The organism is Saccharibacillus sp. O23, from assembly GCF_002205895.1.
GTDB lineage: Bacteria > Bacillota > Bacilli > Paenibacillales > Paenibacillaceae > Saccharibacillus.
This window is the reverse complement of record NZ_NJDE01000006.1, coordinates 57,672-115,342: the sequence shown is the minus strand read 5'-3', so window position 1 is coordinate 115,342 and position 57,671 is coordinate 57,672. Positions and strand designations below refer to the sequence as shown.

General features: G+C 57.5%; 43 protein-coding genes (2 of these 43 cut by a window edge). 22 read left to right on the top strand and 21 right to left on the bottom strand.

Annotated elements, in window-relative coordinates:
• Positions 1-2,778: the 3' portion of an alpha-mannosidase gene (locus CDO73_RS08355; protein ID WP_088488066.1), read on the top strand. The gene continues 420 nt to the left of window position 1, outside the view; 2,778 of the gene's 3,198 nt are visible here — the last part of the coding sequence; its start codon lies beyond the left edge, outside the window; it ends in the stop codon at positions 2,776-2,778.
• A 546-nt stretch (positions 2,779-3,324) separates the two neighbouring features.
• Here the strand turns inward: CDO73_RS08355 and CDO73_RS08350 are convergent.
• The gene (locus CDO73_RS08350) at positions 3,325-4,566 is read right to left on the bottom strand and encodes a GTP-binding protein (protein WP_088488065.1); all 1,242 of its coding nucleotides are present in this window, start codon (positions 4,564-4,566) and stop codon (positions 3,325-3,327) included.
• A gap of 204 nt (positions 4,567-4,770) precedes the next feature.
• Positions 4,771-5,928: an MFS transporter gene (locus tag CDO73_RS08345; protein ID WP_088488064.1), complete on the bottom strand. Its 1,158-nt coding sequence runs from the start codon at positions 5,926-5,928 to the stop codon at positions 4,771-4,773.
• Positions 5,929-6,047: 119 nt separating this feature from the next.
• Between CDO73_RS08345 and CDO73_RS08340 the strand changes: the two genes are divergently transcribed.
• On the top strand, positions 6,048-6,935 hold the full coding sequence (locus CDO73_RS08340) for a LysR family transcriptional regulator (protein WP_088488063.1): 888 nt from the start codon (positions 6,048-6,050) through the stop codon (positions 6,933-6,935).
• Between the two features lie 72 nt (positions 6,936-7,007).
• Complete coding sequence (locus CDO73_RS08335) at positions 7,008-7,523, top strand: hypothetical protein (protein WP_088488062.1); 516 nt, start codon at positions 7,008-7,010, stop codon at positions 7,521-7,523.
• A gap of 87 nt (positions 7,524-7,610) precedes the next feature.
• On the opposite strand, the gene CDO73_RS08330 is transcribed toward CDO73_RS08335, so the two are convergent.
• From CDO73_RS08330 to CDO73_RS08315, 4 genes are all read right to left on the bottom strand, one after another.
• The gene (locus CDO73_RS08330) at positions 7,611-8,024 is read right to left on the bottom strand and encodes a hypothetical protein (RefSeq protein ID WP_088488061.1); all 414 of its coding nucleotides are present in this window, start codon (positions 8,022-8,024) and stop codon (positions 7,611-7,613) included.
• Between the two features lie 194 nt (positions 8,025-8,218).
• On the bottom strand, positions 8,219-9,565 hold the full coding sequence (locus CDO73_RS08325; protein WP_256972617.1) for an ABC transporter substrate-binding protein: 1,347 nt from the start codon (positions 9,563-9,565) through the stop codon (positions 8,219-8,221).
• 138 nt (positions 9,566-9,703) lie between these two features.
• A complete protein-coding gene (locus CDO73_RS08320; RefSeq protein ID WP_088488060.1) occupies positions 9,704-10,543 on the bottom strand; it encodes a carbohydrate ABC transporter permease in 840 nt (279 codons plus the stop codon).
• Positions 10,544-11,392, bottom strand: a complete 849-nt coding sequence (locus CDO73_RS08315; protein WP_088488140.1) for a carbohydrate ABC transporter permease — start codon at positions 11,390-11,392, stop codon at positions 10,544-10,546.
• Between the two features lie 172 nt (positions 11,393-11,564).
• Between CDO73_RS08315 and CDO73_RS08310 the strand changes: the two genes are divergently transcribed.
• Together CDO73_RS08310 and CDO73_RS08305 are read left to right on the top strand one after the other, a co-directional pair.
• Positions 11,565-13,559, top strand: a complete 1,995-nt coding sequence (locus tag CDO73_RS08310) for a cache domain-containing sensor histidine kinase (RefSeq protein WP_088488059.1) — start codon at positions 11,565-11,567, stop codon at positions 13,557-13,559.
• Positions 13,560-13,632: 73 nt separating this feature from the next.
• Positions 13,633-14,991 carry a response regulator transcription factor gene (locus CDO73_RS08305; RefSeq protein WP_179218625.1) on the top strand — a complete coding sequence of 453 codons (1,359 nt, stop codon included), beginning with the start codon at positions 13,633-13,635 and terminating at the stop codon, positions 14,989-14,991.
• A gap of 141 nt (positions 14,992-15,132) precedes the next feature.
• On the opposite strand, the gene CDO73_RS08300 is transcribed toward CDO73_RS08305, so the two are convergent.
• A complete protein-coding gene (locus tag CDO73_RS08300; protein ID WP_179218624.1) occupies positions 15,133-17,682 on the bottom strand; it encodes an InlB B-repeat-containing protein in 2,550 nt (849 codons plus the stop codon).
• Between the two features lie 1,207 nt (positions 17,683-18,889).
• Positions 18,890-20,581 (bottom strand): methyl-accepting chemotaxis protein, encoded by a 1,692-nt coding sequence (locus CDO73_RS08295; protein WP_088488056.1) that lies wholly within the window; start codon positions 20,579-20,581, stop codon positions 18,890-18,892.
• Between the two features lie 334 nt (positions 20,582-20,915).
• On the opposite strand from CDO73_RS08295, the gene CDO73_RS08290 reads away from it, so the two are divergent.
• Both CDO73_RS08290 and CDO73_RS08285 read left to right on the top strand, forming a co-directional pair.
• Entirely contained in the window at positions 20,916-21,434 is a 519-nt protein-coding gene (locus CDO73_RS08290) for an antibiotic biosynthesis monooxygenase family protein (protein WP_088488055.1), read from the top strand.
• A gap of 266 nt (positions 21,435-21,700) precedes the next feature.
• Entirely contained in the window at positions 21,701-24,019 is a 2,319-nt protein-coding gene (locus CDO73_RS08285; protein WP_088488139.1) for a UvrD-helicase domain-containing protein, read from the top strand.
• Between the two features lie 157 nt (positions 24,020-24,176).
• On the opposite strand, the gene bshB2 is transcribed toward CDO73_RS08285, so the two are convergent.
• The 5 genes from bshB2 to CDO73_RS08260 form a co-directional block, all read right to left on the bottom strand.
• The gene (gene bshB2 / locus CDO73_RS08280; protein ID WP_088488054.1) at positions 24,177-24,854 is read right to left on the bottom strand and encodes a bacillithiol biosynthesis deacetylase BshB2; all 678 of its coding nucleotides are present in this window, start codon (positions 24,852-24,854) and stop codon (positions 24,177-24,179) included.
• A gap of 115 nt (positions 24,855-24,969) precedes the next feature.
• The gene (locus tag CDO73_RS08275; RefSeq protein ID WP_088488053.1) at positions 24,970-25,314 is read right to left on the bottom strand and encodes a YojF family protein; all 345 of its coding nucleotides are present in this window, start codon (positions 25,312-25,314) and stop codon (positions 24,970-24,972) included.
• A gap of 676 nt (positions 25,315-25,990) precedes the next feature.
• Complete coding sequence (locus CDO73_RS08270) at positions 25,991-27,862, bottom strand: methyl-accepting chemotaxis protein (protein ID WP_143536096.1); 1,872 nt, start codon at positions 27,860-27,862, stop codon at positions 25,991-25,993.
• Between the two features lie 441 nt (positions 27,863-28,303).
• A complete protein-coding gene (locus CDO73_RS08265; RefSeq protein ID WP_088488051.1) occupies positions 28,304-30,982 on the bottom strand; it encodes a copper amine oxidase N-terminal domain-containing protein in 2,679 nt (892 codons plus the stop codon).
• Between the two features lie 119 nt (positions 30,983-31,101).
• Positions 31,102-32,343, bottom strand: a complete 1,242-nt coding sequence (locus tag CDO73_RS08260) for a DUF445 domain-containing protein (RefSeq protein ID WP_088488050.1) — start codon at positions 32,341-32,343, stop codon at positions 31,102-31,104.
• Positions 32,344-32,531: 188 nt separating this feature from the next.
• Here CDO73_RS08260 and CDO73_RS08255 point away from each other — a divergent pair, with 188 nt between their 5' ends.
• From CDO73_RS08255 to CDO73_RS08240, 4 genes are all read left to right on the top strand, one after another.
• Entirely contained in the window at positions 32,532-33,269 is a 738-nt protein-coding gene (locus CDO73_RS08255; protein WP_088488049.1) for a hypothetical protein, read from the top strand.
• A gap of 45 nt (positions 33,270-33,314) precedes the next feature.
• A complete protein-coding gene (locus CDO73_RS08250) occupies positions 33,315-33,866 on the top strand; it encodes a hypothetical protein (RefSeq protein WP_088488048.1) in 552 nt (183 codons plus the stop codon).
• A gap of 238 nt (positions 33,867-34,104) precedes the next feature.
• The gene (locus CDO73_RS08245; RefSeq protein ID WP_179218622.1) at positions 34,105-34,539 is read left to right on the top strand and encodes a MarR family winged helix-turn-helix transcriptional regulator; all 435 of its coding nucleotides are present in this window, start codon (positions 34,105-34,107) and stop codon (positions 34,537-34,539) included.
• Positions 34,540-34,618: 79 nt separating this feature from the next.
• Positions 34,619-36,154 carry an HD domain-containing phosphohydrolase gene (locus CDO73_RS08240; protein WP_088488047.1) on the top strand — a complete coding sequence of 512 codons (1,536 nt, stop codon included), beginning with the start codon at positions 34,619-34,621 and terminating at the stop codon, positions 36,152-36,154.
• 86 nt (positions 36,155-36,240) lie between these two features.
• Here the strand turns inward: CDO73_RS08240 and CDO73_RS08235 are convergent, their stop codons facing one another.
• Both CDO73_RS08235 and CDO73_RS08230 read right to left on the bottom strand, forming a co-directional pair.
• Positions 36,241-36,795, bottom strand: coding sequence for a TetR/AcrR family transcriptional regulator (locus CDO73_RS08235; RefSeq protein ID WP_088488046.1), 555 nt, complete (start codon positions 36,793-36,795; stop codon positions 36,241-36,243).
• A 158-nt stretch (positions 36,796-36,953) separates the two neighbouring features.
• The gene (locus tag CDO73_RS08230) at positions 36,954-39,596 is read right to left on the bottom strand and encodes a YhgE/Pip domain-containing protein (RefSeq protein WP_179218621.1); all 2,643 of its coding nucleotides are present in this window, start codon (positions 39,594-39,596) and stop codon (positions 36,954-36,956) included.
• A gap of 353 nt (positions 39,597-39,949) precedes the next feature.
• Between CDO73_RS08230 and CDO73_RS08225 the strand changes: the two genes are divergently transcribed.
• The 5 genes from CDO73_RS08225 to CDO73_RS08205 all read left to right on the top strand — a co-directional run bounded on the left by CDO73_RS08225 (position 39,950) and on the right by CDO73_RS08205 (position 47,228).
• Positions 39,950-41,542: an ATP-binding protein gene (locus CDO73_RS08225; protein WP_088488044.1), complete on the top strand. Its 1,593-nt coding sequence runs from the start codon at positions 39,950-39,952 to the stop codon at positions 41,540-41,542.
• Positions 41,543-41,689: 147 nt separating this feature from the next.
• On the top strand, positions 41,690-42,673 hold the full coding sequence (locus CDO73_RS08220; protein ID WP_088488043.1) for a LacI family DNA-binding transcriptional regulator: 984 nt from the start codon (positions 41,690-41,692) through the stop codon (positions 42,671-42,673).
• Between the two features lie 254 nt (positions 42,674-42,927).
• A complete protein-coding gene (locus CDO73_RS08215; RefSeq protein ID WP_088488042.1) occupies positions 42,928-44,169 on the top strand; it encodes an MFS transporter in 1,242 nt (413 codons plus the stop codon).
• Positions 44,170-44,197: 28 nt separating this feature from the next.
• Positions 44,198-45,706 carry a glycoside hydrolase family 32 protein gene (locus CDO73_RS08210; protein ID WP_088488041.1) on the top strand — a complete coding sequence of 503 codons (1,509 nt, stop codon included), beginning with the start codon at positions 44,198-44,200 and terminating at the stop codon, positions 45,704-45,706.
• Between the two features lie 166 nt (positions 45,707-45,872).
• Positions 45,873-47,228: a glucoamylase family protein gene (locus tag CDO73_RS08205; protein ID WP_088488040.1), complete on the top strand. Its 1,356-nt coding sequence runs from the start codon at positions 45,873-45,875 to the stop codon at positions 47,226-47,228.
• A 307-nt stretch (positions 47,229-47,535) separates the two neighbouring features.
• On the opposite strand, the gene CDO73_RS08200 is transcribed toward CDO73_RS08205, so the two are convergent.
• Both CDO73_RS08200 and CDO73_RS08195 read right to left on the bottom strand, forming a co-directional pair.
• Complete coding sequence (locus CDO73_RS08200; RefSeq protein WP_088488039.1) at positions 47,536-47,793, bottom strand: DUF6953 family protein; 258 nt, start codon at positions 47,791-47,793, stop codon at positions 47,536-47,538.
• 40 nt (positions 47,794-47,833) lie between these two features.
• Complete coding sequence (locus CDO73_RS08195) at positions 47,834-48,169, bottom strand: DUF4870 domain-containing protein (RefSeq protein ID WP_088488038.1); 336 nt, start codon at positions 48,167-48,169, stop codon at positions 47,834-47,836.
• Between the two features lie 219 nt (positions 48,170-48,388).
• Between CDO73_RS08195 and CDO73_RS08190 the strand changes: the two genes are divergently transcribed.
• The 3 genes from CDO73_RS08190 to CDO73_RS08180 all read left to right on the top strand — a co-directional run bounded on the left by CDO73_RS08190 (position 48,389) and on the right by CDO73_RS08180 (position 49,877).
• Positions 48,389-48,814, top strand: coding sequence for a MarR family winged helix-turn-helix transcriptional regulator (locus tag CDO73_RS08190; RefSeq protein ID WP_088488037.1), 426 nt, complete (start codon positions 48,389-48,391; stop codon positions 48,812-48,814).
• Positions 48,815-48,908: 94 nt separating this feature from the next.
• The gene (locus tag CDO73_RS08185) at positions 48,909-49,547 is read left to right on the top strand and encodes a nitroreductase family protein (RefSeq protein WP_088488036.1); all 639 of its coding nucleotides are present in this window, start codon (positions 48,909-48,911) and stop codon (positions 49,545-49,547) included.
• Positions 49,548-49,583: 36 nt separating this feature from the next.
• A complete protein-coding gene (locus CDO73_RS08180) occupies positions 49,584-49,877 on the top strand; it encodes a putative quinol monooxygenase (protein WP_088488035.1) in 294 nt (97 codons plus the stop codon).
• 100 nt (positions 49,878-49,977) lie between these two features.
• Here CDO73_RS08180 and CDO73_RS08175 read toward each other — a convergent pair whose 3' ends face one another.
• The 3 genes from CDO73_RS08175 to melA all read right to left on the bottom strand — a co-directional run bounded on the left by CDO73_RS08175 (position 49,978) and on the right by melA (position 53,079).
• The gene (locus CDO73_RS08175) at positions 49,978-50,304 is read right to left on the bottom strand and encodes a hypothetical protein (protein WP_088488034.1); all 327 of its coding nucleotides are present in this window, start codon (positions 50,302-50,304) and stop codon (positions 49,978-49,980) included.
• Between the two features lie 164 nt (positions 50,305-50,468).
• Entirely contained in the window at positions 50,469-51,485 is a 1,017-nt protein-coding gene (locus CDO73_RS08170; protein WP_088488033.1) for a C40 family peptidase, read from the bottom strand.
• A gap of 265 nt (positions 51,486-51,750) precedes the next feature.
• Positions 51,751-53,079: an alpha-glucosidase/alpha-galactosidase gene (melA, locus tag CDO73_RS08165; protein WP_088488032.1), complete on the bottom strand. Its 1,329-nt coding sequence runs from the start codon at positions 53,077-53,079 to the stop codon at positions 51,751-51,753.
• Between the two features lie 586 nt (positions 53,080-53,665).
• Here melA and CDO73_RS08160 point away from each other — a divergent pair.
• A complete protein-coding gene (locus CDO73_RS08160) occupies positions 53,666-54,577 on the top strand; it encodes an AraC family transcriptional regulator (RefSeq protein WP_306437514.1) in 912 nt (303 codons plus the stop codon).
• 238 nt (positions 54,578-54,815) lie between these two features.
• Here the strand turns inward: CDO73_RS08160 and CDO73_RS08155 are convergent, their stop codons facing one another.
• Positions 54,816-55,595, bottom strand: coding sequence for a helix-turn-helix domain-containing protein (locus CDO73_RS08155; protein WP_088488030.1), 780 nt, complete (start codon positions 55,593-55,595; stop codon positions 54,816-54,818).
• Between the two features lie 233 nt (positions 55,596-55,828).
• Here CDO73_RS08155 and pyk point away from each other — a divergent pair, with 233 nt between their 5' ends.
• Positions 55,829-57,244 carry a pyruvate kinase gene (pyk, locus tag CDO73_RS08150; protein WP_088488029.1) on the top strand — a complete coding sequence of 472 codons (1,416 nt, stop codon included), beginning with the start codon at positions 55,829-55,831 and terminating at the stop codon, positions 57,242-57,244.
• Between the two features lie 360 nt (positions 57,245-57,604).
• Positions 57,605-57,671 carry the 5' end (the start) of an N-acetylmuramoyl-L-alanine amidase family protein gene (locus tag CDO73_RS08145; RefSeq protein ID WP_088488028.1) on the top strand. Its footprint extends 1,247 nt past the window's final position, so the window shows 67 of its 1,314 coding nt (coding positions 1-67); it begins with the start codon at positions 57,605-57,607; its stop codon lies off the right edge, out of view.

Genomic DNA, 57,671 nt, shown 5'->3' with positions numbered 1-57,671 from the left:
TATTGCAGCACTTCCGCCGCCGACGTGTTCTTGAACGTCTATATCGCCGAGCGGCATGAGGCCGTCTCGGATCTGTATTACGACCTGAAGGCGGCTCTGGATGCGGCAGACCTGCTGCGCGAAGACGATCTGGAGCGGCTGAAGCTGATCGAGCGGTTGAACGCGGCCGTGAATCTGCTGGATCTGCGCGTCGAGAACAGCCCGGCTTTTTATGCTTCGGTACAGGAAGCCCGGCTGTATTTGCAGGAGCATCTCTACGGAGAGACGCGCCCGGCCGCCGATCATATTCCGACCGTTCACTGCATCGGGCATACGCATATCGACGTGGCTTGGCTGTGGACGCTGGACCAGACGCGCGAGAAGGTCATTCGCAGCTTCGCGAGCGTGCTGTACTTAATGGACAAATTCCCGGAGTACACGTTCATGTCTTCCCAACCGCAGCTCTATGCCTACCTCAAAGCCGACTTCCCTTCTTTATATGAAAAGATTAAGCAGAAGGTCGCGGAAGGCCGCTGGGAAGCGGAAGGTTCGATGTGGCTCGAAGCCGACTGCAATCTGATCTCCGGCGAGTCCATGATCCGTCAGATCCTGTACGGCAAACGCTTTTTCCGCGAAGAATTCGGCGTCGAGAACCGCGTGCTCTGGCTGCCGGACGTGTTCGGTTACAGCGCCGCGATGCCGCAGATCATGCGCAAGAGCGGAATCGACTATTTTATGACCACCAAGATCGCTTGGAACGACACGAACCAGATTCCGAGCGATACGATGTATTGGAGAGGGATCGACGGCACGGAAGTGCTGACCCATTTCATCACGGCCAAAGACTACGTTAAGCATCCCGAATTCGGATCTCACCGGTTCGAGACGACGTATAACGGACGATTCAACGCTTCGCAGGTCAAAGGAACGTGGCAGCGGTATCAGAACAAGAACATCAACACGGACGTGCTGCAATGCTTCGGATTCGGAGACGGCGGCGGCGGACCGACGGAAGAGATGCTGGAACACGGACGGCGGCTGGAGCAAGGACTTCCGGGCGTGCCGGCGGTCAAACGGACTTTCGTACGCGCATTTTTCGAAAAGTTGGAGCGGAATCTGGACGGGAACCGCGCGGTTCCGCGTTGGTCCGGGGAGCTGTATCTGGAGTACCATCGCGGCACGTATACGTCGATGGCCCGCAGCAAACGGGATAATCGCCTGAGCGAATTCGCGTTGGCGGACGCCGAACTGTTCGCGACGATGCTCCGGCAGACCGATGCGCAGGCGCTCTATCCGACGGAAGCTCTGGAACGCGCTTGGAAACTCGTCATGCTGAATCAGTTCCATGACATTCTGCCGGGAAGCGCGATCGAACAGGTCTATATCGATTCGCAGGAGCAGTACGAAGAAGTGCTGCGGATCGCGGACGAATTGAAAAACGAGGCGCTGGGCGGCATCGCGAGCCGAATCGCGTCGGACGGTCAATCCGTCGTCGTGTTCAACTCCACCGGGTTTGCGCGGACGGATACGGTCGAGCTGGCCGGATGTGCGGAAGAAGCAGCGGTCTACGACGGAGATCGACGGGTGCCGAGCCAGACTACGCCGGAAGGCGGTCTGATCTTTCTCGCGGAGGACGTGCCGGCGGCGGGCTATAAGACTTTCCGTCTGGAACGACGGACCTCCGTCCAAGCGGATTCGGACGAAACGGGCGTCGCCGGAAAAGCGGCAGCCGAGTGGACTCCGGAACAGCGCCGGATCGAGACGCCGTGGTATGCCGTTCGCTTGAACGAGCGCGCGGAGTTCGCGTCCGTCTGGGACAAAGCGGAAGAGCGCGAGCTGCTTCAACCGGGCAAGCGCGGCAACGTACTGCAGGTGTTCGAAGATCGGCCGGCGGAATACGAAGCGTGGAATATCGACGATTATTACGAGCAGAAGATGTGGGAGATCGACGACTTGGAATCGACGGCATGGATCGAGAACGGCCCGGTCCGCTCCGTACTACTGGTCAAAAGACGATTCTTGGACTCCGTCGTCGAGCAGCGGATTGTCTTCTACGCGCACACGCGGCGCATCGATTTTCGGACTTTCGTCGATTGGAAGCAGGAGCATCTGCTGCTGAAGGTCGCGTTCCCCGTCGATATTCGCAGCGAGAAAGCCGTTTACGAGATCCAGTACGGCAACGTGGAACGCGCTACCCATCGCAATACGAGTTGGGATCAAGCGAGGTTCGAAGTCTGCGGTCAGAAATGGGCCGATCTGGCGGAAAACGGCTACGGCGTCGCTCTGCTCAACGATTGCAAATACGGCTACGATATCCACGACTCCGTGATGCGTCTGTCGCTGATCAAGAGCGCGACTTATCCGAACCCGAATGCCGACAAAGAGGCGCATCTGTTCACCTATTCGCTCTATCCGCATACGGGCGATTTCCGCGAGGGACGCGTCATTCAAGCGGCTTACGATCTGAACCGCCCGCTTACGGCCCGCGAGTTGGGGCCGCAGGCAGGAACGCTGCCGGATCTGTGGTCGCTGGCGTCGATCGATCGGGAGAACGTGATCCTCGAAGTGATCAAGCAAGCCGAAGATAACGACGACTGGATCTTCCGCGTCTACGAAGCTCACGGCCGCCGAACCCGCGCCGCTCTCAATCTGCCCGAGTCTTCGGTCGAAGCGTATGCCTGCGACTTGATGGAGAACATCGAAGCCGAATGCGACGTGCAGGGCGGCAAGCTTATGTTCGAGATCAAGCCGTACGAGATTCTGACGTTCCGCGTTCGGCAAGCTGGGCGTGAAGCGTGAAAGTCGTTCCTACTACTCTTTATCCGATCAAAAAAAAGGATTCCCGTCGCCTAGACGAGGAATCCTTTTTTCGTTATGGATGATATCCGTATCCTATGAATACAAAGGTGTTTGGATTGAAATACATGGTTTTATTTGTGTTTCCATATCGAGGATCGATATTCGGAACACTCACCTCCACAACATGTCCTCCGTTCAAATGAGTCAAAAATACATTGAACTTTTGCCAACTTGTCGTACTCGCTATTTGTTCCGATTTTTGAGTAACACGCTCGACTTCCAATTGCCCCGCATAATTTTCAAAAACACTTCTTTCTGTCGCATCCATATGCCGCAAAGCAGACTGGACAAAAAAGGATTTAAAAATAAAAAGGGTGCTAACAACGAAATAAGCTGCGATCAACGCGAACACAAAAAAGTAAGATCGAATTTTTCGTTTCGTGATATTCCCTTCTTTCTTTAAGACTTATGCGCCCTAGGCAATCTTTCATATACGTTATTAGGTGTAGTCATTTGATTTCCTTCATTTTAGAATTTATTTTCTTTTTACGTGACGACCGGTTTAAACGGATTCGGGAACTGCTTCCAATCCTGCCGCATCTCTTCCGTCGTGAGCAGCACGGCATCCAGCGACCGTTCGATTTCTTCGCGGTCCATGCCGATTCCGATCAACACCAGCTTCGTCACGCGGTCGCCCCATTTTTCGTCCCAGTCCGGCGAATTTTCCGGCGATTCGCCTTCGCCGAAGTAGAACGCGCGCTCTTCCGGCGTCAGCGCAGATACCCATAATCCCGCGCTGGTGAATTCTTTCGAGCTGCCTGCCTGACTGAACGAATACGCTTTGCGGTTGTCGAACGCCATCCACACGAGGCCTTTGGAACGCACGACGGTTTCCGGCCAGCGCGCCAACCAGCGGCCGAAGCGTTCCGGATGGAACGGCACTTTTCTTTTATACACGAACGAATGGATGCCGTACTCTTCCGTCTCGGGCGTATGTTCGTCTCTCGACAGCTCTTGAATCCAGCCTGCCGAAGCGCTCGCCTGCTCGAAGTCGAAACGGCCGGTGTTCAGGATCTCCGCCGGATCGACCCGTCCTTGTACGGAACGGATGAACTTGGCCGTCGGTTGGAGACTGCGCAGCACCTGTTCCAGACGGTCCAGTTCTTCCGGCTCGACCAGATCGCATTTGTTCAGAATCAGCACGTCGCAGAACTCGACCTGTTCGATCAGCAGATCGACGATGGTGCGTTCGTCTTCGTCGGCGACCTCCTGACCGCGGTCCCGCAGTTTCTCCCGCGATTGATAATCCCGCCAGAACTCCGCCGCGTTGACTACCGTGACCATCGTATCGAGCCGCGTCAGCTTCGTCAGGTCGATGCCGTTCTCTTCGTCCACGTAGCTGAACGTCTGCGCCACCGGAACCGGCTCGCCGATGCCCGTCGATTCGATCAGGATATAGTCGTATCGGCCTTCTTCCGCCAGACGCTCGACCTCCGTCAGCAGATCTTCGCGCAGCGTGCAGCAGATGCAGCCGTTCGACATCTCGACCAGCTTCTCGTCGATCCGCGACAGCCCGCCGCCTTCGCGCACCAGATCCGCGTCGATATTGACTTCGCTCATGTCGTTGACGATGACCGCCACTTTTAGCCCGGTGCGGTTGTTGAGCACATGGTTCAGCAGAGTCGTTTTGCCGGAGCCCAAGTAGCCGCTGAGCACGGTGACGGGGATACGGGGGGCCGGGTTGCTGTTTCTTCTTGCCGGATCGAGATTCGGGAGGGAGGAGTTCATGATCGAGTTCACGCTCGCTTTCGGATAATTTTTCGCGCATGAAGATTAATCGTAATAATTACTATTAACGAGTTCCATCTTAATCTTATCCTCCGCGCATTGTCAACACGACGTGTCGTCGGAACGATTCGCAAAACGGACACCGGACTGTCCGCGTTTGCTTTATATACTCGTTTCCTCTTCTTCAATAGAAAAAGAAGCCGCTCACGCCGCTTGCTCCGCTTCCGGCTCGACTCGGCGCGTCATGTTCCACTGGAGTGCGATCATCGCAGCGATCACGACTAGCACGAACGCCAGCGGTCCCGCGAAGCCGCCCGTGACGTCGCGCAGCGCGCCGATCGTCAGCGGACCGAAAGCGCCGATCAGGTAGCCGCCGCCCTGAGTCATCGCCGACCAGCCGCCGGCTTCTTCCGGCGTGCCGGCTTCCGCGATCGGCAGCATCAAAGCCAGCGGGAACAACCCGCCTGCCCCGATTCCGATCACGATGACGGCAAGCAGCATCGGCAGTCCGAGCAGCAGCATGGCGACGCCGGTCAGCTCGAGCAGCCCGCAGGCGATCAGCACCGCTCTGGGACTGCCGAGCCGCGACGACAGATTCGGCGCGATCAGCGAAACGGGAATCTGAATGACGGTAAACACGGTCAGGAAAACGGCGGCCCGGTCCGGAGCATAGCCGAATTCGATCGCGATCGGCGCGATCCATGCGGTGAACGAATAGAACAAGCCGGCCATCAGACCGAAAAACAGCGTGAGCTTAACGGCTTGAGGATTGCGGAGCGGCAGCACGGAACGCGCTTTCGCCTCCGCCTTGCCGCTCTGCCGCGCGAATCCGGACCAGAGCGCCGCGGCCGCGACGCCCAATACGGCCCAGACGGACAAGGCGACCTCTAGACTGCCGCCGCTGCGCGCGTATACCGGCACGGACAACGACGAAGCCAGCGCGGCTCCGATCGTCATCGAAGCCGAATAGACGCTGACGACGGCCGGACGGGTCGGGAACGTCTTTTTGACGAAAGCCGACAGCAGCGGTCCGGCCAGACTGATTCCGATCCCGCCGACGATCGCGGTCAAGATCAGGAGCGCGGCGGAACTTCCCGCCGCCCGAAGCGCCGTCATCGCGGCGATCAGCAGCAGCGAGAGTCGAATCGTGCGCTCCATGCCGATCCGGTCTCCGATTCTTGCAGCCAGCGGCGCGAACAGCCCCATGCACAGCACCGGCAGAGTGGTCAACAAGCTCGCCGCCGCTCCGCTCAGGCCCAGCTCGCGTTGAATCGTGCCGAGCAGCGGAGCGACCGAAGTCATAAGCGGTCTAAGATTTAAGGCCGCAAGGCCGATCGCCAGCAGCGCATATCCTTTTTTCATCGTTCTCGCCTCCATGCTTAATCTGATGCGATCAGTATAAGCAAAGGCTAATCATTGATCAATTCTATTATTCTTATTATTATGATAGTAAAAACCAATGATAGAGGCGAAGCGAACCTATGGATACCCGGAATATTCAATACTTCATGGCGGTCTACGAGCACCTGCATTTTACCCGAGCGGCAGAAGAATTAGGCATTTCCCAACCTACGCTCAGCCAGCAGATCCGGGCGCTCGAAGGCGAACTCGGCGTGCCTCTGTTCGATCGGATCGGCAAGAAAGTCGTCGCGACCGAAGCCGGCAAAATGCTCAAACATTACGGCACGCGGATGCTTCAGGCGGAATCCGATATCCGAACCGCCGCGAACGAACTCCGGTCGGGCAGCAGCGGCGAGATCCGCTTGGCCGTGCTGCCTTCGGATCTCGATTTTCGGCTGGTGCCGCTGTTCGTTCGTTTCAAGACCAAATATCCCGATACCCGATTGCAGGTGATCTCGACCATTTTCGCGCATGACGAGGTGCTGGGCCACAAAGTCGATCTGGGCATCGGACTTCGAGGCTCGGCCGACGAACGGCTCGTGCGGATTCCGCTCGGCTCGGAACCTTATCGCCTGTTCGTCCGTTCCGACAGCGAGCTGGCCGCAAGAACGCGCATTTCGCTCGAAGATCTGAAAGATTACCCGCTGGTCATGTACCCCAAAGGGTACACGGGCCGCGATCTGGTCGACGATACCTGCCGCAAGCTGGGCTTCGAACTGTCGACGGCGATGGAGACGGCTTCCGCCGCTTCTCTGCTTCAGCTCGTTTCCGCCGGTATCGGCGCGACGATCCAGCCCGCCGGCCTGATCGCGCGAAATGCCGCCGAATATCCGGATATCGCGGCGCTCCCGCTCTCGGGAACGGAACCGGTCCGGCATATGGAACTGACCTATTATGCCGACCGGTTTCTCACCGGCGCGCAGCGGGAACTGATTCGTTGGTTGACCGATTATTTCGCCGAATTCTAAGTCTGCTAGAACCTTTCGCCACTCTGCGTCGTCTATAGGTTAAACGCTACGGAGAAAGGGGCTTACCGTTCGATGAAACTTCGCGTTTTCCCGCTGCTCGCCCTGTTATCCCTGCTGCTGTCCGCCTGCTCCGCCGACGACAAGCCGGACTCGGTGACCGAAGACCCGGATCAAGCCGTCGCCGTCAAACGCGTCGCGGATAACGAATTCGAACTTCGACTGACCGTCGATCGTATCGCAGAAGGCGATAACGCGATCTCGCTGGAAGCCGGTCTGCGCTATATCGGCGATCAACCCGAGATCACGATCGAACACGGCAGCCCGCTGTTTATCGGCGGCATGAGATTGGACGGCAAACCGGTCGGAGATCCGATAGCGGTCAATACGGTCGCGATCTCTAAGGAATTGAAAAAAGACGAATGGCTGACCGAACCGATCTCGCTGAAATCTTCGCAGGCGCAGATCAAACAGTTGTTCGAAGACGACGGAGAGATCACGCTGTATGCGGGCTTCAGCGCCGCAGGATACGAAAACGAGCCGGGAACCGACGAGACGCTGGCGTTGAAAGCCGAGAAGATTCCGCGCTGATCCGGCAGTCGACTCTCCTTCTTCCCTGTATACGGATATGTAAAAGCGGATTTCGCAGGCTCTCTCGCCCATGAAATCCGCTTTTTTTCAACTTCCTTCGTTTTCCGAAGACTTGGGCTGATCCAGACTTTTCGGATACGCTCGGAAAACCAGATTAGAGGCTTCGTCCGAACCTTTAAGCCGCGTCACGATCACCAGAAGTTTCGTGTCGTTTTTCTCCGCGGCGACGACTTTATGGCTTTCGACTTCGCTTACTTTCCAACCTTCTTGTTTCAGCTTATCGTGATAATCCGCATAAAACGTTTCGAAAGGTCGGGAGACTTCGTAGTATCCTGATTGTGCCGCAGGGTCCAGCGCCGTTTGCTTCGCTTCGTCAGGGACCGGGATTCCTCCCAATTCCTGAACGTCATGATAAGTCAGTTCTTGTTCGACCTCCGCCGAACGGCCGTCGCAGGAAACCAGCAGTACGGCAGCGATAAGGATTAAAAAAATGGAACGCATCAGACACCTCGATTACTCGGGATTTCGGCAGAAAAAACGATTCTTTTTCTTACCGGCAGCAGTGGGCGTTTGTCCCTAGTTTACCGTTCGAGTGTCGCCGCCGCAAATCGAAAAGCCGTCCTTTCAAGCATCTCTGCTCGAAAGAACGGCTTTTCCCGTGTGCCCTTATTCGCTAACCTCTGGTGCTCGAACGCTTATTTCTTCGCCAATTTCAGCACCGTTTCGTCCATTTGTTTGAACAGTTCTTCCTTCGTGATCTTCTTCGCTACATAAGCTTGCATCAGAGCGCCGAACTCTTGGTTCGTGCCGTCCGGCAGCTTAGGCCACTGCCAGCCCAGCGTTTTGTCGGCTTGGACGTACTCTTGGATGCTGGCCGCGATCGTACCAAGCTGTTCTGGTTCGTACGTGATCGATTTGAGCGCCGGGATGAATTTGAATTCGTCGACGGTGTACTTCTTGCCCGTCTCGGAAGTGACCATCCAGTTGAGGAATTTCTTCGCTTCTTCTTTGTTCGGCGAGTTCTTGTTGACGACCCAGTTGTTCGGCACGCCGACGAAGATGTTGTCGTTCAGCTTCTCGTCGTCGTTGATCGGCATCGGCAGTACGCCGACTTGCAGTTCGGGATCGATTCCGTCGATCTGAACCTGCGTCCAGTTGCCCTGCTGCGTCATGGCCGCCATGCCGGAAGCGAATTCCGTCATCTGCGTATTGTAGTCGGTCGTCAGCGGACGGTCGTTGCTGAATTCCATCGTCAGGTCGACGAGATTGATCCATTCGTTGAAGATCTTGTTGTCCGTGACCGAAGTCTTGCCTTCTCTCCAATCCGCGATGAATTTATCCGGATCGTCCTGTTTGGCGTAAGCGTCGTTCACCAAGTGCTGCCCGATGACCCACCATTCTTGGTAGCCGTTCTCGAACGGCGTGATGCCGGCGTCTTTGAGTTTCTGAGCCGCGGCGCGCAGTTCCGTAAGCGTCGTCGGCAGCTCCGTGATGCCGGCTTTCTCGAACAGCGCTTTGTTGTACAGGAAGCCGTAACCTTCGATGTTCATCGGCAGGCCGTACAGTTTGCCGTCCATCGTCATCGGATCTTTGACGTTGTCGCTCAGATCGGCCACCCACGGCTGATCCGACAGATCTTCCATGCGGTCTTTCCAGAGCTGAGCTTCGTTATAGCCGCCGTTGTTGAAGATGTCCGGCTCGTCGCCCGAAGCGAATTTGGCTTTCAGCGCCGCGCCGTAGTCCGCGCCGCCGCCGACCGTTTCGATCGTGATGTTGACGCCGGTTTCTTTTTTGTATTCGGCCAACAGTTTCTCCATCGCGTCCGCGATTTCGACTTTGAATTGGAACATTTTCAGCGTGACGTTGGAAGAAGCCGCGTCGGTTCCGGTCGCCGGTTCCGTTTTGGTATCGGTCGCCGTGTCGGTCTTGGTGTCGGTTCCCGTCGTCGCGTTCGGGTTCGGCATGCCGCCCCCTCCGCCGCAAGCGGCGAGAATCGAGATCATGAGTACAAGCATCAGGCTCAGAAAGCTTTTCTTTTTCACGTGTACAGCCTCCTTTGTTGTGTGGCGAAACGTTGCTCCCCTCGATCTGAACGGCTCTTTTCATTAAGGCAGTAAGCGTTTACAATAAGAATGCTCTATTTAAGGAATCCGCCAAAGGCGGTCTCCGCTTACCCTTAGTCAGCCTTTGACGGCTCCGGCGGCGATGCCGGCGATGATATGTTTCTGAAGAGCCAGGAAGAAAATGATGATCGGCGCGATGCCCATCAGCAGTCCCGCCAGCGCCAAGTCCCACTGCTTCGTATACTGCGAGAAGAAAGCGTTGGTGGCCAGCGGAATCGTTCGGAGCTCTGCGTTGCCTCCGACGATCAGGAGCGGCAGCAGGAAGTCGTTCCAGATCCACAGCGTATTCAAGATGAATACGGTCACGACCATCGGTTTCAGCAGCGGCAGCACGATTCGGAAGAAGACGCCGAACGGCGAGCATCCGTCCACAATTCCCGCTTCTTCGATCTCGATCGGTACCGATTTGACGAAACCGTGGAACAAGAAGATGGTGAGCGAAGCGCCGAATCCCAGATAACAGATGATCAGGCCCGGCAGGTTGTTCGTCAGATTCAAGTTGGCCGCGACCCGTACCAGCGGGATCATGATCGACTGGAACGGAATGACCATCGCCGCGACGAACGCCATGAATACGATATTATTGAAGCGGCTCGGATGCCGGACCAACCGGTAGGCGGCCATCGAACAGAACAGCGCCAGCAGCACGTTGGCCAAGACCGTGATCACGAGCGAGTTCGTGAAAGCATGCGGAAAATCGAGAATTCTCCACGCGTTCTTGAAGTTGTCGAAGGTGACGGCTTTGGGAAGCGCGGCCGAATCTTTCAAGATATCGGCGAACTTCTTCAAGGAGTTGACGACCACGAAGTAGAAAGGAACCAAGAACATCAGGGCCACGAGGACGGTGACGACCTCCAGCAGCAGCGTGCGCCAGGAATATCTGCGTGACGTTTCCACTTACGACTGCACCTCCCTTCTCTTCGTGAACCAGACTTGCAGCGACGAGACGAGCGCCACGATGACGAAGAACAGCAGCGCTTTCGCCGTACCGAGCCCGTAGTTGCTGTTCGTGAAGGCTTCGTTATAGATGTTCAGCGCCAGCGATTCGGTCGAACCGAACGGACCGCCGCGAGTCAGCGCCAAGTTCAGGTCGAACATCTTGAAGGCGTTCGACATCGACAGGAACAAGCAGACGGTGATGGCCGGCATGACCAGCGGCAAAGTGATGAACCGCAGTTTCTGCCCGTAACCCGCTCCGTCGATCTCGGCCGCTTCGATCAGCGAACGGTCGACGTTCATCAGGCCCGCGATGTAGATGATCATCATGTAGCCGGCGGCCTGCCAGACGAATACGATCACGATGCCCCAGAAGCCCGTCGCTTCCGTGCCGAGCCATTCGAGCTTGAAGAATCCGAGCCCCGTTGCTTTGCCGACGGCCGCAAAACCGCGGATAAAGATGAACTGCCAGATGAAGCCGAGCAGCAGTCCGCCGATGACGTTCGGAATGAAGAAGAGCGTCCGCAGCAGATTGCGCATCTTAAGCGGTTGGACCAGCAGCAGCGCCAGAGCGAAAGCGATGACGTTGGTCAGAACCACGACGGCTACCGTGAAGCGGATCGTGAACCAGAAGGAAGTCCAGAACTTCGCGTCCGCGAACATGACGGCGAAGTTGCGGACGCCTACCCAGTTGACCGTGACCGCGACGCCGTTCCAATCGGTAAACGAATAATACATGCCTAGAAAAAACGGGATCAGGACGACAACAACGAAGAAAAGCAGCGATGGACCCAAGAATACGCTCTGCATGAATAAATCGTACCACCGTTTGCGGCCTGCCAAGCGAAGCACCTCCCGTTTGGTTAAGTGTCTTTCAGGTATGCACTCATTATATTTGGAAAAAGTAAGCGTTAACATGGAAATAAATGACGAATACAGTGGACTATATTGACCCGCTTTGTTTAGGAGAAAGGAGAGCTGTATGTTGCGTCATTCCATTCGCGGCAAACTGATCGTGTTTCTCGTTTTCGCCACGGCTCTGCCGATTCTGCTATCCGCCTTGGTCGCCTACAATCTGACCAAAGAGAACGTGAAACGCAGCGCCATAGAAGACAACGCCAGTCTGCTGTATCAAGGGCAGATCAATATCGTCAACTATCTCGACACGGTCAACAAGCTCTCGCTTCAGGTCTACGACGAATCGGTCTACGGCGATACGCTGATCGATATTATCTTGACCGGATCGGACGTGGAAGACGCGACGCTCGACCGGAGCGACGTCATGGGCATGCTGCGCCGGACGTATTACGCGATGGACGGCATCTACCAAGTCTTTCTCCATATCGACAAGAGCAGCAATTCCTACCTCTATTACGCGGCCAAGCCTTACGGTCCCACCAAGCAGGATCAACTGCCGGAGTATCGGAAATGGGACGTGCAGGCTTTTGCGGGCGTCACGCATCGGGCCGGCACGTATCGAATGATTCCGGAAAAAGAAGGCCGTTCGACCGACGTGTTCACGTTCAATCGGGTCGTCTACGATATTCCGCGCAACAAAAAAGCCGGGATGCTGGCGATCGACGTCGATATCTCGTTCCTGCGCTCGCTCACCGATCGTTTGGCATCTAAGGGCGAACAGGTCTACATCGTGAACAGCGAAGGAAAACTGATCGTCGGACCCGAATCGCAGCAGGCCCAGCTCGGCGAGAAACCGAACCTGCCGGGACTCGACGAGGTGCTGGCCTCGTCCGACGAGTCCGGCTACACCGCTCAGCAGAGCGGCCGAGATTCGTTCCTGTTCTACGAACGGGTTCGCAGCCCGCTCGCCGATTGGACGCTCGTCAAGAGCGTGGACACCGACACGCTGTACCGCCGCGAGCGGCAGATTCTACTGCTTAACGCCGGCGTAGGCGCGCTGTCGCTGATCGTGGTCGTCGTGGCGACGGCCTTCATCTCGCTCAAATTCACCCAACCGATCCGCAAATTGATCCGCGGCATGCAGCAGGTGGAATCCGGCGGTCTGCCGCTGGAACTCGAAACGAACCGTACCGACGAATTCGGCGTGCTGTCCCGGCGGTTCGAAGGCATGGTGAGGCGATTGAACGATTCGATCTTGAAACAGTACCGGTTGGAGATCATGAACAAAACGAATCAGCTTCGGGCGCTCGAAGCGCAAGTCAATCCGCATTTTCTCAATAATGCGCTGCAATCGATCGCGACGCTCGCGCTGCGCAAAGGCGACAAAGAAGTCTACGGCTTGATCTCTTCGCTCGGCCGCATGATGCATTACAATATGCACGTGGGCGACGCTTTCGTGCCGCTCAGCCGGGAGATCGAATACGTGCAGGACTATCTGGGCCTTCAGCAGCACCGGTTCAGAGGCAATTTCCGCTTCTCGCTCGAAGTCGAACAGGAAGCCCGCCGGATCGAGGTTCCGCGCATGATTCTTCAGCCGTTGGCCGAAAATTATTTCAAGCATGCCGGCGAGACGCTCGAACAAGAAGGCGTGCTGCGGATCAGGGCTTACTTGCGTCAGCAGCCGGAAGGGCCGCAGCAAGCCACGGGGCAGCCGGATACGGAAGCCATGCGGCCTTTCGCCGAAGACGCGGACGAATTCGAGACTTTCGATATCGAGGCTCTCGATCCGGAAAAAGACGGCGCGACCGACCGATTCGGCAGCGAAGAGAACGTGCAGTCGCGCCCGTCCCGGCGTCGCAGCGAACTGATCGTGATCGTGGCGGACAACGGCCCCGGCATCGAGCCGGAGCGCCGGCGGGAACTGCAAGACATGCTGGACCGGCCGTTGGTATTCGGACAGAATACGGAATCGCCGCAGATCGGTCTTCGCAGCGTCGGCGATCGGCTGCGCTTGTACTTCGGCGATTCGGCCGCCGTCTTCCTGAGCCGGTCGCTGGAGGGCGGCCTGCAGGTGACGCTCCGGATTCCTCTATACGCAGCCGAAGAGATTCGCAAGTAACGGATTACGGGGAATAGAAGAAGGAACGTGCATGGCGGCATTCGACGTATTCGCCGCCGGGAGGAGGCCTCGCATGAAAGTTCTTATCGTAGACGACGAAGCCCATGTCAGAGAGGCCATCCGCCTGCTGATCGATTGGGAATTATACGATTCCGCCGAAGTGTTGGAAGCTTCGAGCGGACGCGAAGCGATATCGATGATCGAACGGCATGCCCCGCAGATCGTCTTGACGGACATGATCATGCCCGCCGGCGGCGGGATCGATCTGCTGGAATGGATCAGCCGCAGCGCGCCGGAGACCAAGACGCTGGTCATCAGCGGGCACGGCGATTTCGATTTCGCGCGTCAGACGCTGCGTTACGGCGGCATGGATTATCTGCTGAAGCCGATCGACGGCGATCAGCTCAATGCGGCTTTCGCCCGGGCGGTCGACAGTTGGCGGGTCGGCGAAGAAAGAAGCCGGCAGCTTCGCGAACAGATGATGGAAGTCAACCGCTTCAAGCCGGTGTACCGGGACAAGCTGTGTTCGGACCTGCTCGGCGGTCCGGCGGCGCGAGCCGGCGCGGGCCGCGAATTGGCCGGCGAGTTCGCGCTGGACGAAAATCCGGGAACGGTGCGCAGCGCCGTCGTTCGGCTGGGCGAACATTCGCCGCTCTGGCTGCGCTACTCGGGGCGCGCGGATCTGCTGTTCTTCACGTTGGCGAACGTGGCCAACGAAGTGCTCGGCCACGGGCGAAGCGGCTACGCGTTCCGCAATCTCGGCCGCGAACGCGAGATGGCGATCTTCTTCTGGGCCGGCGCGGCTCACGCCGGAGAGAAGCTTGCCCGCATCAACGCGGGCTTGGCGAACGTGCTCGGCGAGCCGCTGCATTTCGGGCTCGGCGGCTGCGCCGACGGGCTGGCCGAAGGGCTGCGCGCTTCTTACCTGCAAGCGGAAGAAGCGCTGAACCGGGGGCAGGCCGTGCAGGCGGGAACCGGCGGAGCGGCCGCGTCGCGTAACGGTTTCGGCGCTCGGGCGGGCGGCTTCGAGGCAGCCGGCGCGGCTTCCGCGAGTCTCGAATCGGAAGCCCGCTACATCCACGCCTTCGAAGGCGGCCCCGCCGGAGCCGCGGGCGCGGGCGTCATGGAAGATATCGCCGCTTATATCCGCGAACACTACCGCGAAGATCTGACGCTTCAGGATCTCGCGGACCGCTTCTTCCTGAGCCGCGAATACATCTCCCGCCGCTTCAAACGCGAATTCGGCGAGAACGTGTTCGACTATCTGGCGAACGTCCGCCTCGAACGCGCCAAGCGCCTGCTGCGCGATTCCGACATGACGGTCGTGCGCATCGCCGAACTCGTCGGCTATCAGGACGAGAAATACTTCAGCCGCGTCTTCAAGAAGACGACCGGCTGCTCGCCGAACGAGTTCCGGCGCGCGGATCGGTGAATCCGGCGATCGCCCGTCCGCCGATGATCCGAACGCATAAAAAAGCTTCCGCCTATAAACGGCGGAAGCTTTTTTATTCTACTTCAAAATCTTACGGAGCTTGCTGTCTTTATTCCTCTGGGCCTATTACCCTATTGCCGATTAATCGAGATTGTTTAAGATCATCCAAATCTGAGGATCAAGATTCAACGCGTTCGTCAGCATAACGATCGCTTCGGCACGGGAGCTTTGTCCTTTCGGATCGAAACGCTCTCCCGGCTTGCCGCTGACGATTCCGGCCTGCGCCGCCTGCTTCACCGCGTCCGCGGCATAAGCGCTGATCTGCGAACGGTCGGCGAACTCGCCTTTCGTGACGTCTTTGTTGACTTGATCCAGATCCACGATCCGGGACAATACGGCAGCCATTTCTTCCCGGCTGATCGTACGGTCGGGTCTGAACGTGCCGTCTCCGTAGCCTTTCAGCACGCCTATGCCGACAAGGCTTCGAATCGAATCGTTCGCCCAGTGATTGCCGACGTCGTTCAAGACCGGAGAGCTTACGGTCGCTTGGCCGACCGGGAAGATCCGCGCCAATACCGCGGCGAATTCGGCGCGCGTGATACTGTCGTTCGGACGGAAACTTCCGTCGGGATCGCCGGTAACGAATCCGAGTCTGGCAAAGGTTCCGACCGCCTGCTGCGCCCAATGTCCGTTCGTGTCCGTCAATGCGGCTCCGCTTGACGGCGCGGCGTTGGCGGCTGCCGAGATCTTATTCACCAGAGCCGGAACGTCAACGACGCTGCCTTGGAAGACCGGCACCGCAGAAGGAGCCGGATTCGGCGTCGGCGTTGGTGCAGGTATTGGTGCTGGTGTTGGAACAGGCGTCGGTGCAGGTGTTGGTGCAGGTGTTGGTGCCGGCGTCGGAACCGGCGTTGTCGGCGTCGGCTCCGTTACGGGAGGCGTCGTCGGCGATACCGGCGCGGCCGCGCGCTCGATCGTAAGCGAATAGTCCGTAAACGATTTGTCTTCCGCCGTAACCTTGATTTGTACCGAATTGGCGCCTACTGCGAGACCCGATACGCGATACACCGACACTCCGTCAACGGACGACACTTTGGTCGCTCCCGTTACGGCAAGTTCGGCATTCGGGTCTGCTTGCGTAAGCGTCACATCGACAGCGGTCACGCTATTCGGCACGTTTCTCGCATGGTAGGTAAATACGGCATCCGAAAATGCGGGATCGAGCGTCCCCTGATTGACGGACAAGCCCGTCAATTTCGCATTGGCGGAAGCCCATTTCGCGTACAGCGTCGTGTCCGCCGTAATCGGCGCGGCGAAATCGAACGACGTCGTCAAAGCGCTGTCGCTGTACCAACCCGCGAACGTATAACCGCTTCGGGTCGGCGCAATCGGTTGGGTCGCGGAGGTATTGTAGTCGACCGTTTCACTGCTTACCGCGCTGCCGCCGTTCGTCTCGTAGCTTACGGTATACGCTTTGATCTCCCATTTCGCGTAAATCGTCGTGTCGCCGGTAATCGGCGAAGCAAAATCGAATGACGTCGTCAAAGCGCTATCGCCGTACCAGCCCGCGAACGTATATCCCGTACGCGTCGGTTCTGCCGGATTGGTCGCTTTGCCGTTATAATCGACGGCCTCGCTGTTCACCGAGCTGCCGCCGTTCGTCTCGTAGCTTACGGTATAACTATTAGTCGCCCATTTCGCGTACAGCGTGCGATCTTGCGTAATCGGCGTCGTGAAATCGAACGGTGTCGTGAGTGCGCTGTCGGTATACCAGCCTCCGAAAGCATAACCGGTTCGGGTCGGCGAAGGCGTCGGAATAACCGCCATCTCCTCGTAATTTACCGTTTGCGCACTTACGGAAGAACCTCCGTCGGTATCGAAGCTTACTGTATACGTATCCGGCGTCCATTTGGCGTACAGCGTCGTATTCGCCGTGATCGGCGCGGCAAAGCTGAACGGCGTCGTCAGAGCGCTGTCGCTGTACCAACCCGCGAAGGTGTAACCGGTTCGCGTCGGCGCGGAAGGTTCCGCAGCGACTTCGTTGTATTTGACGTTCTGGCTGTTTACGCTGCTGCCTCCGCCGCTGTTGAAGCTGACCGTATATTCTTCGGCCGTCCACTTTGCATACAGCGTCGTATCGGCGGTGATCGGCGTGCTGAAGTTGAACGGCGTCGTCAGAGCGCTATCGCCATACCAGCCCGCGAAGGTATAACCGGTACGCGTCGGCGCGGAAGGTTCCGCAGCGACTTCATTATATTTGACATTTTGGCTGTTTACGGTGCTGCCTCCGCCGCTGTTGAAGCTGACCGTATACTCCTTGGCCGTCCAATTTGCATACAGCGTCGTATCGGCGGTGATCGGCGTGCTGAAGTTGAACGGCGTCGTCAGAGCGCTATCGCCATACCAGCCCGCGAAGGTATAACCGGTACGCGTCGGCGCGGAAGGCTCCGTCGCCGTAGCATTGGCGCTGACATTCTGAGCGGTTACCGGGCTGCCTCCGTTGGCTTCGAAGTTTACGGCGTAAGTAGCTCCGACATATTTCATAACCGTGGCTCTTTGCGAATAACGGCTGTCGCGATAAGCGATATACGGCATTCCGCTCGGACTCAGCGCCAGAGTCGCGCTGTAAGCGGAAGTGCCGGGAACTCCGGGTTCGCCCACGTTTTCCCAAGCCGTTCCGTTGTACTTCATGACGGTCGCTCCGCCATTAGTACCCGAATCCGAATAGCCGACATAAGGGGTTCCATCGGCGCTTATGACAATGGAGTTGGAAGAGATCAGCCCGGCCGAAAAACCCGGTTGGCCGACTGTTTCCCAAGCCGTGCCGTTATATTTCTTGACGGTTTCGCGATTCTCTTGCGAAGCGTCCCGATAGGCTAAATAAGGAACTCCGTTAGAAGCGATCGCAATAACCGGATAGGGAGCGGCATCTTCCGATATTCCCGGCTGACCTACCGATTGCCAAGCCGTGCCGTTGTACTTCATGACTACAGCCTTGTTCGAAATTGACATATCATAATACGCTACATACGGCGTACCTTCCGAAGAGAACGCAATTGAACCTTCTTGAATCTGTCCAGCTGAAAAACCGGGTTGGCCGACTACTTCCCATACTGCTCCGTTGAACCTCATGACAGTAGCTTTGCTCGAATTCGCTCCGTCTTGATATAACACATACGGGACCCCGCTTGGGTTGAGCGCAAGAGAAAGATACGAAGCTGAGGAAGAAGAAAAGGCCGCGTTACCTACGTTCTCCCAAGCATTTCCGTTATATCGTTTTACGGTTGCCTTCATTGAACTGGAAATATCCGTATAGGCCACATAAGGGGTTCCATTCTGAGCGATATCCATCGTAACAAATTGGGCGTAAGTCGAAGAAATGTAGGGAGTTCCTACCGGAGCCCAGAAAGATCCGTTATATCGCACAACCGCAACTCGTTCAGAATTGTCCGTATCAATATAAGCTAAGTACGGCATGCCTTCAGCATCGATTTTCAGAGATGGGGAAGCTATCGCCCCTACCGAAAAGCCCTCTTCCTCCAATGCTTTCCAAGAAGAGTAAGAATCAGCTTGAGCGATCGACTGCCGGAACGGCAAAAACGCGAAAATAACGACCAATACCAGCATCCCTAACCCGATCTTTCGGCTGGCTTGTTTCAGTTCCCGATTCTGCTGCATGCGTCGTCCTCCTATTGTATGAAAGTCGCAGTTTTTGAACACATGTATTCACCCGATCTTTGACGTAGACTGCGCTATGCCCCCTTTCACGCACTGTCGATTGCTAACTAATACAATATTTGAAATCAACTTTTATATAATACAATTTAAGGCAAAAGAAACAAAAAAGACGTACCGCTCGTTAGAGAGCAGTACGTTATTATGCTTGGCTTTCTGCTTCTCACACCTGAAAATGTCCTACTTCTCCCCGCAGTTCTTCCGACAGCCGGCTCAACACTTCCGCCGAAGCCGAGACTTCCTGCATCGAAGCCAACTGCTGCTGCGAAGCGGCGGCGACGCCTTGAGAGCGGGCGGAGATGTCGCGAGACAGTTCGTTGAGTTCGCGTTCCGAACCGAGCGTCTGCTCCATGCCCGCGGAGACCTGCTCGACGGCCGAGGCCGCTTCCTGCATACGACCCGTGATGCTTTCCAGCGAGCCGTAGATGCGGTAGAACGATTCGCCCGCGAGATTCGCGGTCTGCGCGCCGCTCTCCACTTCGCGAGTGCCGACCGCCATCGCTTCGACGGCGTCCCGGAGCTGCTCGACGATACCGCTCAAGATCGACTCGATTTCCGTCGAAGCCGTTTTCGACTGTTCGGCCAGCTTCTTGACTTCTTCCGCCACGACGCCGAATCCCCGGCCGTGCTCGCCCGCGCGGGCCGCTTCGATCGAAGCGTTGAGCGCGAGCAGGTTCGTCTGCCCGGCGATGCCTCCGATCGTCCGCACGATCTCGACGATCCGCTCGGACTGGCGGCCCAATTCGCCGACCGCTTCGTAAGAACGTCCTACCGTTTCGCGCGCCGTCTTCATGCGCTCCATCGTCTCGCCGATCAGCTTCGTGCCTTCCTGCGCGCCTTCGAGCGCTCCGATCGACGCTTGCGAGACTTCCGAAGTCGTGTCGGCGACGCGGCGAAGATGAGTGCCGCCGTCCGTCAACGCGAGCTGGTTCTCGTCCATGCCGGCCATCTGGCGTTCGGCTCCGCTCGCCACGCTCAGAATCGCCGAAGTCACGTGATCCGCGGCTTCGGTCGCCTGCTCGGAATGTCGGAGCAGCGATCTCGAAGCATCGGCTACCTGCTCCGAGCTGCCGTCGATGCGCACGATCAGACCGCGCAGATTATTTTTCATCTTATTGAACGCTTCCGCCATCTCGCCGATCTCGTCGCGGTTGTCCACGATCAGATTGCCGCCCCGCAGATCGCCCTGCGCGATGCGCTGCGCTTCGGCCGCGATCCGCGACACCGGACGGGCGATCTTGCGGCCGATCAGATAAGCGATCAGCACGCCGAGCAGGAGTCCGGCGGCCACCAGCACGATAATGATCGTTTCGATTCCCCGCACGTCCGAAGCCGTTTCCGCCACGGCGGCGTCGAGGCGCGAATGCTGAAGATCGTAGAGCTGCTGCGACAGATCCGCGAGACCGTCGGCCAGCGGCACGCACTCTTCTTCGACGACTCGCGTATACCCTTCCGTATCGCCCGCTTCTTTGAGCGCGATCAGCTTTTTCCCGACGGCGTCGTACTGCTGTTCGGCTTCGCCGATCCGGCCGAGCAGCGCCTGCGCTTCGCTATCCGTAAGCGTGACGTTCAAGCGCTCCATCGCCGCCGACATGTCGATTTTGTTTTGCTCGAACGCCCGTGCGTGCTCTTCGTTGCCCGTGATGAGGTATCCCCGAAGATTTTTCGCCTGCGCGGTCGCTTCGTATTTCATGTCCGCGATCGTCTGAATCTCGTTGCTCTGCCGCTGGATCAGTCCGTTATAATTCCGATGCACCTGTTCGATCTCGTAGAAGCTGAACGAAGCCAGAGAGAGCGTGATCAACAATACGCCGGCGAACCCGGCATACAACCTTTTTCCGATCGTCATTTTCATCGCGTTTTCCCGCCTATCCGTGAATTTGGGTGTTCGTTATTCCCAGGCAGGCGGCAAGACGCATCTCGTGCAGCGCGGTTCTGGGCCTTTTGGTGACTTCAGAGCGTTCCAGTGACTTTACGACTAGTACTTTTGGTTATTTGGACTCATAAATAAAATTTGAAACAATTTTCAGCAAGGTTCGACACAAGTTGAAAACGATTCGACGCCTGCCGCTTCTTCTCGGCGCGAAAGGGTATAATGAGAGTAGGGCTCGGCGCGCTCCCGTGCTTTTCGGAAAAGCGCCCGATGCCGGTACGGATTCCTATTTTGACGCAAAGGCAGGTTGATTCGCATGTTCGTATACTTATTCCACGACGCGCTGCCGGAAGATCCGCAGCTCGACAACCTCTACACGCTGACCGGCGAGAACGAAACGCTGCATCTGTTCGAAGCCGTCTCGCCTCCGGATACGTCGATCGATTCCCGATCCGCTTATCAAGCGATCGACAGCGCGGGCACGCTCTCCGGCGGATTTGCCGTCATGAACAATATCCCGGTAAACGAAGACGGACGCTCCGCGTTCGAAGAACGGTTCCTCGGACGCGCCCGCCGCGTCGAAGGGATGCCCGGTTTCGCCGGAATTCGGGTGCTTCGTCCGCTTCAAGGCGACACCTACGTCATCTTGACCGTCTGGAAAGACGAAGAAAGTTTCCAAGGCTGGCAGAACTCCGAAGCTTACAACCACGCGCATCAGAAAAGAGACCAGCCGGAAGGAATCACGCAGCAGCGCCCGAACATTTTCCCCCGTCCGTCGTTCGTGACGACTTATCGCGTAGCGCCGCCGGAAACGGGCAATTCCGCGAAATGCTGATCCGATGAGTTCAAGTCGCCGTTCCGAGCCGCTCGGCCCTCCTTCGGGAGAGGTCCGGGCGGCTTTTTGCCTGTTCGGCGGGCGCTCGAAAAGATAAAAAAAGTGCCGATTCCTTTGACGCTTCTCAAGCGGACATGATACATTTATGGAATCGGGTTTCGGACGGAAGATCAACGAATCGAGGGGTACGAACAGTGGGAAAAGCGACATCCGGATTTGAAAACAAGCCGTTCGGCGCATCTTCGGGAAAGGTGCCGCGGGCGGAAATGGCGGCAGGCGGCGGTACGCAAAAAGGAAAAGGGATCGGCGGACAGCTCGGCGAGCTGGATGCCGCTTATTGGCGCGCCATGGAACAAGCGGGCATTAACTTGAATCCCGCGCAGATCGCCGCCGTGCGCTGCACGGACGGCCCGCTGCTGACGCTGGCCGGAGCCGGATCGGGCAAGACGAGCACGCTCGTCTGCCGGACCGGCTACCTGATCGACGTTCGCGGCGTCGATCCTTCGGGCATTCTGCTGCTGACGTTCTCCAGCAAAGCCGCCGCGGAGATGCGCGAGCGGATCGCCGGCCTGCCGGGCATCGGCGAATACGAAGCCGGACGCATTCAAGCGCGGACGTTCCATTCCTTCTGTCTCTGGCTGCTGTTCAGCCAAGGCCTGCAGAAAGAAATCTTCGGCGACGCGCGCCGTCAGCATATCCAGCTTCAGCAGCTCATGCGCGAATTGAGTCTGCCGGACGCGTATCCGCCGGAAAATCTGCTGGCGCTGCTGTCTTCTTATAAAGTCAATCTGATGACGGCCGAACAGCTTCCGGAGAAGACGGAAACCGACCGGCAGATGAAACGCATCCTGCTGCGCTACGAAGCATGGAAGATCGAGAACGGCAAGATCGACTTCGACGACGTGCTGACCGGCGCTTACGCTCTGCTCCAAGAGCGTCCAGAGCTGCTGGAACGGCTCCGGCGGCGTTTCACGCATCTGATGATCGACGAATTTCAAGACACGAACCTGCTGCAATACGAGATCGTGAAGATGATCGCCGCTCCGCGCAACAATCTGATGGTGGTCGGCGACGACGACCAGACCATCTACTCGTTCAACGGGGCTCGCAGCGAATTCATTCTCGAATTCGAGAAGCTGTATCCGCGAGCGCGCGTCATCACGCTCGATATCAATTACCGCTCCGTGCCGGCGATCGTCGGCCTCGGCAACGAAGTGATCCGGCATAACAAGATGCGCCGCAGCAAGACGCTGCGCGCGGCCAACGGCGGCGCGCTGCTGCCGGCTTACATGCGGCCGGACTCGGCCGACGACGAAGCGCAGGAAGTCGTCGATCATATCCGCCGCGAAGTGGCGGCCGGACGACGCGAATACGGCGACTTTGCGATTCTGTACCGCTCGTCGAGCAGCAACCGCGCGGTGCTGGAGCAGCTGGTCATGCGGGATATTCCGCATATCGATTACGGCGACGGCCGCCTGCTGTACGAGCATTGGCTCGTGAAGCCGGTACTCGACCATATGCGGCTGTCGATCAACCGCCGCGATTTCGACGCGATGCCGAGCATCCTGCCGACGCTGTATATCGCCCGGGACAAAGGCATGGACCATATTCGTAAGACGGACGAAGGCCGTCCGAAGAAAGGACCGCTCGTCCATCTGCTGACGCTGCCCGGCCTCAAAGACTTTCAGCTCGACAAGATCCGTCAGCGGCTCGAAGTGATCCGCTCGCTCAAAGGGCTGGTTCCCGCCGCCGCGATCACCCAGATTCGCAAAAGCTTCTACGATGCCTATATTCAGGCGGGCGAGCACAGCGAACAGACTTCGCACCGCGAGATGCTCAAAGAAATGCTCGACGAACTGGAGACGTCCGCGGGCCGGTTCGATTCCGTCGTCTCGTTCCTCGCTTTCGTCGACGATATGCTGCTGCGCAATCAGCAGACCGCGGCCGCCAAATCGCAGGCGCAGGGCAACCGCGTAGCCTTGATGACGATCCACAAGTCCAAAGGCTTGGAGTTTCCGGCCGTGTTCCTGATCGGCGCGTCCGAAGGCACGCTGCCCCATGCCTCCGCGTTGGGGGCGGATAACCTGCGCGATACCCGCGTCGGTCTCGAAGGCGAAGCCAGCTACGCGGAGGCGCTCGAAGAAGAGCGCCGGCTGGCTTATGTCGCCGTGACCCGGGCGAAAGAACAGTTGTTCATCAGTTCCCCCGCCGTGCAGCGGGGCAAGAAGGCCGCCGTGTCGCGCTTCCTCCTGTCCGCGTTCGGACAGGAGACCGCGGCGTCGGACGCCGCGGCCCGCGCCGAGTTCGGCGGACGCCGGGGCGGAGCCCCCGATCCGGGCCGATTCGGCAAAGTCCGTTCCGGCCGGTTCGGCCGGGAAGGCGCGCCGGCCGGCAGCGGCGCTTCGGGCAGCGCCGCCCCCGCGGCTCCGCCCCGGACCCAGAGCGTGCCGGTCTGGCTCTGCTCGTCCGGCTCGTGCGTCGCTTGGACGCGCATCATGCACAGCAAAGACATGATGGCCGCGCATAAGCCCTGCCCGCTCTGCGGCTCTCCGATGAAGAAAGGACGCAAAGACGTGCCGGTCTAAACTCTCGGCTTTCCGTCTTTCGCTTCGTTTCGATTCGTTATCGCGCCTATGAAGAGGCCGACCCGTTTTAACGGTCGGCCTCTTTTTCTTGCGTCTCGCCGCATATCAAAAAAGCCGCCTGATCGGCGGCTTTTTGCAGTACTGCGTATTCCTGCTGTCATTTCTCTTTTCGCGGGTACGGATCGAACTTGTACGTCCAGAATTTCTCGCTTTTGAACCGTTCGCGGATGACCGGATCGTGGACCGAACGTCCTTCGAATACCGGGTCCGTATGGAACTGGGACTTATGCGCTTTGATCGAGCCGACTTTCTGTTCGAGGAACAGCGTGATATCCACATGCACGTCGGCCGGGCCGAGCGCGCGCTCGTGACCGCTGGCGAAAGCCACCACATGCACTTTCGGACGATCCTTCGGCTTCATCGCTTCCACGACCCGTACCACGGCCGCGCCGCAGGCGTCATGGTCGGGATGCACGCTGTACAGCGGATGGAAAGTCAGGATCAGCGACGGGTTCAATTCTTCGATCAGTTCGCGGAGCTTGCCGTCGAGCAGCTCGCGATCTTCGAATTCGATCATTTTGTCATGGAAACCCAGCGTACGCAGATCGGTGATGCCGATCGCCGCGCAGGAAGCTTCGAGTTCGGCGCGGCGTACCGTAGGCAGCGTCACCCGATTGGCAAAAGGAGGATTGCCCAGATTGCGGCCCAATTGGCCCATCGTCAAGCAGGCGTAAGTGACCGGCGTTCCGTTATGCAGATGATAAGCGGCCGTGCCGGAGACGGTATAGGACTCGTCGTCGGGGTGAGGAAATACGATTAACACATGGCGTTCCACGGGGTATACCCGCTCCTTTCCGAGTACGGTACGGGGTCGCGTACGCAGATTCGCAGTCTTCGGCGTTCGCGTACGCGCCCTACCCGCCTTGATAAGATCGGTTCGAACGGAAATCTTAGAACGGTTCCGGGCTCAGCATCAGACTGACGACGAGTTTGCCGTCGTTGTCGTTGCCCGCGAGCACCGCTCTTTCCGTTTCGGTCTCTTCGTAATGCGTCAATCCTTCGGCATAGATCCAGCCTTCCGGCATCTTCAGGCCGACCCGGTACGGGCCGCTTCCGGAGATCGAACCGTGCGAATAGCTGACTTTGACGTTGCGGATCAGATTCGAGGCGACGAGCTTCGAACGGTCGCGATCGAACGTATAGGCGCCGTTGGTCAGCTCTAGATGCAGATACAGCTCCTGATCTTTCAGCTTGTCCAGCAGCTCTTGAACAGCTTGCGGTTGAATCGGCAGCATCGGAGTCTTCCCTTCGGTTTAGATTTGCAAAAAGTAACTTTCATTATAGTACAGGTTTCCGGCCGGGACAACGAAACGCTTAACGAAGCCGCCGCGATCTCGTCCGCATCCGGGCGGATCGGTCCGGCCCGCCTTCGATTGCTAACGGATCGAGGCGACGCTTAGCGGGCATTCGGAGCCGTTTCGGAATTCTAACGGATTCAGATGACGCTTAGAACGAGAATACGCGAATTTCCGGCCTAAAAAGAGACGAATCGGACGGCTAAGGAATCGACGATCCGTTAGCATCTCGAAAAGGGCTGTTTGGCGCTTCTAAGGAATCTACGATCCGTTAGCGCAGCCGCTCGGCTTCGTGCGCGTGCGCGAAACTCAGTCGTGCGCGTGCGGTCCGGCCCATGCTCCGCCGATATCGCTTTGCTTCGTGCGCGTGCGCGAAAACGCGAAAATCGGTTCAAGCGTCTGCGAACATCCGGTTCGCACGCCTGCGGCGGCTCGCTTCGTGAGCCTGCGGAAACGGATGCGGCGGCTCCCGAAGTCGGCTCGCTTTCGCCGCCTGCGCGACTGCCCCGCCGAGCCGCAGCAAAAAGGAGAAGCCTTGTCCCGGCTTCTCCTTCGCTCTATCCGCACCGCATTCGCACCGTTTTTCGAGTCTCGAACCCGTCGATTCAAGCAAGCGTCAAGACGCCTCGGCTTTGCTTGTTCCGTCCGCTGTCTCCGCCGTCTCCGCCGTCTCCGGCTCGCCGGCCGTTACCGTTTCGATCACGAAATCTTCGTTCGAGGCTTCAAGCTCGACCGGATCGCCGCCGGACGAAGCGACGGCCGTCTCGTCGACTTTGAATCGTCCGATCATGAGTTCCAAGTCCGCGGACATGCGTTCGAGTTCGGCCGCGGAAGTTTTCATGTCGTCGATCGCCGCCAGTTGACCTTCCGCCGATTGTTGGATGCCGTCGAAATGCTCCGAAGCGCTGCGCGAAGCTTGTTCCATCATCGAAGCCGCGGACGCGGCCTGCTGCGCTCCCGCCGCCGCTTCTTCGGAGACCGCCGATACTTCTTGAAGCTGCTGCGCGATCTGTTCGACCGAAACGAGAATCCCGCTGAACGAATCGCCCGTACGCTTCACCACGCCGGCCGCTTCGTCGATCTTCCGCGCTTGAATCCGTACGCCTTCGACCGCTTCGTGCGTCTCTCCGATGACTCCGGCCACGATCGCCGCGACATCCGAAGCCGATTTGGCCGTCTGTTCGGCCAGTTTGCGGACTTCGTCGGCCACCACGGCAAAGCCGCGCCCTTGCTCGCCCGCTCTCGCCGCTTCGATCGAAGCGTTCAGCGCCAGCAGATTCGTCTGCGAAGAGATGGATTGGATATCGCCGACGATCTCGCCGATCCGGCTCGAATGAAGGTTCAGCCGCTCTACGCGTTCTTTGGTTTCGTCCGAGGAAGCCTGCACGGCTTCCATTTGGCTGAGCGCGCCGAGAACGAATTCGCTGCCGCTTTTCGCGGTCTCGGAAGCCTCCTGCGCGGCTCCCGCCACCACGTTCAACGCTCCCGCGATATGCTGGATGCCGCCGCTCACTTCGCCGAGCGCGCGGGTGTTTTCTTCGCTGAGGCGCGCCTGCTGACGCATCCGGTCGCCGGCTTCCCCGATATGGCCCGTCATCCGTTCGCTCGCCGACGCCCACTCTTCCGCGCGGGTCGATAGCGTCTCGGCGGACAGCCGCGTATTCTGCGCGCCGGAACGCACGCCCAGAATCATGCCGCTCATCGTGCCGAGCATCGAACCGAACGCTTTGGACAAACGTCCGATCTCGTCTTTGCGCGTCTCGCGGATCGTCGAGGTCAGATCGCCCGACTCCACGCCTTGCATCTCGCGCGTCAGGCGGCGCAGCGGAGCCGCGATCATGCGCGATACGAAATACGAGACCGCGAGCGAGAACGCCAAGATCACGCCGCCGATCAGCAGCGCTTGGTTGCGGTTGTGTTCCATCTGTTTCTCGATCTGAGTTCCGTCGAAATCGGCGCCCAGTATCCCGAGCAATTTGCCGCTTTCGTCTTTGATCGGGACGTAAGTCGTCAGCGTGCTTCCGTATTCCGCATCGGTCGTCATGCTGCCGATCTGCGCCTGTCCGGTCGCGAACGCCGCGACCAATTCGGGATTCACGTTATCTTCGACCTTGCCCAGCGCCGATACCTGATCCGCCGGAGCATTGGTCGGCGCGCCGTCCACCGCATAGAAATACCGCGTTTTTCCGTCTTTTTCCTCCATGTTCATCGTATACAGATATTTCAGATGATTGGCTTCGCGCAGCTCGTTCAAACGTTTACGCAGTTGAAAATAATAAGCCGTCACGCCGCCTTCCGCCGTAATCTTGCCGTAAGACGCCGCATCGATCTCGCCGGCGGCATAGTCCGCGATGCTCTGAGCCTGTCTGCCTACCGAATCTACCAATAACCGGGAAGAAGACCTATATACGCTGTAACCCAACACGACTTCCGACACGATGATCAATACCGAAAATACCAGCATGATCTTCAACTGCAAACTTTTCAACTCGACTTCGCCTCGCAATCCTGAACTTGATAAATATCGAAGAGGGGTGCACCTCTTGCTTTGTGATAAGTTTAGGCGATGCAGCGAACTGTTTCAATAAGCTTTTTGAACAAAAAGCTTACATTTCATATATTTTTTTGTTTTTTCTTTAAAATCCGAATACTTTTAGAGGCTTTTTATCTTTTTGAAGTTAGGTAAATTGACATGAATGAATCTTAAGACCTCTTTTCGTTATTCGGTCCGCAGCAGCGGCAACCGCGATTTCCGGCTTGCCGAAACGTCCTGCCGCATCGAAAAGCAAACGAAAAAGGCTGCCGAGAAAATTCTCGGCAGCCCGTTTTTCCGTTCCGAAAGTTCCGGAACGTTCGCCGCGACCGGAGCCGCCGCGAAGCGGTCCGATTCGGCGTGCGCTGCGGGTCGAAAGATCGAACCCGCGGCGGATCAGTTGGTCAGGAAGAAGTCGTTGTTCGTGTTCTCGGACAAGGAGTTGCTGGTCGCGCGCGTTCCGTCCGCGATCGACAGAACGAATGCGCGGTACGCCACGCCCGATTGCAGCGGATTGCCGAAAGCGTCGCGGTTATACGAAGCGTTAAGGCCGAACGTCACGTTCTCGCCGTACGAACGCTGGCTGTTCGAAGACACGTTGGCGTTCGCCAGCGTGAAGCTCGAAGCGGCGTTCGTCGGTACCAGCATGACGTTGTAGTAAGCCGTTCCGGCGCTGTCGGCCGGCTTCGTGAAGCTTACCGTCACGTTCGATCCGCTGGCCGACGTTCTGACGTTCGTCGCTACCGGCGCGCCGGCTTCGCTCAGCGAAACTTCGTTCGAACGGTCCGACAAGACGTTGGCGCCGTTCTTCGATACGGTCAGCACGTAGAAGCGGTAAGCGCCGTTGTTCGAGACCAGGTTGCCGTTCACGTCGCGGCTGCTCGCGTTAAGCGCTTGGCGGACTTGTCCGCTGCCTCCCGCCGCGACCGTCGTGTAAGACGATGCCGCGTTGGCGTTAGCCAAGCTGTACGAACCGGACTGGCTGGAAGGCACGGCCAGAATCCGGTATTCGCTCACGTCGGATTCGGTGGAAGAACGCGTGAACGTCACTTCGACGTCGCTGGCGTTGCCGGTCTTGTTGCTTACCGAAGCGGCCACGTTGGTCGCGCCTACCGCGGATGTTCCGTCTGCCAGCGTTACGGCATTGGATACGCCGGACAACGAATAGTTGGACGTGTTGTTCGTATTGCCGCTGCCTACCGCCAGAACGAATACGCGGTAAGCGACGCCGCTGCGGATCGGTTCGCCGTTCACGTCGCGGGTCGAAGCGTTCAAGAACGTGCTTTGGTTCGAACCCGTTCTAGGCAGAACCGTGTAGTTGCCCGACGCTACGCCGATCGCCGACGACAAGCCGAAGTTGGAAGCGCTGGCCGATTTCACGACCATGACGCGGTATTCCGAGATGCTGCTCTCGTCCGAAGCGCGTCCGAACGTCACGAGCAGGTCGCGGCCGTCTCCGTAGTTGCCCGCGTCGCTAAGCGACGGAGTCAGAGCCGTGCCCACGTTGTTGCCGCCCAGCGTGATCGGCTGCGACACGCTCGACAGGATGTTGGTGCTGGTCGACGTGCCGGCGCCTACCGTCAGCACGTACACGCGGTACGCCGTTCCGTTGCGGATCAGGTCGCCGTCGGTATCGCGAGCGGACGCGCTCAGCGTCTGCACGATATTGGAACCGTTCTTGTTCACTGCCGTGTAGTTGGCGCTCGGCAGGCTGTTAGCGGAATTGATGTTGAACGCCGAAGCTTTGGAATCTTTGACGACCATGATCCGGTATTGGCTGACCGCCGACTCGTTGGTCGCGCGGTCGAACGTTACGCGCAGGTCGCGGCCGTCGCCGTAATCGTTCACGTCGCTGGTCGACACGTTCGTGGCCGAAACGTCGGAACCGCTGAGCGACAGCGTGACCGAAGCGGAAGCCGCGGACAGCGTGTTGTTCGCCGCGACGTTGCTCGTGCTGTTCGCCATGACGAATACCGTATAAGGCACGCCGCTGCGAATCGGGTCGCCCGAAGTATCGCGGGAAGCGGAAGTCAGCGTCACGCTGGACGATCCTTTGGCTACCGTCGTCAGATTGGCTGCCGGAACCGCGTTGGCCGACGTCAGATTGAACGACGAAGCATTCGCGCTCTTGACGACGAAGACGCTGTAGTTCGATACGCCGGATTCGTCCTGCGGACGCGTGAACGAGACGTTCAGATCGCGGCCGTCTCCGTTATCGGCCACGTCGGTCGCCCGAACGGCGCTCGGTGCCGAAGCCGCCGCGTTTCCGCTAAGCGTAACCGAGGAGGATGGCGAAGAGAGCTGCACTTTGCCGCCGGCGTAGTTATTGCCGATCGCCATCGCGAAGACCTGATAAGCTTGTCCGGCTCTCAGCGTTTGACCGTCGGTATCTTTGGCCTGCGCCGTCAGCGTGAAGTTCTGGTTCGATCCGTTAGGCAGTACGGTCGTGTAGCTCGACGTGCCGATGGCCCGATTCGCGTTGAACGTCGAAGCGCTGCCCGACTTCACCACGAAGACCCGGTAATGATCGACGTACGATTCGTCCGGCGATTTGGTGAACGCGACGCGAAGATCCCGTCCGTCCCCGTATTGGCCCAGATTGGTCGCCGTCACGGACGAAGGCGCTTGAAGATCGGCCGTCGTCGTGATGATGACGCTCTGGCTGGCCGCGTTCCAGTTGACGTTCTGGCCGAGCGATTCGCCGATGAAACGCAGCGGCACGACCGTATTGCCGTTGATCGCGCGAGCCGGCACATCCAGCTTCACGCTGCTTCCGTTGACCGTCGCGGCCGTGGAACCGATCTTGAGCGTGACGGTATTTCCGCCTTTGTACGCCGTGATCGTTTGCGTTTTCTGGTTCCAGTTCACCTGCGCGTTCAGCGCTTCGAAAATGCCGCGAAGCGGGACGAGCGTCCGGTTGCCCTGAGCGATCGGCGCTTGACGCGTGGTCAGTTCGACGCCGTCGATATAAATTTTGATCTTGGCCGCCGCGTCGGCGGTTTGCGGAATGGCTGCGGGAATGAGCAGCGCGCCCGCGAGCAGCGCGGCGCTGACTTTTTTCATATTCTTCTTCATTGGGTGGTTCTCCCTTCCATGATAGGTTGGACGTGTCTCTTTGAATTCTTACTCTAATCTTTGACGCCCGAATCAATCAAAAGGTTGCCTTTCCCTCCGAAAATTTCTTCCGAAGCCTGTCAGAACAGCTGAATGACCGACAATACGATGCCGACCAAAAAACCGCAAACCGCGCCGTTGACCCGAATCCATTGCAGGTCTTTGCCGATCTTTTCTTCGAGCATCTCGACGAGCTGCGCGTCGTCCATGCGGTCCACGTTGTCGCGGACCAACTGTCCGATCCGGTAGTGGTTTTCTTCGGCCAGCTTCACGAGCGTACCGCGAATTTTCGACTCCCACTCTTCGATCCGTTGCGGTTCGGAAGCCAGATTGCGGACGATCGCCGCGTACAAGCGGAATACGATCCGGCCGCCGCGAGCGCGTTCTTCGGCCGTTTTGGCAAGCGCGAATTGGCGCAGCTTCTCCAAGTTCTCGCGAATGAACAGTTCCGTGCTCTCTTCGCGCAGAATCTCCAGCACCTGACCGCGTACGTATTCCAGCTTCTCCTCGTCGCCGGCCGCTTCGAACAATTTGACGCGAATCTCGCGCAGAATCGCGAGCCGCTGCTCGCCGTAAGGATCCAGCAGCGAGTCGATGCCGGCCGTCAGCATCGTCTGGATCATGGAGCCGAGCTTATCTTCGTTCACCATGCCCGCGAACGCTTGAAAAGCAAAACCGGTAAATCCGCCGACTTTCGCGTTCGACAGCTGTTCCAGCGCCAAAGCGCCCATCGTATCTTTGGTCGAAGGCAGCGCGGCCCATCTGCGGGCTTCGCCCAACGCATAATCGAACAATTGGATCTCGTAACCGTCGTTGAGCACTTTGGTCAGCGCCCGATCGGCCAGACCGGCGGCGTCCATGCCCCGAACGTAACCGGCCGCCGCTTCGCGTACCGGCTCCACCGCTTTTTCGAGCGGCAGTTTGGCGATCGCTTCGGACGCGTAATCCAGAATCTGCTGCCGCGTGCTTTTGCGGGCCATGCTGCGCGTCAACATGCCGGCCGCGCCGCGAATCAGGTTCAGCCGGCTCAACTGCCGCGTGATGCTCTCTTTGTTCAGCAGTTCGTTCTCCATGGCCGACACCAGCGAGTCCACGATGCGCCCTTTGTTTTTCAGCAGCAGCGACGTATGCGGAATCGGGATGCCGAGCGGATGACGGAACAACGCCGTTACGGCGAACCAGTCCGCGAGGCCGCCGACCAAGCCGGCTTCGAAGCCGCCCAGAATCACGAACGTCCAAGCATTTTCCGGCAGGAACAAGCAGATGACGAAGCCCGCAGCCATCACGATCAGCGAGATTCCCGCCAAATTTTTCGATCCCATCGTCTCTCCCCCTTTTTTCGATTGAAACGGCGCATCCTTTTCGGATACGCCGCGAAAACACACACCGCGCCCGATTCGAGTGCGGATTCTCATTCATTTTAGTACAGCCGTTGATTGAAACGCAAAAAACGACTTTATAACTTGAGTAGACACCTTCCGTAGACAGGTACAGCGAATCGGGCACGTTCATGCCGAACTCTATCATTCAGAAAGGTCGGGATAATCAGATGGACAATATCGTATTGGTTACTTTTAAACAGGAACAGCCGCTGAACGCGGTCGTCGAACGCTTTCGGGGGCAGCCGGTGACCGACGAATATACGGTTCTGCAAGCTTCCGTGCTGCGCAAACTCTCGGGCCGGATCGTTCGCGAACAGGATTACCGCTTCGCCGAAGACGCCGATACCCGGCACCTGACGAACGATCTGATCGATTCCGTCGTCTCCGTGATGTCCGGACCGATCGGCAGCTTGATCGGCGGATACCGGGGCCCGCTTACGGACGCCGCCAGAAACGCGAAAGAGATCGTCGAAGAATTCGGCCTGCTCGAAACGATCGCTTCCAAATTGAACGAGAACGAATGGGCGCTGCTCGCTTTGGTGCGCGAACATAACGAAATCAGCCTCAGCAGCCGTTTGAACGCGCTCGGAGCCAGCGCGGTCGTGCGCAAAGACGCGGCGCTCGTCGCTTACGAGGTGATGAACGCGCGCGCGATCCGCAGCGAATGGGAAGAACGCGGCGGAGCGCTGGATGTCGATTCCGCCGACGACGCGTTGAAGGAAAGCATTCGCGAAGAGCTTCGCGAGCGGGCAAGACGCGGATCGTTCGAACAAGAAGAAACCGTTCGGGAAAGCCTGCGCGGCGACTTCGACTACTTGCAGAACAAATTTTCCGGCAGCCGTTCCTCGAGTCCCCGCAATCCGTAACGGTCCGTTCGCCTCTCCCTATCGATGAAGGAGGTTATCCGAACCATGCGATCGAACAGCCGTCCGATCAACCGCCGAACCTTGTTTTTGTCGGCCGCCTTTGCGGCCTTCGGCGTTTTCTCTCCGTTCGCCGCCGATTCGAGCCCTAACGTTTACGCCGCCGGAGTCCCGTCCGAAACGCGGCAGAAAAGTCCCGAGCAAGCCGCGGCGCTTCAATACGCGGACCGGCTTGACGAGATCACGTCGTACGCGAACAAAGCGGCGGAAGCCTTCAACGCGTTCAAGACCGTGTCGGCCTCCAACCGCAAATCGTTGTACGTCGCGCTGAACAACGTGATCGTGCCCAGCTACAGCAAATTTTATTACGAATTGAAACGGCTCGATCCGCCGGACGGGGAATTGGCCGAGCTGCACGCCCATTACCTGCAAGGAGCCGCGCTCCAGCTTCAAGGCATGCAGTTGATCAAGAAGTCGCTGTATGCGGCCGACATCAACTGGACGACCTACAATCAAGGCCAACAAAAACTCAAAGCCGGCAAAAAAGAATTGACCTTGTTCATCGAGGGCTTCAAAGCTTACAAAGCAGCCCGAATGTAGCTTCCGCTTTTCTTTTTCTTCTTGCGCCCCGTAGGCGGACTGCACCGGCAGCCCGTCTTTTCTTCGGCTCTCCGCTCCCGACTTTTCTCTGATCTCTTCAATTTATGTCGAACTTCGCCGAAATATAGCGATATATTCGCAAATTCCGTATTTGTTGCGATAATTTATTGCAATTCTATTGTTCAAAATATAAACTGAAGCAGACAGCGTTATTTAACCGGAAAGGATCGGTACCTCCATGGACCAACAATTCAAACTCGATTCCCATCTCTGCTTCTCTCTGTACGCCTGTTCGCGGGCGATCTTCCGCATGTATCGGCCTATGCTGGACGAACTGAATCTGACTTATCCGCAGTATCTCGTGCTCTTGGTTCTCTGGGATCAGGAGGAGAGCAGCATCAAAGAATTAAGCCGGGTGCTCAGTCTCGATTCCGGCACGTTGACCCCGATGCTCAAACGAATGGAGTCCTCCGGCCTGCTCGAACGCAGCCGCTCCAAAGAAGACGAACGCATCGTGACGGTACGCATTACGGACAAAGGCCGCGAATTGCAGCAGAGCGCCGGCTGCATCCCCGCTTCGTTGATCGAATCCAGCGGCCTTGATCTGAAACAGCTCGGCGCATTGAACGAAACGATCCGATTGTTGATGGACAACGTCGAAAGCCATCAATGAACGACCGGCCCCGACGCGTTAACCTCATGCCGTTCCCGACGTTCGCCCGAATCGCCCCTTCAGGAAAAGAGGAATCTCAATGAACGAATATCGGCGCTTCCTGCGTCGGCTCGTACGCAATTACATCATCGGTTCGGTAGTGGCCGTTCTCTGTTTAGGCGGAGCCGTCATGACATCGGCGCTCAATCTGCCGATCGGAGGGTTCGACTCCCTGTTTTTCGTCTTGTTCGTCTCCTTCCTCGTCATGGTCTCGCTGGAACTGTGGACGTTCTCCAGACAGGTACGGCCGATCCGCGCCCTCTTCGTCCATGAAGAGCCGACGTTGGACGATATTCGGGACGCCTATGTTCAGATTCACCGACTGCCCGCTTTATCCGTTCTGCGAATCATGGGCCCCCATCTGCTCGGTTTATCCGTGCCCGCGATTCTGCTGACCTTGTGGTTCATGCGGATCGGCTGGGTCGACCTGCCCGTCCATTACATCGGAATCGCCGCTTCGGGCGCGGTTCTGGTCGCCGGCATGCACGCGCTGATCGAATATTTCTTGACCGATCAGGCGATTCGTCCGCTGCTGCAAGTCGTCAGCGAGACGGGCGCGAGACGATACGGCGTCAGCGTGTCGCTCGACGGCCGGGTGCTCGTCTCGACGCAGCGCAAGTTCCAACTCAGCGCCTTCTCGATCGGGACTTTCCCGCTGTTCTTCTTCGTGCTCGCGACGCAGATTCGCATGAGCGTGACGGGGTCGCCGCTGGCGGCCGATTATTGGAGCTGGGCTTCGTTGATCTTGATATTCGGCATCTTCTTCTCTTCGCTCGGCGCTTGGCTGCTGACCCGCAGCGTCCGCCATCCGATCTCGAATCTGGAAAAGGCGCTGCATGCCGTTCAGACGGGCGATCTGGAAGTCCGGGCTTCCGATCTGTATTCGGACGAATTCTCGCGGCTCGTCTCGGGATTCAACCACATGGTGCAGGGATTGTCGCAGCGGCAGCGCGTCAACGACCAACTGCTGCAAAGTTATTTTTCGACGTTGGCCGCGGCGCTCGACGCCCGCGACGCCTATACGGCCGGCCACTCGCAGCGAGTCGCCGAATATTCGCTGCTGATCGGCCGCGCGGCCGGACTCGGGCAGGAAGAGCTGGATCTGCTCAATAAGACCGCTCTGCTGCACGACATCGGCAAGATCGGCGTGCGCGACAGCGTGCTGCTCAAAGACGGCCGGTTGACGGACGAAGAATTCGAACTGATCAAAAAACATCCGGCGCTCGGCGAAGAAATCCTCAAACAAGTCGAACCGACCGAGATGATGGCTCCTCTGCTGCCGGGCGTGCGCTCGCATCACGAACGCTACGACGGCCGGGGCTATCCCGACGGGCTGGCCGGTTCCGATATCCCCAAGTTCGGCCGGATCATCGCCGTGGCCGACGCGTTCGACGCGATGACCTCCGACCGCCCTTACCGCAGCGGCATGCCGCTGGAGAAAGCCGTTTCGATCATCTGCGAAGGCAAAGGCACCCAGTGGGACCCTTACTACGCCCAGCTCTTCGTCGATACGTTCTATCAAGGCAAAGAAAAACCTTCGGCGTCTTCGCGGGAATCCGCTTCCCCCGGAGCTTGAACGCTCGGCCTGCCTGCACGATTCCCCTTATCATAAAAACAAAACGCAAAGAAAAACCGCGCCGAACGCGGCCTTTCCCCTCGGGATCATAAGGCGAACGCGTTCAGCGCGGTTTTGATTTGTTCGGGCGGCAGCGGTGCGTACAAGTCTTCCCAATCGTAGATCAACTGCAAATACGAACGGTAGACCAGAAAAGCGATCACTTTCGGTTCCAGCCGGAAACGTTCGCCCGAAGCTTCGTGCCGCCGCACCAATCGTTCGATATATTGGACGACGCCTTCCTCCAGAGCGCGGCGCATCTCCAGCACCCCGTGCCCGCCGGACAGACGCGCTTCCCGGTAGATGCCGACCAGCAGCCGATGGCGTTCGCGCAGCGCAATGACCGCGTCGAACGTCCGGTCGATATCCACCCGCAGCGGCTGCCCCGGCAGACAAGCTCGTGTGGACTCTTCCAGCAGATCATCGAGCACGTCTTCCACGATCGCCCTCAGCAGCGCTTCTTTATTTTCGAAACAATCATAGATCGAACTTTTGCTGACGTGCGCCGCTTTCGCCACGCTTTCGATCGTCGTGCCGCGGAATCCGAATCGCTCGAAACACAGCATCGCCCCGTCGAGAATCCGCCGTCTTTTGTTTTCCATATCCGCTCCCCCTCTGTTTCTTTGTACATAGGCGTTACGTTTCCATTATGCCGCTCGGTCGGAAGCCATGCCGTGAAAAAAAGCTCCCCGCGCATTCGAACCATTCGTTCGCGGGGGAGCTTGGGTGTCTCTGTTCGATCAGGATCGGAGGCGGTCCGTTAGACGGTAGCCGCGCCGATCTCGCGTTCTTCTTCGATGCCTTTCTCGATCCGTTTCTTGCTGAGCAGGAAGACCAGCAGAGCCAGCGCGATAAAGACGATTCCGAAGAGTCCCACATGCGCGAGCTGCGCCCAGAAGTAACCCCAGTCGTTGCCGAGCGAGACCGCTTCGCGCAGCGCGCGGATACCGTAAGTCGCCGGCAGATAAGGGTTGATCGCTTGGAAGAAGTCCGGCGTCAGCACTTTCGGGAACGTGCCCGCGCTGCCGCCGATCTGCGCCAGCAGGATCAGGAACGCGATGAATTGGCCGACCTTGCCGAGCGCCGCGAACAACAAGAACAGCAGCGACAAGAAGGTCAAGCTGATCACGAACGTGATCAGATAGAAATGCCAGAGGCTCTGAACCTGCAAACCGACGATGCCGATCAGTACCGCGTCGAGGATCGCCGATTGCAGCACCGCCATGAACAAGACGACGCTGAATTTGCTCAGGAACCAAGTCCAGCCGGAACGCGGCCGGATCTGCGGCGTCTTGAGCGGATAGACCGACGAGAACATGAGCGCGCCCGCGAACAGGGCGATCGTCATCATGTAAGGCGTCAGGCCTTCGCCGTACTCCGTCACTTCGTGCACGTCGGAGTGCGTCAATTCCGTCGGACGGGCGAACATGTCGTACGTCTTGTCGTCGGAATGCACGTCTCCGGCTTCTTTGACGCCGTCGGCAAGCGACGTGTACAGCTTGTTCGTGCCGTCTTTGAGATCGCCGATGCCGTTATCGAGCTTCACCGAGCCGTCCGCCAACTTGTCGGCTCCGTCTCTCAGCTCGCCGGTCGCGCCGCCGAGCTTGGTCAGCCCGCTGACCAATTGGCCGCCTCCGTCCTTCAGTTGGCCGAGGCCGCCGACCAGGCTCTGCGAGCCGCCTTGCAGCTTCTCCGCTCCGCTGACCAGGCTGGCCGAGCCGTCCTTCAGTTGGCCGGCTCCGCTGACCAGGCTCTGCGAGCCGCCTTGCAGCTTCTCCGCCCCGCTGACCAGGCTGGCCGAGCCGTCCTTCAATTGGCCGGCTCCGCCGACCAGAGTCGCGGCTCCTTCCGCCAGCTTCTTCGAACCCGCTTCGGCGTCGCCCAATTTGGACGACAGCGTGCCGAGGCCGCCGGTCAACTGCTTCTGTCCGTCCAGCAGATCGGACGAACCTTGAACGAGCTGCTGTTGGCCGGCCGCCAATTGGCCGACCGCCGATTGAATCTTCTTCGCGCCGTCGTTCAATTGGCCGACGCTGGAAGCCAACTGATCCAGTTGACCGAGCGACTGCTGCATTTGCGCGGCCGAATCGCCGCCAGCCGAGTTGGCGTCCGAAGAACCGGAAGAGGCCGCCGCCATCATCGACAGCAATTTCTGCTTGTCTTCGGCCGGAATCGTCGGGCTGGCTTGAATATAAGCCGCCATCGATTCCTGCTGCTCCTTGATCGCGGCCGCTTTCTGCTGAAGCTGCTGCTGCGCCGCGCTCAGTTGGCCCGCCGCCGCGGAAGCTTGTCCGCTAAGGCCTTGAACCGCTTGGTTCAGTTGGTCCATGCCTGCCGTAAACGGCGTCAGCTGCTCTTGAAGCTGCTGCAAACCGGCACTGGATTGGCCCAACCCTTGATTGAGCTGCTGCGCGCCGCTCTCCAGCTTCTGCGAACCGCCGGACAGCGTCTCGGCGCCGTTCTTAAGCTGCGACAAGCCCTGATCGAGCTGCTGCGCGCCGGTCTGCAAGCTGCCGGCGCCGCCGGCCAACGTGCCGAGGCCGCTGTCCAGTTTCTTGGCGCCGCCGGACAGCGTGCCGAGGCCGTCGTTCAGCTGCGACGCGCCGCCCGACAAGGCGCCGATACCGTCGTCGAGCTTCTTGGCTCCGCCGGACAACGTGCCGAGGCCGTCGTTCAATTGCGAAGCGCCGGATGCCGCGCTGACGATCCCGGTGCTGAGCTTGCCCGCGCCGTTCTTGAGATCGCCGACGCCTTCTTGGAAGCTCACGCTGTTTGCCGCCAGCCTCTTCAGATTGTCCGTCAGCGTCTTCGAGCCGTCGGCCAGATCCGAAGCGCCGTCATCCAATTTCTTGGCGCCGTCGTCGGCGTCTTTGAGACCGTCCACGAGTTTGGTGAGGCTCTTGAACACCGTCGAAGCGTATTCCTTGGTCACCTGTTCGGCGACCTCTTGTTCCACTTCCTTGATCGCCGATTTGGCGATCTGCGCCGACGAGTACCCCATGCCCGCGTTCGTGTAATACTTGAGGTTCATTTTCTTGGGGTCGGCGTTCAGCAGCGTCGACGCGTTTTCGGAGAAGTTCTCCGGCAGTTCGATCACCATGATGTAATCGCCGTCTCTCAGTCCGTCCATCGCTTTCTGCTTTTCGGACGCCACCCATTCGAACGAGTCGTTGTCCTTCAGACCGTCGACGAAATCCTTGCCTACGTCGAGTTTCTCGCCTTCGTAGGTCGCGCCTTTGTCTTCGTTCACGACGGCAACCGCCAAGCGGTCCGTATGACCGTAAGGGTCCCAATACGCCGAGAGGAAGAACAAGCCGTACAAGCCCGGGACCAGCAGCATCGCGATCACCGTCAGCATCGTCATCCGATGCTTCAAAATATTTTTCCATTCCGATTTTACCATCGCCGGGTTTTGCTCCTTTCCGTGTTTCCGTGATGCGCCCAGAATCGGTTGTTCGACTGAAACTGACCAAAAAAACATTTCGGTCATTCGGTACTGTGAGAAGTATATCACATCCGACATATAATACAACCGGTTTTTCATCATTTTTCAAAAGTTTTTCAAGCCGGTCTCCTTCTTTCTTTTTATCGTTTGCGCAAGCTTGCCGATGTAGAATGATTTTTACATTAATAAGCCTTTTTTCATTTTTTTGAACAGTTTCTACGAGGACTTCATATTCTCTTCTACTTTTCCTCTTGTTGGGGTGCTATAATTGCCCTGTATATCGAAAGTATGACCAAACGAGGTGAGTTGCGTTGAATCCCGAGACCGATCTGGACTTAAAATATCATGTGCTGACCGACCTTCTTCCGGGGATGCTGTCCAGCGAGACGCCCGCACAACTGCTGACGCACGTATTTGATTGCGTAAGCAAGTATTTTAGTCTGGATCTTCTATTGAATTATTGGGTCGAAGAACGGTTTCCTTACCGCCTTCAATTAATCCACCATCGCGGGGTAACCGAGGCCGAAGCCGAAGCGCTGCTCTCGCTCGATCAGGGACAGACGATCTGCGGCACGGTAATCAAGTCCAAAAGCCCTTATATTTGCGAACGCGTGCAGGAAACGACGGATTTCCACGGACGCATCCTGCGCCAGATGGGATTGCGGCGTTACGCTTGTTTCCCGATCGTGCTGCTCGACGAGAGCCGGCCTTTCGCGCTGGGTTTCGGCTCTCGGACAAGCGATACGTTCGAGCCGGCGGAATTGGAGACTTTGCACTTGATCGCTTCGCAGCTCGTGCACGCTTTCGAGCGGATCGGTCGCATTCAGAATCTCGAACGTCAGAACGCGGTGCTCGCCGAGACCAACCGTTTTTTGTCGTCTTCGGAGAACCGTTTCGCCACGATCTTCGCCGCCAGCCCCCATCCGATGCTGATCACGACGTTGGAAGGCCGCGAGATCATCGAAGCGAACGATGCTTTTCTGCTGCTGCTCGGCATCACGCGGCGCGATATGGAGATGCGCTACGGCGAATTGATTCGCGGCAACGAACTGATGCTTCAGATTCCCGAGCCGGAAGAAGATTCGTCCGTACCCGAAGGAATCAGCCGCGAGGTGACCTTCACCAACCATGCCGGCGAGCAGAAGGTGTGCATCCTGCGCACCGTACGCCTCGACTTTAACGGCGAACTGCTGCTGCTGACCATGATCAGCGATCTGACCGAACACAAGCAGTACGAACACGAACTCCAACGGTTGTCCCAACTGCATCTGGTCGGCGAAGTCGCCGCCGGCATCGGTCATGAGGTCCGCAATCCGATGACGACCGTGCGCGGCTTCCTTCAACTGATGCTGATGCAGGGCAAGAACACGCTGGAACCCGCTTATCTTCAAGTCATGATCGAAGAACTCGACCGGGCCAACCAGATCATTACCGAGTTCCTCTCCCTTGCCAAAGACCATATGGTTCAGCTCAAGCGCGAGAATCTGAATGATCTGATCCGCAAGATCAAACCGCTGATCGAAGCCGACGCTTCCGTCACCGGCAAGATGATCACGACCCATCTGACTCCGGTGGATTCGATCGAGATGGACAGCAAGCAGATCACCCAGTTGATCTTGAATTTCGTCCGCAACGCGCTCGAAGCGACCGACGATAACGGATGGATTCAGCTCAAGACCTATATGCAAGAAGACTGCGCCGTACTGGTCATCGAAGACAACGGTCCCGGCATCCCGCCCGACGTCGTCGAACAGATCTGGAAGCCGTTCTATACGACCAAAGAAAACGGATCGGGTCTCGGCCTTGCCGTCTGCTTCAGCATCGCCAACAAACACGGCGCCACGATCGACTTGTCCACGGGCAAAGAAGGCACCGCGTTCTATGTTCGTTTCAAGACGAGCTGATACTCATGCATGCACGAAGCTTCCGGCGGGACGCGAAAAAGCGCCCGGACGGAAGCTTTTTCCGTCTGGACGCCTCTAGGGGATGTCCTTCGACTTTTGTGCCCGCTGGGCCGATGCTATAATGAAAAGAAAAACGGAGGGTGCCGCATGAAAGCCAAACTGGAAGATGTCGCCCGGCTCGCCGGCGTCTCGCCGACCACGGTATCGCGCATGATGAACAATCGGGGCTACGTCAGCGAAGCGACCAAAATCAAAGTGCGCAGCGCGATGGAGGAACTGAATTATTTCCCGAACGATATCGCGCGTTCGCTGTTCAACAAACGCACCCGTTTAATCGGACTGATTCTTCCGACGACGGCCAACCCGTTTTTCGGAGAACTGACTTTTCATATCGAAAACCTTTGCGCCGCCCACGATCTTAAAGTTCTGCTGTGCAACAGCCTGAACCGGATCGATAAGGAAGAGCAGTATGCCGAAATGCTGATGCGCAATCAGGTGGACGGCATTATCGTCGGAACCCATAACCGAGGCATGCTCAATTATCGAAAATCCAATCTGGCCGTCGTGGCGATCGATCGCTATTTGTCCGATACGATTCCCGTCGTCGGCTCCGATAATTACGAAGGCGGAAGGCTGGCCACGCAGCGGTTGATTGACCGGGGCTGCCGCCGCATCCTGCATTTCAACGGCCCCGCCGAGCTGGAAACGCCGGCGCAGCTGCGCCGCAAAGCTTTCGAAGAGACGATGGAGCGCCGCGGCCTGCCGCATCGTACCTACGAAATCGAGCAGCCTTTGGATCGCGACGATCAGCTTGCGGTGATCCGGCGGGCTTTCGACGAACATCCGGACGCGGACGGCGTATTCGCGAGCAACGACATGATCGCCGCTTCGGTCATTTTCGAAGCGGGCCGCCGCGGCTTGTCCGTCCCGGGCGATCTGAAAGTAATCGGCTACGACGGCACCGGCGTCATCACTTCGGCCATGCCCCAGCTGACGACGATCCGTCAGCCGATTGAAGGAATCGCCCGCGCCGCGATCGAGGTGCTGCTGCGGGAGATCGACGGCGAATTCGATGCCGTCGACCGCCAGATCACGCTGCCGGTCGAGCTGTACGAAGGATCGACCGCCTAAGGCGGCCGGACAGTTCGATCGGAAGACTCGTCGCATCGGTATCGAAAGCGTCCGCCGAACCGACGATGCGCCCGGATAGCCCCGACCGACGGCTTCCGGACGCTTTTTTATATTCGCGACCGCGCCTTCGACCGAAGGCGTTTTTTATTTTTTCGACTTGCGCTTCATTTCTTGTGTCATCCGGTTGACATATGCAACCGGTTGACATACAATGCATTCAAGAAAGCACTTACACGAACGAAGGAGCGAACGCCATGTCCGGATCGAAAAGCCTGTATTGGAAGCTGAGTTTTTACTTTTTCTTCTTTTTCGTCTGTTGGTCTTCCAGCTACTCCCTGTTCTCCATATGGCTCGGACAGGAGATGAAGCTGACCGGATCGCAAACCGGCTTGATCTTCTCTGTAAACGCTATCTTCGCTCTGTGCGCGCAGCCGCTGTACGGCTTCATCTCGGACAAAATCGGCCTGCGGCGCAATATCCTGCTGTTTATCAGCCTGCTGCTCGTATTCACGGGACCGTTTTTCGTTTTCGTTTACGGGCCGCTGCTTCAAGTCAACGTATGGCTCGGAGCGATCGTCGGCGGAGCGTTTTTGAGCGTCGGATTTCTGGCCGGGGTCGGCGCGATCGAGACGTACGTGGAAAAAGTCAGCCGCAAATACGGATTCGAATACGGACGTTCGCGGATGTGGGGTTCGCTGGGCTGGGCGGCGGCGACCTTCTTCGCGGGACAGCTGTTCAACCTGAACCCGAATATCAACTTCTGGATCTCGTCCGTGTCGGCCGTCGTGCTCGTCGGCATCATTCTGTCGATACGCATCCCGGTAACGGAAGGCGAGCTGGAAAAAGCGGCTTCGGTCTCGATGAAAGACATCGGCAACTTGTTCAAGCTTCGTCCGTTCTGGTACTTCATGCTGTACGTGATCGGCGTATCCTGCGTGTACGGCGTATACGATCAGCAGTTTCCGATTTACTACTCGTCCCTGTTCCCGTCGCATGAGCTGGGCAATCAGGTTTACGGGTATCTGAACTCGTTTCAGGTCTTTCTGGAAGCCGGCATGATGTTCATGGCTCCGTTCATCGTCAACAAACTGGGCGCCAAACGATCGCTGATCTTCGCCGGCATGCTTATGGCGCTGCGCATCGTCGGCTCGGGACTCGTGTTCGAACCGATCGGCATTTCCGCGGTGAAACTGATCCACGCGCTGGAGCTTCCGATCATGCTGATCGCTATTTTCAAATATCTGGCGGCGCATTTCGATACCCGTCTGTCGTCGATCCTGTATCTGGTGGGCTTCCAGTTCGCCTCTCAGGTCGGCCAAGCCGTACTGTCGCCGATCGCGGGTTCTTTGTACGACGGAATCGGCTTCCGCCACACGTATCTGGTGATGGGCGCGCTGGTGCTGGTATTCACCCTGATTTCGATTTTCACCCTGTTCGACGACAAAAACCGCAAGCCTAAGATCGAAAGAAAACTGGAACCGCAGCAGTCGACCTAAAAATCCGTTTTGCCAAGGAGGAACATCCATGTCTACTCTTCATTCCATCCGGAACGCCGCCGAAGCGCTGAAACGCGCGAGCGAAAAAGTCGATCCCCGTTACCGTCCCGGTTACCATATCGCCGCCCCGGCCAACTGGATCAACGATCCGAACGGCATGGTGCAGTTTAACGGCGAATACCATGTTTTTTACCAGCATCATCCTTACGACGAACATTGGGGACCGATGCACTGGGGACATGTCAAAAGCAAAGATCTGGCGCATTGGGAGCACTGTCCGATCGCGCTGGCGCCCGGCGACGAATGCGACCGCGACGGCTGTTTTTCCGGAAGCGCGGTCGACGATAACGGCGTGCTGACGCTGATCTACACCGGACACCATTACACGCACGGCGAACACGAGAAAGATATTTTTACGCAGAATCAAAATATCGCGGTCAGTCGGGACGGCATTCGTTTCGACAAGCTCGGCGCCAACCCCGTAATCGCGGAGCCGCCGGCCGACAGCGCCCACCATTTCCGCGACCCGAAAGTCTGGAAGCACGGCGACACTTGGTATATGGTGCTCGGCAACGCGACGCCGGACGGCCGCGGACGCGTCATTCGCTACCATTCGCCGGATTTGCGCCGATGGACGTACGACGGCGTACTCGCCGAAAGCGACGGCACGCTCGGCTTCATGTGGGAATGCCCGGACTTTTTCGAGCTGGACGGCCGGCATGTGCTGCTGTTCTCGCCTCAGGGCATGGAACGTCAAGGCGATCGCTACATGAATCTGTTCCAGACCGGTTACCTGGTCGGCGATTACGATTACGAGACGAACGAGTTCCGGCATGGCGAATTCCGCGAAATGGATCACGGGCACGATTTCTATGCCGTCCAGACGCTGCTCGACGATCGGGGACGGCGGATCGCGATCGGTTGGATGGATATGTGGGAATCGGATATGCCGACCAAATCGCACGGTTGGGCCGGAGCGCTGACGCTGCCTCGCGTGCTGAATCTGGATAAGGACGGAAGGCTGCTGATGAATCCCGCCGAGGAAACGGAGCTGCTGCGCCTCGCACAATTCCCGCTGGGCGAAGCTTTCGCTTTGACCGATCGCCGCCGGGTTTCCTTGAAAGAATCGCTGCTGGAAATCCGCGTAGTTTTCGATCTGACCGGAAGCAGCGCGGAAAAAGTCGGATTGATCCTGCACGGTGGCTCTGCGGAGGAGACGGTGATTCTTTACGATATCGCGCAGGAAAAACTGACGCTGGACGCTTCGGCTTCCGGCAAGCCGCAGGACGGCATCCGTACGGCCCCGCTGCTTCGGAACGATCTGCTTACGCTGCGCGTCTTCGTGGATCGCTCTTCGGTCGAAGTATTCGCCAACGACGGGCTCGCGACGCTGACAAGCCGTATTTATCCGGCAGAGTCGCCTAGCGGCTTGGAATTGGTCGCCGTCGGCGGAGAAGCGGCCGTGAAAGAATGGAAGTATTGGAGCTTGAAAGACGTATGGAACGAGTCCGGCAAAGCGGAATCTGCCGAGCTTTGATGCCGTGCAACATCAAAAGCCGAGGATCGGTCGATCTTCGGTTTTTTGCTGCGTTTTGGGATTTAAAATTTCGATCCGGGTTTTGAATTTCGAAAATAAGGGTATAGGGCATTGATACTCGAAAATTTTCGAAACGTTTCGAATTTGACTCGAAAGGAGCCGTTTTATGAGAAAAACGAAGCTGGTCAGCTTATTTCTCGCCGTTTGCCTGCTTATCCCTATGCCTTGGTCGTCTTCCGTTTCCGCCCAGTCTACGGATTATAAACCTGCCGGATTCACTTCGGAATTGAAAGCGCTCTCCAAAAGCACGTACAAGTACTTCAAAGACTTTACCGATCCCGAGACGGGATTGACGTCCGACGAGGTCAGATTGAAAGGCAAAGATTGGGAGGAAGCCAAACGCACTTCTCCGACCAATATCTCCATGTATATGATGAGCACCGTATCCGCGCAGCAGATGAAGCTGATCACCAAAAAAGAAGCTCTGTCGCGTCTTCAAACCACGTTGGCTTCCTTGGAGAAAATGGACAAGTGGAACGGCCTGTTCTACAACTGGTACAACACCGAAGACGCTTCCGTCAAAAAAGACTGGGGCCAATTCATCTCCCAAGTCGATAACGGTTGGCTGTCCGCCGGCTTGATCGTGGTCGGTCAAGCTTATCCGGAACTGAACGCGCGCACGAGCAGCCTCGTCGACAAGATGGATTATTCGAAGCTCTACGATCCCGAAGTCGGCCAATTCCGCGGCGGTTACGACGTTGCCAAAGGCGCGCTGACCGAACATCATTACGGAACGTTCTATACCGAACCTCGCGTAGCGAGCTATATCGCGATCGGCAAAGGCGACGTCCCTCAGGATCACTGGTGGAAAATGTACCGCACGATGCCGAAAGAATGGGATTGGCAGTCGCAGATTCCGGAAGGCGCGACCGTCAATTACGACGGCGTGGACGTCTTCGAAGGCCATTATACGTATCAAGGCACGAAGTTCGTCCCGACATGGGGCGGCAGCATGTTCGAAGCGCTGATGCCGGGCATGGTCTTGAAAGAAAAAGAACTGGGCACCCGGGCGCTGGGACTCAATAATCAGCATTATGCCGAGCTTCAGATCGCTTACGCCAAAGAAAAAGGCTATCCCGCATGGGGCTTCTCGCCGTCCGCCACTCCGACCGGATACAGCGAATTCGCCGCGACGCCTCTGGGCATCTCCGGTTATAAAGACAGCTCGACCGTAACCGCGCACGCGACTTTCTTGGCGCTGGATTATACGCCGAAAGAAGCGCGCGAGAACATCAAAGCGCTCAAAAAGCTGGATTTGATGGGCAAATACGGCCTGTACGACTCCGTGAATTTGGATACCAAAGAAGTCGCCAAAGCTTACCTGGCCCTCGACCAAGGCATGATCATGGTCTCGATCGCCAACTACGTCGAAGACGATCTGATCCGCGACTACTTCCACTCCGACCCGATCGGCCAGAAACCGGAAGAACTGCTGCGAAAAGAAGTGTTCTCGATCGAGTAAACAAATCGATCATCACGGAACCCGGCATGTTCTCCCCTCGCTTCAAAAACAAAAGAAAGCCGCCCTTTTCCCGGCGGCTTTTTTCTTGTTGCAAGGCCCTATACTTAGGGCGATCAAAAGGCGGGGAAGTTTCAGTGGAGGAACGGAGTGTTCGCCTTTGTAATCGGGAAGCCTCCATCTTAACCTCATCCAGCTTCCCGATTACAACAAGCGACCGTAACGAAACTTTCACGCCTCTCCCGCCCTCCACACGTATAGGAACTTTCAGCAATCAAAAAAGCCGCCGGGAACTCCCAGCGGCTTTCTCTCACCCAATCCATCCCCACATAAAACCGTCCCGATCCCAAGCGATCCGCCCTTTATGTAACTTGCGGAACTCCTTCTTCACTTCTTTCTCCAACGAAGCGTTGCCGTTCTCGTTGACGAAAATAAAGGATTCCCCGAAATGCTCGCGCACGTGGGCGATCGCTTCTTCTTGTCTCAGGATGCCGCGGAAACGAATCTCTTCGACCATCCATTCGGCTACCTGCTTGGCGGTGTTTTCCGCCTTGTTTTCCTCGCTCATGCGAATCCTCCTGCTTACCTTTTCCTACTAGTATAACCGATTACTTCAGGATCTCGATGTTCGGCATAAACGGAAGAGGCTGCATTTTGCCGTTGACCGCGTTCATGATGCCGAAGATCAAGTAGACGAAAGACGCGAGTCCGAAGATCGGCAGCAGAATCCAACCGATGATCGGAATAAAGCCCAAAACGATGTTGCCCGCGATGATCGCAAGCAGAAGCAGCAGTCCTTGGTTGGCGTGATACATGGCGAAACGCGAATCGCGAGCGGCCAGCAGCGGCAGGAAAAACAGGATGTAAGCGACGGCGGCGATCGTTTTGTTCTGCTCGGCATCCTGCGGGTCGGACTGCCGGTTGTACGGGTTTTGTTCTTGCATGTTCATCTTCCCCTTTCGTTTTGGAATAGCTTGGAAGCAGCTTGATATTCTGCCTTCTTCAACTATTTTAGCGGATATACGTCCAGAAAATGGCGCGGTTTCGTCAGAAGAAAATTATTTTTTTGTTTAGGCACTTGATTTTTTTCAGCACGTATTTTATATTTACTGATGTGTCAATCATTGACCCGTCAATCATCGAGGAGAAAGGAGACGCTGCGTATGTGTTCGGTCACGCCCGAAGCTTGCATTTTGGAAAAGATCCAACTGCTTAACAATCGTGTCGGTGCCGCATTTTCGGGCTGCGTCGGTACCAGCGCATCGCGGTTTCGGCTGCTGCAAGAACTGTTTGCCGCGGAAGAAATCGGTCAGAGCGCGCTGCAGAAAACGCTCGGCATCGACAGCGCTGCGGTTACCCGCCACCTCAAGCAGCTTGAGGTGCAGGGATTTGTCACCAGACGGAATGACCCAAGCGACAATCGGATTACGCTCGTTCAGCTTACCGAAGCCGGACGCGCCCATATTGCCAGCTTCGTCGAAGAGAAGTCCCGCCTGATCGAAGGCCTGCTCGACGGTTTCGATGCCGAAGAGCGCCTGAAGCTCGCGGATATGCTCGATCGGATGCACCGCAACGCCGAGCACCTGTAGCGAACGGCGGGCAGCGGCTTCGCGCCGTCTGCCGACGTTCGTTTCTCCCCGTCATGTTTTTCTAAATTAGCGAAAATCAAAGGAGATGTTCTTAATGAGCACCGTACAACAAGTTCAAGATTTCTTGGAAGTCATCAAAAGCCGCCGTTCCGTCCGTTATTACGATCCGTCGGTGAAGATCAGCCGCGAAGAAATGACGCAAATGCTTGAGGAAGCCACGCTGGCACCGTCTTCGGTGAACATGCAGCCTTGGCGTTTCGTCGTGATCGAGAGCGAAGAAGCCAAAGCCAAACTGCTTCCGCTGGCGAAATTCAACGGTCACCAAGTCGAGACTTCCGCTGCGGTCGTAGCGGTATTCGGCGATCTGAACTTCACGGAATTCGCGGACGAAATCTTCAGCAAAGCCGTTGAACTCGGCTACATGCCGCAGGACATCAAAGACCAACAGCTCGCGAGCTACCTGCCGCTGCTGAACGGCATGCCGACCGAAATGAAACGCGATTCCGTCCTGATCGACGCAGGTCTGGTCTCGATGCAGTTCATGCTGGTCGCTCGCGCGCACGGCTACGATACCAACCCGATCGGCGGCTACGAGAAAGACAAAGTCGCCGAAGCGTTCGGCATCGATCCGGAGCGCCACGTACCGGTTATGCTGATCTCGATCGGCAAAGCCGCTAAACCGGGACATTCGTCCGCCCGTCTGGACGTAGCCCGCACGACCGAATGGCGTTAAGATTCATCTAACCCATCCAACAAGGAGGAATATCACATGATTATCGTTCATGCTACTTTTCACGTTAACCCGGCCAAAGAAGCCGAATTTCTCGAGAACATGAAGCCGCTGATCGCGGCATCGCAAGCCGAAGAAGGCAACGTCGCTTACGATCTGCACAAAGCGGTAGGCCGCGAGAACGTCTACACGATGGTGGAAATCTGGCGCGACCAAGCAGCCGTCGGTCTGCATAACGCCAGCGAACATTTCACTTCGTTCGCGGCGGGAGCCAAAGCTTATCTGGCCGCTCCGCTCGACGTGAAAGCTTTCGACGGACAACCGTTGTCTTAATCGTATCGAAGAGCTGCATGTTCCATACAAAAAAAGCCCTCCCGACCGGAATCCGGTCGAAGAGGGCTTTTCTTTTTGCCGATCGCTCGAACGCGGCGGCTTAGTAGTAACGGCGTTGTTCGCCGCTGCCCGTGATCGTGCGTTGTCCGTGGAAAGCGTTGATCACCAGCGCGATGCCGCTGATCAAGTGCAGCGCCCAGCCGAGGAACGGAATCCAAGCCAGCGCCGAGGTGATGATACCCAGAATCGGACCGTACATCGGCGCGCGATCCCGAACGACGAACACCAACGTTACGACATGCAGCAGGAACATAAAGCCGAGCACTCCGTACCCTGTAGCCAGTACGACCGTTCCTCCCAGAATCGGGATGGCAAGCAGCAGTTCGCAGATGCCGGCCACCAGCAGCAATATTCTCGATATACTCATTATTCTTCTCTCCTGTTCGCGATAAAATGTTTGGAACCAACGTTGTTTCGCATGTCTTCCTTTACGCGGCCCGTTTCGATTCGTTTCTTTTTTTCGCAAAGATCAGTCTCGGGACCGAGATCCCTCGTTCGCATGTCGCAAGGAAATCCCCGTCTCAAGAACGTTTAATCCAAATAGCGGCGCGCCCCGGCGAACTCGTTCGCGTAACCTTTCGTCGCCGTCGGGATGATCTCGACCGTTCTGCCGGCTTTCGGCGAATGGATCATCTTGCCGTCTCCGATATACATCGCGACGTGGTGAACGCTGCCTTTGCCGTCGTTATGCGCGTAGAACAGAAGGTCGCCGGGCTGCAAGTCGGCCTTTGCTACCGATTTACCCGCGCGGAACTGGTCCGAAGCATCGCGCGGAAGGCGAATCCCGTAATAGCGATAGATCGCGCCGGTGAAACCGGAACAGTCGAATCCGTACGCCGACGTGCCCGCCCACAGATACTTCAAGCCTAGGAACGTACGTCCCGTATCGACCAACTGCTTGCCGGTGGGCTGCGCCTCTTTCGCTCCGGCCGCCGTTACCTTGACGTCTTCGGCCCGCATCTTCGCCGTGCCGTACTGCGGCGCGCGTACTTCTACCCATTCGCCTCGCTGCGCCGCGACCGGCAGACGCGTACCGAAGCTCAATTCCAGCAGCTTCGCGCTGCCGTCCGTTTTGTAGAGCGCCGCCGTTTTCGCGCCGACGACCGCTTCCGGAGCGCTTCCGTCCCAATCGGCAGCCGGTACTGTCCGAAGCTGCGCCGTCGGCAGCCAGCCCGGATAGCCGTAGCGGCTTTTGGACGTCGCCTGGTCGGTAACCACGACCTGCGACCAAGCTCCGCGAGTCTGCACGATCTTGACTTCCTGTCCGTAAAGCGCCTGCGTTTCGGTCTTGCCCGTCAACCAGCGGCGTTTCGCCGTCGTGTTCATCGCCGCCGTCCAAGCCGTCATATCGACCGGCGACGCCAACGAAGACGCGTCGATCGAACGGGCCAGTCCCGGCGTTTTCCATAACGTCGCGACCGATACGCCGACCACCGTTTTGGTCTTCGGAGCAGCGGCGGAAGCCGTCTCCGTTTCGCCGAACGTCAGTACGGGCAGAAGCAGCAGCAGAGACAGTAGGGACAGAGATAACTTTTTGCCGATGTTCATGAACGTGTAAGCCCTCGTTTCTTTGAAGATGATCAGTATGCATAGAATCCGACATGGGTTGCTCCCAGTTTACCAGATAAGCTTCGGAAAAAGAGGCTGGGAAAGCAAAAAAGCCCCGGAATTTCCCGGGGTTATATCTTAACCAAACTTAATCAGAGGTTATGTTGGACTAAAACGCGCACGCTTTAAGCGCGATTTAGTCCAACATAACGTTACTGCAGCTTTGGTTAAGATACCTTTACCTTAACTACACTTGATCAGCCGATCAGGACACCGTCTGCGGCGCGCGGCGTTCACCGCCGAACTGCGGCAGCCAGTCGCCGTGCGCGTCGATCAGGTCGTCGCACAGCGAAACGATATCGTCGAGCGACAGCTCGGCGGCCGTATGCGGATCGAGCATCGCGGCATGATAGACATGTTCGCGTTTGCCGGTCAGCGCCGCTTCGATCGTCAAGCGCTGCGTGTTGATGTTCGTCTGGTTGAGCGCCGCGAGCTGCGGAGGCAGAGCGCCGACATAGGTCGGACTGACGCCGGACGCATCGACCAGACACGGCACTTCCACGCAGGCATCGTCCGGCAGGTTCGAGATCAGGCCGTTGTTCATCACGTTGCCCGCGATCTTGAACGGCACGTCCGTCTCCATCGCTTCGAGAATCCGCGACGCGTATTCCACGCTGCGCGTATGTTCGAGCGACTCGCTCTGCATCAGGCTGTCGCGCATCTCGCCCCATTCGCGGATCTGATTCACGCAGCGGCGCGGATACTCGTCGAGCGGAATATTGAAGCGTTCGATCAGCTCGGGATAACTTTTCTTGATAAAATACGGATGGTATTCGGCGTTATGCTCGGACGACTCCGTAACATAGTAGCCGAACCGGTTCATCAGCTCGAAACGCACCATGTCGTGATGCTTCTCTTTCTGCTTCTCGGCCGCGCGGCGTTTGATCTCCGGGTAGAGGTCTTCTCCGTCCCGCGTCACTTCGAGCAGCCACGCCATGTGGTTGATGCCCGCGATCTTCGCCCGGACGTTCGTCGCGTCCATGTCCAGATTCTTGAACAAATCCGGGATACAATGCTGCACGCTGTGGCAAAGTCCGACCGTCTTGATGCCGCCCGCCGTATTCATCACGTTCGTCAGCACCGCCATCGGATTCGTATAGTTCAGGAACCAAGCATCCGGGCAGACTTCGCGCATGTTGGCGGCGATGTCCAGCATGACCGGAATGGTGCGCAGATTGCGGAAAATGCCTCCGATCCCCAGCGTGTCCGCGATCGTCTGGCGCAGCCCGTATTTCTTCGGCACTTCGAAATCCGTGATCGTGCACGGATCGTAACCGCCGACCTGAATCGCGTTGATGACGTATTTCGCTCCGCGAAGCGCTTCTTTGCGGTCATGGTAAGATTTGATCTCGCACTGGCTGCCGACCGTGTTCTTCATGGCACGAAGCAAGGTCTCCGATTCGTTCAACCGCTGCGCGTCGATATCGAACAGCGCCAGCTCGAACCCTTGCAGCGCCGGCGTCATCATGATGTCTCCCAGAACGTTCCGAACGAAAACCGTGCTCCCCGCGCCGATAAACGTGATTTTCCCCATTCTTTTCAGCCTCCCTGTGTCGGTTGCGTTGATGTCTCCACTATAACGGGAGCGCTTACAGGAAGACATGGAGTAATGGAAGGTGTTTTTGTTATAATATAAGAACAAAACTCGTTACAAATTCAGCGACCTTCAATCAGAGGATCGAAAGTCGGACGGTCCAACCGACTTTCGATCGTTTCCCGAGAGCGGCTTCCAATCAAACGAGGTTTGTTCCGCTTCTTCGAATAAAACTCGTTACAAATTCAGCGACCTTAATCCATTCAGGAAGAAGGGAATTTCCCTTTTCCTCTTCCGAGAGCGGCTTCCAATCAAACGAGGTTTGTTCCGCTTCTTCGAATCAAGCTCGTTTAGAGCTTGTTCCAATCCAGCCGCTTCCGCTGGAAATTCAACCGATTCGCAAACGCTTTTGCGAAAAATGTTGACCAAACGCTCGCAATTCCGCGGAATTCTCGCCATTTCAGCGCAAATGCTGCCGTTTTGCATACATTTCCGTCGGTATTCGCTCAAAAACGGCCCCAAGCCTCTAAAATATGTGCATTTCGTCAACATTCCCGCCGTTCGCCACCCAAAAGAGCATAAAATCATGCCGAAAAGTCAACATTCGGCTTCATCCACCGAAAGGAGCTGCCTCCGTCTTATGCCCGACGAACATTTCATCCATCCGTCCGAAGAGTCGTCTTCGGGACGCATCCCCGCGGAAGTCTCCCTGATCTTCTACGGGCGCGAAGAATGCGCGCCGGGACATTCTTGGGGTCCCGGGCTGCGCGACACCTTCATCCTGCATTACATCCAGAGCGGCCGGGGGATCTTCCGCTCGGAAGGCCGCGAATATCCGCTCGCGGCCGGGCAGGGCTTCCTGATCTCGCCCGAGACGCTCGTGCACTACGAGGCGGATCTCCGCGATCCGTGGATCTACGCCTGGGTCGGCTTGCGCGGATTGCATATCCGCGCGCTGCTCGAGCGGGCCGGGCTGTCGGCCGGCTCGCCCGTGTTCACGGCGGCCGATCCGCCGCCGTTCGAGGGCTTCTACGCCAAGCTGCTCGAGGCACGCGAGCAGCCCGGCGGCGACCTGCTCGCGCAGGCGGAAGTGTACCGCCTGCTGGCCGCGCTGGTCGCGGGCGCGCCGCAGCCTACGGCGCGCCGCCTCGCGCCTCCCCCGGCACGGGAGGCGCATCTGGCCAAGGCCGCAGCCGTGATCGAGAACGGCTACAGCCGCAAGCTGGGCGCGGAAGACATCGCCCGCGCCGTAGGACTGGACCGGACCTACCTGTCCAGCCTGTTCAAGCACGCCTACGGCGTGCCGCTTCAGACCTTCGTGCTGCAATACCGCATGCGGCGCGCGCGGGAACTGCTGCGCAACCCGTCGCTGTCGGTCAGCGACGTGGCCCGGTCGGTCGGCTATCCCGACCCGTTCCTGTTCTCGAAGATGTTCAAGCGCGTCTGCGGCGTCTCGCCGACCGCTTATCGCGAAGAAGGCGCGGCGGAACCTGTCTGACCGGCCGCCGATCCCGTTATTCGGGCGTACGCGCGCGGCCCGGCGAGAATCCCGATACGTTCGGTTCGGCCCGCGCCGCGAGCTTGCCGCCGATCCTATCGCTCCGTAAAAAGCCGACAGCTTCTCGATATCCTGCGGGCGCATGATACGCGTTTTATTTTTCCGAACGATTTCCAGCCCGCTTCCTTATATGCGGCTTTTCGGTCATGATCGGAATTTTTTCGAGCGGCTCTTATCGTTACGTCCGCCGTTCTTTCAGCAGCGCCGAAGGCGAGCCTCCCGTGATCTTCTTGAACATCCGGTAGAAATACGAGGCGTCTTTGTACCCCAGAAATTCCGCGATCTCCGCGGCGTTCAGGCGCGATTCTTCCAGCATGTAGACGGCGCGCTTCATCCGCTGCCGGTGCACGCATTCGCTGATCGTCCGTCCCGTCACTTCCTTGAACAGCGAAGCGGCGTAGTTCGGCGTGCGGTCGATGACTTCGGCGAGCACTTCCTTCGTGATCTTTTCCCGGTAATTGCGCTCGATGTACCGCTTCATATGCTCCACATGCCGCTGCTTCTCCGTCTGGATCAAGCCGCGATCGAATTCCCGGCTGATATCGATCAACAGCTCGGTCAAGATGGACTGCGCCATCAGCTCGTAATACGACGGCTGATCGTTCCACTGTTCGCGCAGCACCCGAATGCGTTCGTGCACCGATTCGTAACGTCCGAGGCGCCGTTTGTACGGCCGGCCGTGACGCAGCAGCGGCAGCGCTTCGGCGTCTTCCGTCGATACCGTGAAGTCCACCACCGTCTTGGTATGGGTCAGCGTTGGAACGCTTTTGCCGTAATAAGGCGTATGCGCCGGAATGATCAGCACGTCCCCGCGTTCCAGAATATTGCGCTCCCCGTCCACCCAATAGATGCATTTGCCGTAGGTTTCGAGCGCCAGCAAATAACAGTCTTTTCCGCCTTCCGCTTGTTCGTACCATTCCGTCCCGTTATCCTGATGCACGTCTTCGACTTTCAGCATGGGAGTCCTCCTTCGCCCGTCGTACTATGTTTCCTACATTGTACTATATGTCATTTCATCCTGTCTGCGCGGACGGTACAATAAGGGCATAAGGTTGTTGTAAGCGCCAATCAATCTGCCCGTAGCGGGTATAACATAAGTGATGGACCCGACGCCGAACCGGTGATTACGCTTGAGCTTCGGGGCGGACAACAACCTCGAAGCTGAAGAACATTAGGAGGCTTTTACCGACCATGAAAACCAAGATTGTATGTACGATGGGACCTGCCTGCGATTCCGTGGAAATGCTCAAAGAAATGATCAAGTCCGGCATGACCGTCGCCCGCCTGAACATGGCGCACGGCGAACCGGCCGATCACAGCGAACGCATCCGCAAGGTGCGCCAAGCCGCGTCCGAACTGAACACCTTCGTGCCGATCATGATGGATATCAAGGGACCGGAGGTCCGCATCGGCAAGTTCCAAGACGAATACGTGCAGCTCGAAGCCGGAAGCGAACTGATCCTCACGACCGAACTGGAAGTGCTCGGCACGGCGGAACGCATCGGCGTCAACTATCCGAAGCTGAACGAAGACCTCAAAGCGGGCGACCGCATCCTGATCGACGACGGCCTGATCGCGCTGGACGTACTCAGCGTCGAAGGCACGGAGATCTACTGCAAAATCCTGAACGGCGGCCGCCTGAAACCTCGCAAAGGCGTGAACCTGCCGGGCGTCAAGACCAGCCTGCCGGGCGTAACCGAGCGCGACGTGATGCATATCAACTACGGCCTCAGCGAAAACGTTGAAATTATCGCCGCTTCTTTCGTGCGCAAAGGCGACGACATCCGCGAGATTCGCCGCATTCTGGCCGAAAAAGGCGCGGAGCACGTGCAAATCATCTCCAAGATCGAGAACCAAGAAGGCATGGACAATCTGGACGACATCATCGAAGCTTCCGACGGCATCATGGTTGCCCGCGGCGACCTCGGCGTCGAAGTACCGGTGCAGGACGTTCCTGCCGCGCAGAAGCTCATGATCGACAAATGCAATCTGGCCGGCAAACCGGTTATCGTCGCTACGCATATGTTGGAGTCGATGCAGGTCAACCCGCGTCCGACCCGTTCCGAAGTCAGCGACGTGGCGAACGCCGTGCTGCAAGGCGCGGACTGCGTGATGCTCTCCGGCGAATCCGCCGCGGGCAAATACCCGCTCGAATCCGTACGCACGATGGCGGCCGTAGCGGCCAAAGCCGAAACGATGATCGACTACGACGTGCAGTTCAACAGCAAACGCGCGTTGCACCTGAACGACATCACCGAAGTGGTCAGCCAAAGCTCGGTTAACGCTTCGCTCGTCCTCGACGCGGCTGCGCTGATCATCTCGACGGAATCCGGCTTTACGGCGCGCATGATCTCCAAATACCGCCCGAAAGCTCCGATCATCGCCGTGACGCAGAACGAAAAAACGCTGCCTAAAATGAGCCTGCTCTACGGCGTCGTTCCGGTCAAAGGCCAAGAAGTCAGCAGCACGGACGAAATGTTCGAAGTCGCGACCCGCAACGCGCTGGAATCCGGCTACATCAAGTCGGGAGAAACCGTCGTTCTGTGCGCGGGCATTCCGATCGGTCGGACCGGCAGCACGAACGTCATGAAAGTGCAGCTCGTATAATCCGAATTTCTCGTCCAAGCCTTTCGCGAGTCCCGCGATGCGGCACAAAAACGAACGTTTTCCGAAGTCCGAACGGCATTTTTTCCGTCCGGGCTTCTTTTTCATGCTTAAATTTATGCGCAAAGGCCTGATTTATTAGGATTGTTCGCCAAAAGTTCGTAAGTCCATTCGACTATTTTTGCGCTTTCCTGTATCTTTTTGCGCAAAAACGGGTACTATAAGTTGAAACTGTGAGCATTTACAGGTAAAGAGGCTTATGCCGCGCCCGACCCGACCGTTTGGGGACTGCCGGATTCGGGACGCGCGGACAGCTAACGTACATAAACGAATACCAATAACGAACAAGGCGGAGGTACATCCATGAATCGATTGAAGCGCCCGGCGAAGTTCGGAGCAGGAAAAGCGAACGTTCAGGATCGGACGGTCG

Excerpts from the sequence above, each read along its gene's own strand:
- CDO73_RS08155 (WP_088488030.1), bottom strand. The coding sequence starts at position 55,595 with ATGCTGAAAGTCGAAGACGTGCATCAGGATAACGGGACGGAATGGTAC.
- CDO73_RS08290 (WP_088488055.1), top strand. The coding sequence starts at position 20,916 with ATGTTCGTATACTTATTCCACGACGCGCTGCCGGAAGATCCGCAGCTC.
- CDO73_RS08300 (WP_179218624.1), bottom strand. The coding sequence starts at position 17,682 with ATGAAGTACAACGGAACGGCTTGGGAAAACGTGGGCGAACCCGGAGTT.
- CDO73_RS08240 (WP_088488047.1), top strand. The coding sequence starts at position 34,619 with ATGAACGAATATCGGCGCTTCCTGCGTCGGCTCGTACGCAATTACATC.
- CDO73_RS08245 (WP_179218622.1), top strand. The coding sequence starts at position 34,105 with ATGGACCAACAATTCAAACTCGATTCCCATCTCTGCTTCTCTCTGTAC.
- CDO73_RS08310 (WP_088488059.1), top strand. The coding sequence starts at position 11,565 with ATGTTGCGTCATTCCATTCGCGGCAAACTGATCGTGTTTCTCGTTTTC.
- CDO73_RS08305 (WP_179218625.1), top strand. The coding sequence starts at position 13,633 with ATGAAAGTTCTTATCGTAGACGACGAAGCCCATGTCAGAGAGGCCATC.
- CDO73_RS08255 (WP_088488049.1), top strand. The coding sequence starts at position 32,532 with ATGCCGAACTCTATCATTCAGAAAGGTCGGGATAATCAGATGGACAAT.
- CDO73_RS08285 (WP_088488139.1), top strand. The coding sequence starts at position 21,701 with ATGGCGGCAGGCGGCGGTACGCAAAAAGGAAAAGGGATCGGCGGACAG.
- CDO73_RS08295 (WP_088488056.1), bottom strand. The coding sequence starts at position 20,581 with ATGAAAATGACGATCGGAAAAAGGTTGTATGCCGGGTTCGCCGGCGTA.
- CDO73_RS08230 (WP_179218621.1), bottom strand. The coding sequence starts at position 39,596 with ATGGTAAAATCGGAATGGAAAAATATTTTGAAGCATCGGATGACGATG.
- CDO73_RS08250 (WP_088488048.1), top strand. The coding sequence starts at position 33,315 with ATGCGATCGAACAGCCGTCCGATCAACCGCCGAACCTTGTTTTTGTCG.
- CDO73_RS08345 (WP_088488064.1), bottom strand. The coding sequence starts at position 5,928 with ATGAAAAAAGGATATGCGCTGCTGGCGATCGGCCTTGCGGCCTTAAAT.
- CDO73_RS08175 (WP_088488034.1), bottom strand. The coding sequence starts at position 50,304 with ATGAGTATATCGAGAATATTGCTGCTGGTGGCCGGCATCTGCGAACTG.
- CDO73_RS08340 (WP_088488063.1), top strand. The coding sequence starts at position 6,048 with ATGGATACCCGGAATATTCAATACTTCATGGCGGTCTACGAGCACCTG.
- melA (WP_088488032.1), bottom strand. The coding sequence starts at position 53,079 with ATGGGGAAAATCACGTTTATCGGCGCGGGGAGCACGGTTTTCGTTCGG.
- CDO73_RS08160 (WP_306437514.1), top strand. The coding sequence starts at position 53,666 with ATGCCGAAAAGTCAACATTCGGCTTCATCCACCGAAAGGAGCTGCCTC.
- CDO73_RS08350 (WP_088488065.1), bottom strand. The coding sequence starts at position 4,566 with ATGAACTCCTCCCTCCCGAATCTCGATCCGGCAAGAAGAAACAGCAAC.
- CDO73_RS08260 (WP_088488050.1), bottom strand. The coding sequence starts at position 32,343 with ATGGGATCGAAAAATTTGGCGGGAATCTCGCTGATCGTGATGGCTGCG.
- CDO73_RS08195 (WP_088488038.1), bottom strand. The coding sequence starts at position 48,169 with ATGCAAGAACAAAACCCGTACAACCGGCAGTCCGACCCGCAGGATGCC.
- CDO73_RS08190 (WP_088488037.1), top strand. The coding sequence starts at position 48,389 with ATGTGTTCGGTCACGCCCGAAGCTTGCATTTTGGAAAAGATCCAACTG.
- CDO73_RS08215 (WP_088488042.1), top strand. The coding sequence starts at position 42,928 with ATGTCCGGATCGAAAAGCCTGTATTGGAAGCTGAGTTTTTACTTTTTC.
- CDO73_RS08275 (WP_088488053.1), bottom strand. The coding sequence starts at position 25,314 with ATGCTGCCGATTCAACCGCAAGCTGTTCAAGAGCTGCTGGACAAGCTG.
- CDO73_RS08265 (WP_088488051.1), bottom strand. The coding sequence starts at position 30,982 with ATGAAGAAGAATATGAAAAAAGTCAGCGCCGCGCTGCTCGCGGGCGCG.
- CDO73_RS08180 (WP_088488035.1), top strand. The coding sequence starts at position 49,584 with ATGATTATCGTTCATGCTACTTTTCACGTTAACCCGGCCAAAGAAGCC.
- CDO73_RS08330 (WP_088488061.1), bottom strand. The coding sequence starts at position 8,024 with ATGCGTTCCATTTTTTTAATCCTTATCGCTGCCGTACTGCTGGTTTCC.
- pyk (WP_088488029.1), top strand. The coding sequence starts at position 55,829 with ATGAAAACCAAGATTGTATGTACGATGGGACCTGCCTGCGATTCCGTG.
- CDO73_RS08235 (WP_088488046.1), bottom strand. The coding sequence starts at position 36,795 with ATGGAAAACAAAAGACGGCGGATTCTCGACGGGGCGATGCTGTGTTTC.
- CDO73_RS08220 (WP_088488043.1), top strand. The coding sequence starts at position 41,690 with ATGAAAGCCAAACTGGAAGATGTCGCCCGGCTCGCCGGCGTCTCGCCG.
- CDO73_RS08200 (WP_088488039.1), bottom strand. The coding sequence starts at position 47,793 with ATGAGCGAGGAAAACAAGGCGGAAAACACCGCCAAGCAGGTAGCCGAA.
- CDO73_RS08210 (WP_088488041.1), top strand. The coding sequence starts at position 44,198 with ATGTCTACTCTTCATTCCATCCGGAACGCCGCCGAAGCGCTGAAACGC.
- CDO73_RS08205 (WP_088488040.1), top strand. The coding sequence starts at position 45,873 with ATGAGAAAAACGAAGCTGGTCAGCTTATTTCTCGCCGTTTGCCTGCTT.
- CDO73_RS08335 (WP_088488062.1), top strand. The coding sequence starts at position 7,008 with ATGAAACTTCGCGTTTTCCCGCTGCTCGCCCTGTTATCCCTGCTGCTG.
- CDO73_RS08315 (WP_088488140.1), bottom strand. The coding sequence starts at position 11,392 with ATGCAGAGCGTATTCTTGGGTCCATCGCTGCTTTTCTTCGTTGTTGTC.
- CDO73_RS08185 (WP_088488036.1), top strand. The coding sequence starts at position 48,909 with ATGAGCACCGTACAACAAGTTCAAGATTTCTTGGAAGTCATCAAAAGC.
- CDO73_RS08170 (WP_088488033.1), bottom strand. The coding sequence starts at position 51,485 with ATGAACATCGGCAAAAAGTTATCTCTGTCCCTACTGTCTCTGCTGCTG.